This is a genomic window from Pseudonocardia xinjiangensis (assembly GCF_012911925.1).
Taxonomy (GTDB): domain Bacteria; phylum Actinomycetota; class Actinomycetes; order Mycobacteriales; family Pseudonocardiaceae; genus Pseudonocardia; species Pseudonocardia xinjiangensis.
The window spans coordinates 1-57,671 of the sequence record NZ_JAAXKY010000009.1 but is presented as its reverse complement, the minus strand read 5'-3'; the positions used below and the strand labels follow the sequence as shown (position 1 = coordinate 57,671).

The 57,671-nt window shown below is 72.2% G+C and carries 41 protein-coding genes and 1 pseudogene (1 of these 42 running past the window's edge); 15 read left to right on the top strand and 27 right to left on the bottom strand.

Going from position 1 to position 57,671, the window contains the following annotated elements:
• Positions 1-1,497, top strand: the 3' portion of a protein-coding gene (locus HF577_RS05115) for a S9 family peptidase (protein ID WP_312858949.1). It extends 438 nt beyond the left edge of the window; 1,497 of the gene's 1,935 nt are visible here — the last part of the coding sequence; the start codon falls outside the window, past its left edge; its stop codon occupies positions 1,495-1,497.
• A 15-nt stretch (positions 1,498-1,512) separates the two neighbouring features.
• Here the strand turns inward: HF577_RS05115 and yjfF are convergent, their stop codons facing one another.
• From yjfF to HF577_RS05095, 4 genes are read right to left on the bottom strand one after another with little or no spacing between them, the layout of a single operon-like run.
• Complete coding sequence (yjfF, locus tag HF577_RS05110; RefSeq protein ID WP_312858948.1) at positions 1,513-2,508, bottom strand: galactofuranose ABC transporter, permease protein YjfF; 996 nt, start codon at positions 2,506-2,508, stop codon at positions 1,513-1,515.
• Positions 2,505-3,545 (bottom strand): ABC transporter permease, encoded by a 1,041-nt coding sequence (locus HF577_RS05105; RefSeq protein ID WP_407692184.1) that lies wholly within the window; start codon positions 3,543-3,545, stop codon positions 2,505-2,507. The genes yjfF and HF577_RS05105 overlap by 4 nt, the downstream gene beginning before the upstream one ends.
• A gap of 1 nt (position 3,546) precedes the next feature.
• Positions 3,547-5,067 (bottom strand): sugar ABC transporter ATP-binding protein, encoded by a 1,521-nt coding sequence (locus HF577_RS05100; protein WP_246265832.1) that lies wholly within the window; start codon positions 5,065-5,067, stop codon positions 3,547-3,549.
• Positions 5,067-6,077: an ABC transporter substrate-binding protein gene (locus HF577_RS05095; protein WP_312858947.1), complete on the bottom strand. Its 1,011-nt coding sequence runs from the start codon at positions 6,075-6,077 to the stop codon at positions 5,067-5,069. The genes HF577_RS05100 and HF577_RS05095 overlap by 1 nt, the downstream gene beginning before the upstream one ends.
• A gap of 786 nt (positions 6,078-6,863) precedes the next feature.
• Here HF577_RS05095 and HF577_RS05090 point away from each other — a divergent pair.
• Positions 6,864-7,211, top strand: a complete 348-nt coding sequence (locus HF577_RS05090) for a transglycosylase family protein (protein ID WP_169394552.1) — start codon at positions 6,864-6,866, stop codon at positions 7,209-7,211.
• A gap of 554 nt (positions 7,212-7,765) precedes the next feature.
• Here HF577_RS05090 and HF577_RS05085 read toward each other — a convergent pair.
• The 6 genes from HF577_RS05085 to HF577_RS05060 form a co-directional block, all read right to left on the bottom strand.
• A complete protein-coding gene (locus HF577_RS05085; RefSeq protein ID WP_169394551.1) occupies positions 7,766-8,761 on the bottom strand; it encodes an ABC transporter substrate-binding protein in 996 nt (331 codons plus the stop codon).
• Complete coding sequence (locus tag HF577_RS05080) at positions 8,758-9,567, bottom strand: ABC transporter ATP-binding protein (protein ID WP_169394550.1); 810 nt, start codon at positions 9,565-9,567, stop codon at positions 8,758-8,760. Before HF577_RS05080 ends, HF577_RS05085 begins: the two co-directional genes overlap by 4 nt.
• Positions 9,567-10,589, bottom strand: a complete 1,023-nt coding sequence (locus tag HF577_RS05075) for a FecCD family ABC transporter permease (RefSeq protein ID WP_246265843.1) — start codon at positions 10,587-10,589, stop codon at positions 9,567-9,569. Before HF577_RS05075 ends, HF577_RS05080 begins: the two co-directional genes overlap by 1 nt.
• 71 nt (positions 10,590-10,660) lie before the next feature.
• Positions 10,661-11,470 carry a Rossmann-like domain-containing protein gene (locus HF577_RS05070; protein ID WP_169394548.1) on the bottom strand — a complete coding sequence of 270 codons (810 nt, stop codon included), beginning with the start codon at positions 11,468-11,470 and terminating at the stop codon, positions 10,661-10,663.
• Positions 11,467-12,507 carry a pyridoxal-phosphate dependent enzyme gene (locus tag HF577_RS05065; protein WP_169394547.1) on the bottom strand — a complete coding sequence of 347 codons (1,041 nt, stop codon included), beginning with the start codon at positions 12,505-12,507 and terminating at the stop codon, positions 11,467-11,469. The genes HF577_RS05070 and HF577_RS05065 overlap by 4 nt, the downstream gene beginning before the upstream one ends.
• Positions 12,507-13,280, bottom strand: coding sequence for a class I SAM-dependent methyltransferase (locus tag HF577_RS05060; protein WP_169394546.1), 774 nt, complete (start codon positions 13,278-13,280; stop codon positions 12,507-12,509). Before HF577_RS05060 ends, HF577_RS05065 begins: the two co-directional genes overlap by 1 nt.
• 242 nt (positions 13,281-13,522) lie before the next feature.
• Between HF577_RS05060 and HF577_RS05055 the strand changes: the two genes are divergently transcribed.
• From HF577_RS05055 to HF577_RS05030, 6 genes are all read left to right on the top strand, one after another.
• Entirely contained in the window at positions 13,523-14,767 is a 1,245-nt protein-coding gene (locus tag HF577_RS05055) for an MFS transporter (protein ID WP_312858946.1), read from the top strand.
• A 155-nt stretch (positions 14,768-14,922) separates the two neighbouring features.
• A complete protein-coding gene (locus HF577_RS05050) occupies positions 14,923-15,684 on the top strand; it encodes a helix-turn-helix domain-containing protein (protein WP_169394580.1) in 762 nt (253 codons plus the stop codon).
• 140 nt (positions 15,685-15,824) lie between these two features.
• Complete coding sequence (locus tag HF577_RS05045) at positions 15,825-16,787, top strand: alpha/beta hydrolase (protein WP_211173812.1); 963 nt, start codon at positions 15,825-15,827, stop codon at positions 16,785-16,787.
• 144 nt (positions 16,788-16,931) lie between these two features.
• On the top strand, positions 16,932-17,558 hold the full coding sequence (locus HF577_RS05040) for a TetR/AcrR family transcriptional regulator (RefSeq protein WP_169394544.1): 627 nt from the start codon (positions 16,932-16,934) through the stop codon (positions 17,556-17,558).
• Positions 17,559-17,762: 204 nt separating this feature from the next.
• Positions 17,763-18,401, top strand: a complete 639-nt coding sequence (locus tag HF577_RS05035) for a VC0807 family protein (protein ID WP_169394543.1) — start codon at positions 17,763-17,765, stop codon at positions 18,399-18,401.
• A complete protein-coding gene (locus tag HF577_RS05030) occupies positions 18,398-19,171 on the top strand; it encodes an SDR family oxidoreductase (protein WP_169394542.1) in 774 nt (257 codons plus the stop codon). Before HF577_RS05035 ends, HF577_RS05030 begins: the two co-directional genes overlap by 4 nt.
• 142 nt (positions 19,172-19,313) lie before the next feature.
• On the opposite strand, the pseudogene HF577_RS05025 reads toward HF577_RS05030, so the two are convergent.
• The 6 genes and pseudogenes from HF577_RS05025 to HF577_RS05000 all read right to left on the bottom strand — a co-directional run.
• Positions 19,314-20,003 (bottom strand): annotated as a pseudogene (locus HF577_RS05025) (serine hydrolase domain-containing protein); the annotation flags it as partial.
• Positions 20,004-20,013: 10 nt separating this feature from the next.
• On the bottom strand, positions 20,014-20,880 hold the full coding sequence (locus HF577_RS05020; RefSeq protein ID WP_169394541.1) for a hypothetical protein: 867 nt from the start codon (positions 20,878-20,880) through the stop codon (positions 20,014-20,016).
• A 17-nt stretch (positions 20,881-20,897) separates the two neighbouring features.
• The gene (locus tag HF577_RS05015) at positions 20,898-21,929 is read right to left on the bottom strand and encodes an NlpC/P60 family protein (RefSeq protein WP_312858945.1); all 1,032 of its coding nucleotides are present in this window, start codon (positions 21,927-21,929) and stop codon (positions 20,898-20,900) included.
• The gene (locus HF577_RS05010; RefSeq protein WP_169394540.1) at positions 21,926-22,408 is read right to left on the bottom strand and encodes a poly-gamma-glutamate biosynthesis protein PgsC/CapC; all 483 of its coding nucleotides are present in this window, start codon (positions 22,406-22,408) and stop codon (positions 21,926-21,928) included. Before HF577_RS05010 ends, HF577_RS05015 begins: the two co-directional genes overlap by 4 nt.
• Entirely contained in the window at positions 22,408-23,601 is a 1,194-nt protein-coding gene (gene pgsB / locus HF577_RS05005) for a poly-gamma-glutamate synthase PgsB (protein ID WP_169394539.1), read from the bottom strand. The genes HF577_RS05010 and pgsB overlap by 1 nt, the downstream gene beginning before the upstream one ends.
• Complete coding sequence (locus HF577_RS05000; protein ID WP_169394538.1) at positions 23,598-25,022, bottom strand: HAMP domain-containing protein; 1,425 nt, start codon at positions 25,020-25,022, stop codon at positions 23,598-23,600. The genes pgsB and HF577_RS05000 overlap by 4 nt, the downstream gene beginning before the upstream one ends.
• A gap of 337 nt (positions 25,023-25,359) precedes the next feature.
• Here HF577_RS05000 and HF577_RS04995 point away from each other — a divergent pair, with 337 nt between their 5' ends.
• The 3 genes from HF577_RS04995 to HF577_RS04985 all read left to right on the top strand — a co-directional run bounded on the left by HF577_RS04995 (position 25,360) and on the right by HF577_RS04985 (position 27,212).
• Positions 25,360-25,977, top strand: coding sequence for a TetR/AcrR family transcriptional regulator (locus HF577_RS04995; protein WP_169394537.1), 618 nt, complete (start codon positions 25,360-25,362; stop codon positions 25,975-25,977).
• A 74-nt stretch (positions 25,978-26,051) separates the two neighbouring features.
• Complete coding sequence (locus HF577_RS04990; protein WP_169394536.1) at positions 26,052-26,720, top strand: biliverdin-producing heme oxygenase; 669 nt, start codon at positions 26,052-26,054, stop codon at positions 26,718-26,720.
• Positions 26,721-26,948: 228 nt separating this feature from the next.
• Positions 26,949-27,212 (top strand): PASTA domain-containing protein, encoded by a 264-nt coding sequence (locus HF577_RS04985; RefSeq protein ID WP_169394535.1) that lies wholly within the window; start codon positions 26,949-26,951, stop codon positions 27,210-27,212.
• A gap of 65 nt (positions 27,213-27,277) precedes the next feature.
• Here HF577_RS04985 and HF577_RS04980 read toward each other — a convergent pair whose 3' ends face one another.
• Entirely contained in the window at positions 27,278-28,222 is a 945-nt protein-coding gene (locus HF577_RS04980; RefSeq protein ID WP_169394534.1) for an NADP-dependent oxidoreductase, read from the bottom strand.
• Between the two features lie 115 nt (positions 28,223-28,337).
• Between HF577_RS04980 and HF577_RS04975 the strand changes: the two genes are divergently transcribed.
• Positions 28,338-28,835, top strand: coding sequence for a MarR family winged helix-turn-helix transcriptional regulator (locus HF577_RS04975; protein ID WP_169394533.1), 498 nt, complete (start codon positions 28,338-28,340; stop codon positions 28,833-28,835).
• 36 nt (positions 28,836-28,871) lie between these two features.
• On the opposite strand, the gene HF577_RS04970 is transcribed toward HF577_RS04975, so the two are convergent.
• The 8 genes from HF577_RS04970 to HF577_RS04935 all read right to left on the bottom strand — a co-directional run bounded on the left by HF577_RS04970 (position 28,872) and on the right by HF577_RS04935 (position 36,451).
• Positions 28,872-29,198: an L-rhamnose mutarotase gene (locus tag HF577_RS04970; RefSeq protein ID WP_169394532.1), complete on the bottom strand. Its 327-nt coding sequence runs from the start codon at positions 29,196-29,198 to the stop codon at positions 28,872-28,874.
• Between the two features lie 76 nt (positions 29,199-29,274).
• Complete coding sequence (locus HF577_RS04965) at positions 29,275-30,036, bottom strand: SDR family oxidoreductase (protein WP_169394531.1); 762 nt, start codon at positions 30,034-30,036, stop codon at positions 29,275-29,277.
• Entirely contained in the window at positions 30,033-31,097 is a 1,065-nt protein-coding gene (locus HF577_RS04960) for a zinc-dependent alcohol dehydrogenase (RefSeq protein ID WP_211173811.1), read from the bottom strand. Before HF577_RS04960 ends, HF577_RS04965 begins: the two co-directional genes overlap by 4 nt.
• Positions 31,098-31,150: 53 nt before the next feature.
• Positions 31,151-32,035, bottom strand: coding sequence for an amidohydrolase family protein (locus HF577_RS04955; RefSeq protein ID WP_211173810.1), 885 nt, complete (start codon positions 32,033-32,035; stop codon positions 31,151-31,153).
• Between the two features lies 1 nt (position 32,036).
• Entirely contained in the window at positions 32,037-33,203 is a 1,167-nt protein-coding gene (locus HF577_RS04950) for a mandelate racemase/muconate lactonizing enzyme family protein (protein WP_169394530.1), read from the bottom strand.
• Between the two features lie 28 nt (positions 33,204-33,231).
• Entirely contained in the window at positions 33,232-34,152 is a 921-nt protein-coding gene (locus HF577_RS04945; RefSeq protein WP_169394529.1) for a carbohydrate ABC transporter permease, read from the bottom strand.
• Positions 34,149-35,096, bottom strand: coding sequence for a carbohydrate ABC transporter permease (locus HF577_RS04940; RefSeq protein WP_169394528.1), 948 nt, complete (start codon positions 35,094-35,096; stop codon positions 34,149-34,151). Before HF577_RS04940 ends, HF577_RS04945 begins: the two co-directional genes overlap by 4 nt.
• Positions 35,093-36,451 (bottom strand): ABC transporter substrate-binding protein, encoded by a 1,359-nt coding sequence (locus HF577_RS04935; RefSeq protein WP_169394527.1) that lies wholly within the window; start codon positions 36,449-36,451, stop codon positions 35,093-35,095. Before HF577_RS04935 ends, HF577_RS04940 begins: the two co-directional genes overlap by 4 nt.
• Before the next feature lie 177 nt (positions 36,452-36,628).
• Between HF577_RS04935 and HF577_RS04930 the strand changes: the two genes are divergently transcribed.
• Both HF577_RS04930 and HF577_RS04925 read left to right on the top strand, forming a co-directional pair.
• On the top strand, positions 36,629-37,414 hold the full coding sequence (locus HF577_RS04930) for a FadR/GntR family transcriptional regulator (protein ID WP_169394526.1): 786 nt from the start codon (positions 36,629-36,631) through the stop codon (positions 37,412-37,414).
• A 152-nt stretch (positions 37,415-37,566) separates the two neighbouring features.
• Positions 37,567-39,672 (top strand): right-handed parallel beta-helix repeat-containing protein, encoded by a 2,106-nt coding sequence (locus HF577_RS04925; RefSeq protein ID WP_169394525.1) that lies wholly within the window; start codon positions 37,567-37,569, stop codon positions 39,670-39,672.
• A gap of 79 nt (positions 39,673-39,751) precedes the next feature.
• Here HF577_RS04925 and HF577_RS04920 read toward each other — a convergent pair whose 3' ends face one another.
• A complete protein-coding gene (locus HF577_RS04920; protein ID WP_169394524.1) occupies positions 39,752-40,795 on the bottom strand; it encodes an aromatic ring-hydroxylating oxygenase subunit alpha in 1,044 nt (347 codons plus the stop codon).
• A gap of 399 nt (positions 40,796-41,194) precedes the next feature.
• A complete protein-coding gene (locus HF577_RS04910) occupies positions 41,195-57,064 on the bottom strand; it encodes a protein-glutamine glutaminase family protein (RefSeq protein ID WP_211173809.1) in 15,870 nt (5,289 codons plus the stop codon).
• A gap of 151 nt (positions 57,065-57,215) precedes the next feature.
• Here HF577_RS04910 and HF577_RS37340 point away from each other — a divergent pair.
• A partial coding sequence (locus HF577_RS37340; protein WP_211173808.1) for a hypothetical protein occupies positions 57,216-57,671 on the top strand: 456 nt, incomplete at its 3' end.

Sequence of the window (57,671 nt, the reverse complement as noted above, 5' to 3'; positions counted from 1 at the left end):
GACACCTTCCGGGTCGACGTCGCCACCGGCGCGACCACGCTGCACCTCGAGCAGACCGACCCGGCCGACACCGTCCTGCTCGACCGCGACGGCCGGCCGGCCTTCCGGTTCCGCCCGGCAGGCGACGGCACGGTCGAGATCTCCGCCGTCGACACCGAGACCGGGGACGTCCGCCCGCTGACCAGCGTCGGTGGCGCGGAGCACCCGATGGGCGTGCAGCCCCAGCTGGTCACCCCCGACGGGACGGGCCTGCTCGTCGGCTCCTTCCAGGACGGCGACCACCTGCGCCTGGTGCGCATCGACCGGGAGACCGGGGCGGAGACCGTGGTCGCCGCCGTCGAGGGCCACGACCTCGACATCTCCGGCATGATGATGCCCGGGGTGCTGCCGCCCACCGTGTTCACCGGCCGCCGCGACGGCGAGGTGCTGGCAGCCCGGTTCGTCGCCGACCGCCCGCACATCGAGGTCCTCGACCCCGAGTTCGCCGAGGTGTACGCCCGGCTCGCGACGCTCTCCGACGGCGTGCTGGGCACGCTGTCCTCCGACGAGGCGGGCCGACGCTGGGTCGCCACCTACGTGCACGACCGGGAACCGGCCGTGACCTGGTTCTACGACCACGCCACCGGGGAGAGCCGCGAGCTGTTCCGCGCCTACCCCGACCTCGACCCCGCCACCCTGGCCCCGATGCGGCCGGTCGGCTTCCCGGCCCGCGACGGGCTGCCGCTGCACGCGTACCTCTCCCTGCCCGTCGGCGTCGCACCCGAGAACCTGCCGCTGGTGCTGCTCGTGCACGGCGGACCCTGGTCCCACGACACCTGGAGCTTCAGCCCGGACGCGCAGTTCCTGGCCAACCGCGGCTACGCCGTGCTACAGGTCAACTTCCGCGGCTCGACCGGCTACGGGCGCCGCCACGTCACCGCCGCGATCGGCGAGTTCGCCCGCGCCATGCACGACGACCTGCTCGACGCCGTCGACTGGGCCGTCGCCCAGGGCTACGCCGACCCCGACCGCGTCGGCATCTACGGCGGCTCCTACGGCGGCTACGCCGCCCTCGTCGGCGTCACCGTCACCCCCGGGCGCTTCGCCGCCGCGGTCGACTACGTCGGTGTGTCCGACCTCGCCCACCTCCTGCGCACCCTGCCCCCGTTCAGCCGTCCCTACTTCGTCAACAACTGGTACCGCTACGTCGGCGACCCGGAGATCCCCGAGCAGGAGGCCGACATGCTCGCCCGCTCGCCGATCACACTGGTCGACCGGATCCGCACCCCGCTGCTGGTCGCCCAGGGCGCCAACGACGTCCGCGTCGTGCGGGCCCAGTCCGACACCATCGTCGCCTCCCTGCGCGAGCGCGGCGTGCCGGTCGAGTACCTCGTCGCCGACGACGAGGGCCACGGCTTCGCCAATCCCGAGAACCGGATGCGGCTCAACCGCGCCGTCGAGCGGCACTTCGCCGAGCACCTCGGCGGCTCGACCTCCACGCCGGCGTCGGCACGGTAGGGGTGCATCCCCGGCTCAGGCGACGCCGCGTCTCGCCAGCACCCGCTGCAGGACCACGAACACCAGCAGCAGGAGACCGATGACGATCCGCGACCACCAGGAGCTGAGGGTCCCCTCGAACGAGAGGATCGTCTGGATCGTGCCGAGCACCAGCACGCCGAGCACCGAGCCGAGCACGAACCCGGAACCTCCGGTGAGCAGTGTCCCCCCGATGACGACGGCGGCGATCGCATCGAGCTCCATCCCCACGGCGTGCAGGCTGTAGCCCGAGAGCATGTAGAAGGTGAACAGCAGCCCGGCGAGCGCCGAGCAGGCCCCGCTGATCACGTACACGCCGACGCGGGCCTGCGCCACCCGCAACCCCATGAGCATCGCCGACTGCGGGTTGCCGCCGACGGCGTAGACGGTCCGCCCGAACCGGGTCAGGTGCAGCACGTACACCGCGATCGCGACCACGACGGTCGCGACGAGCACGCTCGGGCTGACGAACAGCTCCCCGCCCAGCGGCACCGCGGTCTGCGCGATCGTGCGGAACAGCGGGTCGTCGATCGGGATCGACTCGAGGTCGATCACGTAGCACAGGCCGCGGGCCAGGAACATCCCGGCGAGCGTGACGATGAAGGGCTGGATCTCCAGGTAGTGGATCACCGCGCCCATCGCGAGCCCGAAGACGGCCCCGCCGACCAGCACCACGAGCATGACGAGGACCGGCGACCAGCCGGCGCGCAGCAGCGCGGCGGCCACCATCGTCGAGAGGGCGACGACCGACCCGACCGACAGGTCGATGCCCCCGGTGAGGATCACGAACGTCATCCCGACGGCCAGCACCACCAGGAACGAGTTGTCGATCAGCAGGTTGAGCAGCACCTGCCCGGACGCGAAGGACTCGTAGCGCAGCCCTCCCCCGGCGAACATCAGCACGAACAGCGCGAACGTCACCACCACGGGCAGGAAGCGGGTGGGCACCCGGCGCCCGGCCGCGTGCCGCACCCGCTCGGCGACCGCGGTCACCGCCCGCTCCCCGCGGTCTCCGCCGGGACAGCGGTCGCTGCCGGCGGCGGGGCGTCGTCGCGGCGACGGCGCCGCCGTCGCATCAGCGCGCGGACCTTCGGTGCCTGCGCCAGGAACACGAGGATCACGACGAGCGCCTTGAACACCAGCGACACCTCCGGCGGGATGCCGACTGAGTAGATCGTGGTGGTCAGCGTCTGGATCGTGAGCGCGCCGAGCAGCGTGCCGGCGATCGAGTACCGGCCGCCGGCGAGCGACGTGCCGCCGATGACGACGGCGAGGATCGCGTCGAGCTCCAGCCACAGGCCGGCGTTGTTGGCGTCGGCGGCGTTGACGTTCGAGCTGATCATCAGCCCGGCCACGGCCGCGCACAGCGCCGCGAAGACGTAGACCGTCCAGACGATGCTCTGCGAGCGCACGCCGGCCAGCCGGCTGGCCTCGGGGTTGATCCCGACGGCCTCGACGAGCGTCCCCAGTGCCGTGCGCCGGGTCACGAGCGCCACCAGTGCGTACACCGCGGCGGCGACGACCACCGTCAGCGGCACGGCGAGCAGCGCGCTGCCGCTGATCCCCGCGAAGAACCCGTTGTTCACGGTGATGATCTGCCCGTCCGTGACGAGCTGGGCGAGCCCGCGGCCGGCCGTCATCAGCACGAGCGTCGCGATGATCGGTTGGATGCCGAGCCGGGCGACGAGGAACCCGTTCCACGCGCCGAGGGCCGCTGCCAGCGCGAGGGCGAGCCCGATCCCGGTGAGCGCGGTGCCGGGGCTCGCCGGGTCCGGGCTGCTCGCGATCCATGTGCAGGCCACGGCGCCGGAGATCGCGACGACCGTGCCGACGGACAGGTCGATGCCGCGCGTCGCGATCACCAGCGTCATGCCCAGTGCGGCCAGCGCCAGCGGGGCGCCGTTGTGCAGGATGTCGATCAGGCTGCCGTAGAGCCGCCCGTCCTGCAGGCGCACGGCGAAGAAGCTCGGCATCACCGCCAGGTTGAGCAGCAACAACGCGACGAGCGGCCAGACCGGTCTGCGCAGCAGGTCACGCACGGGCGCCTCCCCCGGTGGCGATCAGCTCCATGACGCGGTCCAGTTCGACGTCCTCCCCTGCCAGCTGAGCGACGGGCCGTCGATCCCGCAGTACCAGCACGCGGTCGGACAGGCGCACCACCTCGTCGAGCTCCGCGGAGATGAACACGACGGCGGTGCCCTCCCGCGCCTGCTCGGCCACGAGGGCCTGGATCTGGGCCTTCGCGCCGACGTCGATGCCCCGGGTGGGCTCGTCGAGGATGAGCAACCGGGGCTGCGTGATCAGCCACCGCGCCAGCAGCACCTTCTGCTGGTTGCCGCCCGACAGGTTGCCCAGGAGGGCGTCGGGGTCGGCGGGGCGGATGTCGAGCAGCTCGATCCAGCGCCGCGCGAGCTCGTCCTGCTTGCGCCGCGGGATGCGGCGCATCCAGCCCCGGGAGGCCTGCATGGCGAGCACGATGTTCGCCCGTACCGACAGGTCCGCCACCACGCCCTCGGCCTTGCGGTCCTCCGGGCTGAAGGCGATTCCCGCGTCGATGGCGGCCCGCGGCGTGCGCAGCCGCACCGGGCGCCCACCGACCGTGAGCTCACCGGTGTCGGCGCGGTCGGCGCCGAACAGCAGCCGGGCGAGCTCGGTGCGCCCCGAGCCGAGCAGCCCGGCCAGGCCGACGACCTCCCCGGGCCGCACCGCGAGGTCGACCGGCTCGATGGCGCCGCGGCGCCCGAGCCCCGTGGCCGCGAGGACCGGGGGCTCGGCGTCGGCGGCCGGTTCGGCGGGGGCGCGGTCCAACTGCTCGAGCACCTCCAGCTCGCGCCCCACCATCGCCGAGACCAGCTGCCTCCGCGAGATGTCCGCCGTGGCGTACTCGCCGACCAACCGGCCGTTGCGCAGCACGGTCATCCGGTCGGAGATCTCGAAGACCTGCTCGATGAAGTGCGAGACGAACAGGATCGCGACGCCCGACTCGCGCAGCCGACGCACCACGCGGAAGAGCTCCGCCACCTCGGACGCGTCCAGGCTCGACGTGGGCTCGTCGAGCACCAGCACCCGTGCCTCCACCTCGACCGCCCGCGCGATCGCGACGAGCTGCTGCAGTGCGATGGAGTGCGCGCCGAGCGGCGAGGACGGGTCGACGTCCAGGTGCAGCCGGCCCAGAACCTCGGCAGCCCGCCGCCGCACGCCGCGCCAGTCGATGCGACCAGCGCGGCGCGGCTCGCGTCCCAGGAGCAGGTTCTCGCCCACCGAGAGGTTCGGGCAGAGGTTCACCTCCTGGTAGACCGTGCTGATCCCGGCCGCCTGGGCCGCGGCGGGCCCGGCGAACGCCACCGGCTCCCCCCGCACCCGGATCTCCCCGGCGTCGACGGGGTGCACGCCGGTGAGGGTCTTGATCAGCGTCGACTTGCCGGCACCGTTCTCACCCATCAGGGCGTGCACCTCGCCAGGGTGCAGCCGCAGGTCCACCGACTGCAGCGCCTGCACCGGCCCGAACGCCACGGAGATGCCGGTCATCTCCACCAGGGCACTGCGATCCATCAGTACTGCCGGCTCGGCAGCGCAGCCTTCGCGGCCGCGGTGTCGAAGGTGGTCTCCTCGGTGACGACGCGCTGGGGCACCTCCTCGCCCGCGGCGACCTTCTTCACGAGGTCCATCAGTTGCGGGCCGAGCAGCGGGTTGCACTCGACGATGTAGTTGATCTTCCCGTCGGCCAGCGCCTGCATGCCGTCCTTGACGGCATCCACCGTGATGATCTTGATGTCGGTGCCCGGCACCTTGCCCGCGGCCTCGATCGCCTCGATCGCCCCCAGGCCCATGTCGTCGTTGTGGGCGTAGAGGACGTCGATGTCCGGGTGCGTCTTGAGGAACGCCTCCATCACCTGTCGGCCGCCGGACCGCGTGAAGTCGCCGGTCTGCGACGCGATCACCTTCAGGTCCGGGTTCTGCGCGATCGTCTCGGCGAAGCCCTCCTGGCGGTCGATCGCCGGAGCCGACCCCGTGGTGCCCTGCAGCTCCACGATGTTGACCGGCCCGCTCCCGCCTGCGGTGTCCTCGACCAGCCACTGCCCGGCCTTGCGGCCCTCCTCCACGAAGTCCGAGCCGAGGAAGGTCTTGTAGAGCGTGGTGTCGGTCGAGTCGACGGCCCGGTCGGTGAGGATCACCGGGATGTTCGCGCGCTTGGCCTCCATCAGCACGGTGTCCCAGCCCGACTCGACGACCGGGCTGAAGGCGATCACGTCGACGCGCTGCTGGATGAACGAGCGAATCGCCTTGATCTGGTTCTCCTGCTTCTGCTGGGCGTCGGAGAACTGCAGCTCGATCCCGGCTGCCCCCGCGGCATCCTGGACCGACTTGGTGTTGGCCGTCCGCCAGCCGCTCTCGGCCCCCACTTGAGAGAAGCCCAGCGTGAGCGCCTCCCCGCCGGCGCCGGCGCCGGGTGCGGTGGCGCCGCCACCGCCACCCCCACCTCCGCAGGCGGCGAGTACGAGCGCGGCTGCCGCAAGGGCGGCCAGCTTCCCGAGTGCGGGCAACGTCGTCCGCGTGCGCACAGTGCCTCCCAGGCGTCGTCTTCGGTGTGACCCACATCGCATCAGCGGCAACTGTGAGCGCTAACATCGCCCGGCGTCAAGGCTCCGCCGGTCACGACCCGGCAACCGTCGTTCACGCTCCGACGGTGCTCGGCGACCCTTCCGGTGCGGCGGCGAACTCCCGTCGGACCCCTCCACCGACGAGGCAGCAGACCGGGTCGCACCCGGTGGAGGTTGCGGGCCCGGCCGGGCCCACACCAGCGCTCCCAGCGGACCGCGACCCGCCGGCAAGGACCCTCCGAGACGCCGTCGTCGTCGTCGTTGCGACTACCGCACCCCCGTCCTATTTCTCCCCCGCTGCCGGGTCCCTATCGCCCACCGGGCACCCCACGAATGGCCGGGATAACGCAACATGTGCGCCATGCCACTAGTTTCGGAATGAATATATTCCACCAATCGTGATCCATTCGACACATCCCCTCTGCCACCAGGCGATACACCAGATCGGCGACTCCATCTCCTGATCAAGTGAGATAGGTCACCCACCGATCATGCGGACGGAACTCGTAATGTCCTGTGGCGGTCGTCCGACGAGGGGCGACCGGAATACATCCGGAACCGTCGCACCGCCCCCAGTCCCTGGTTCCGGTCCGTCGATCCCGAATCGGGACTGGCCGAGACGACAATTGTTCGAGTCGTTCCCCACGACCCCCACGACTCGACGAGACACCCGGACCCCGTTTGCCGGGCAGTTCTCGACCTGCCGACGAGCAGGTACGTCTCGGGGTGTGCCATGGAGAAATCACAATGAATTCCCCCAAGTCCCGCATGGGTCGAACCCTGCTGCGCCTCACCCTGGCCGGCACGGTCGCACTCGGCGTCCCACTCGCCATCGCCGGAACCGCCAATGCCGCTCCCGCCAGCGTGTGGGACAGGCTCGCCCAGTGCGAGAGCACCGGCAACTGGAAGATCAACAGCGGAAACGGTTTCTTCGGTGGGCTGCAGTTCACCTTGAGCACCTGGCGAGGATTCGGCGGCCAGGGCATGCCCCACCAGGCCAGCCGTGAGCAGCAGATCGCTGTCGCCGAGCGCGTGCTCGCCGGGCAGGGCTGGAAAGCATGGCCGGTGTGTTCCAGCAAGCTCGGCCTCCGCTGAGCCGACGCATGCTCCTGCTCGGGCTCCGCTCGCCCCTGCCCTCGCCGCTTCCGATCGGGCGTCGGGCGGGTTCGAGCGGGCCCGGGTAGACCAGTTCGATGACCGCGGGCCACGCGCCCGCCTACCCGCGTTGTCGTCGGACCTCGCCGTCAGCCCTTCCCCGATCACGCGGAGAGAGTCACCTCGATCTCATCCACGATCGTTGCGCCGGCCGGCAGCTGCGGAAATCCCGGATACCCGTCCGGGAGCTTATTCTCGCCAAGATTCTCCGAGGTCCCTCTCGACCACCGGCTGGCCGGAAAAGACCGCAGAGAGTTGTGGGTACGCACTAAGGAAAGCGCCAACGCATCCCACGAACGCCGTCGACAGTGTGATGACGGCGGTGGACACCGTCAGTTTTCCGGGGTTCTGGGCGGCTGGAGCCAATGCTCCACCTCTGTGGTAGCAAGGCGTGAACGTCGGGGAAGTGGTCGAAACCCCGAGCGCGGCTCTCCAGCAGATCTCGCCGCCGGCCGCGGACATGAGCGGCGCCGACCAGGACAGGGCTCCACGGTTCAGCGTCGGAAACTGTGCATGTATTCGGCGAACCGCTCCGCCCCGTCGACGATCCGCGGCCCGCTGATCGCCTCGTTGTAGTCGAGGATGTGGAACCGGTTGTGCCGGATCGCCGGCAGTGACTGCAGGGCGGGGTGCGCCTTGAGGAAGGCGATCTTCTCCTCGGCCGGCTGGTCCTGGTAGTCGAGGATGACGATGATCTCGGGTTGGGCCTGGACCACCGCCTCCCATCCGACGTCGGTCCAGCGCGCCGAGAGGTCAGCGAAGATGTTCCGCGCCCCCGCGAACTCGATGATCTGGTTCGGCGGCACCTGGCTCGCTGCGGTGAACGGGCGGTCGGTGCCGGAGTCGTAGAGGAACACCGACGGCGGCGGGTCCAGGCGGGGGGCCTGCTGCCGGACGGCGGCGACCCTGCCCTGCAGCTCGGCGATGTAGGCGCTCGCGCGTTCCTCCACGCCGAAGATCCGGCCGAGACGGTCCAGGTCGGTGTAGAGGGCCTCGAACGGTGGCAGGTGTTCAGGGAAGTTCGGATAGTTGTAGCAGGTCTCGGTGTGCATGAAGCTCTGGATGCCGAGGCCGTCGAGGATCTCAGGGGTGATCCCGCGCTGGTCGCTGAAGCCCGAACGCCATCCGGCGACGACGAGGTCGGCCCCGGCGTCCACCACGAGCTCCCGGTTGAGCAGGTCGCGGCTGAGCAGCTCCACCTGCGCGTACTCCGCCGCCCACGGCGACTCCTCCACGGGCGGGTTCGCGGGCGGCATCACGTACCCGCGCACGGCGTCGGTCAAGCCGAGGCTGAACAGCTTGTCCGCGCTCCCCGCCTCGTAGGCGACCGCCCGCTGCGGACGCTGGTAGGAGATCTCCTCGCCGCAGCGCGCAACGGTGACGGGCGCCGGAGCGTCGGTCCGTGGGACGACCTCGGCCCCGCAGCCGACGAGCAGGAGCGAGAGTGCGACGACCGGCGCGGTGTGCCGGACGGTCCGGGACGGGGTCACGGGAGGCTTCCTTCCGAGGCGGGTGACGGAACGGGGCTCGCCGGGGAGAGCGAGTAGAGGAGTTGCGGATCACCGGTCAGCGGGTGCGGGACGACGGTCGCCGCGACGCCGAAGACGCGCTGGACGAGTTCGGCCGTGAGCACCTCCCACGGGTCTCCCACGGCCACGAGCGAGCCCTCCAGGAGGACGGCGAGGCGGTTGCAGGTGGCGGCGGCGAGGTTCAGGTCGTGCAGGACGACCAGCACCGTCAGTCCGGATCCGCGCAACAGCGACAGCAGCTCGATCTGGTGACGCACGTCGAGGTGGTTGGTCGGCTCGTCGAGGACCAGCACCCGCGGTTCCTGCACCAGCGCACGGGCGGCGAGCACGCGCTGGCGCTCCCCGCCGGAGAGGGAGAGCACCCCGCGGTGGGCCAGGTGTGCGACGTCGAGCTGGTGCATCGCCCGCGCGCACAGCTCACGTTCCCGGGTGGTGAGCGGCTGGTTGCCCTGCTGGTGAGGGCTGCGCCCGAGTGCGACGGTCTCGGCGACGGTGAAGTCGAGGTCGGCGCCGTTCTCCTGGGTCAGCGCCGCCACCCGGCGGGCGCTGTCCCGCAGGCGCAGGCGCGCCGAGTCCTCACCGTCCAGCAGCACCGCGCCATGGGTGGGGCGCAGCGCCCGGTAGACGCATCTCAAGGCCGTGGACTTGCCGCTCCCGTTCGGGCCGACCAGGCCGACCACCTCGCCGCTGCCGACGTCGAGGTCGAGTTCGCGGACCAGGGCCCGGCCCGCGACCTCGACGGTCAGCCCGCGCAGCTGAAGCCGCATCAGCGACCGCCGAACAGGTAGCCGCGCCGACGCATCAGGACGACGAAGACCGGAACCCCGACGAGCGCGGTGATCGCCCCGAGCGGCAGCTCACGTGGAGCGACCACGGTGCGGGAGAGCAGGTCGACCCACACCATGAAGACGGCTCCGACCAGCGGGGTGACGACCAGGACCTTGGCGTGGCCGGCCCCCACCACCAGGCGGACCAGGTGCGGCATGACCAGCCCGACGAACCCGATCGCCCCGCTCACGGCCACCATCGCTCCGGTCATCAGCGAGGTCAGCACGAACAGGGCGGTGCGTACCGCAGTGGTGTCGACTCCCAGGCTGACCGCCGTCTCGTCGCCGAGAGCCATCGCGTCCAGCGAGCGCCCGTACCGGCGCAGCACCACCGCGCCGAGCACGACGACCGCGGCGACCACCGGCAGCGACTGCCACGTGGCCGCGCCGAAGCTGCCCATCGTCCAGAACAGCACGGTGCTGGTGGCCTCCCCGTCCGGCGCGAGGTAGATGAGCACGCTCATCACGGCCTGGAACCCGAAGGACAGCGCGATGCCGGTCAGCACCAGACGCAACGGCGTGATCCCGGCCCGCGTAACCGACGCCGCGTAGACCAGGACCGACGCCAGTGCGGCGCCGAGGAAGGCTCCGATCGACACCGCGTGGATGCCCAGGCCCGCCAGGACCCCGAAGACGATCACGGTGACCGCCCCCACCGACGCCCCGGACGACACGCCCAGGACGAACGGGTCGGCCAGCGCGTTGCGCACCATGGCCTGGACGGCCACCCCGACCACCCCGAGGCCTGCGCCCACGGCGGCGGCCAGGAGCACCCGGGGTGTCCGCACCTGCCAGATGATCTGGTAGGCGGGGACCTCGGACGCGGAGATCCGGCCGCCGCTCAGCGCCGCCCAGAGGTAGCGCGCGGTCTCCCCCGGGCTGATCACCGCAGGACCGAGCCCGATCGCCACGACGATCGAGGCCAGCAGCACCAGGAAGAGCCCGGTTGCGGCGACCACCAACCCGACCGACGTCGGGCCGGCCGCAGGCCGTGCGGGCGCCGCGGCGGCTGCGTCGATGCCGTGCGGCGCCGTCACGAGCGCCCTTCCCGGTAGAGGTAGAGGACGGTGGGGTCGGCGCTGAACTGCGAGAACGGGAAGGGCTCGGCCGACAGCGCGGTGACCCCACCGCCGACGAAAGCCCGGGCGACCGCACTGGCCGTCTGCGCATAGACGATCAGCGGGACGGCCCGCTCCCGGCAACGGTCGAGGATCAGGTCGAACGTGCCGTTGCCAAGCGTCATGCCGGTGGCGACCACCGCGTCCGCCGTCTCGAGGACGTCGGCCATGACGGCGGTGACCGGATCTCCCCACTGTGTGACCCGCAGGTTCAGGTCACAGAGCAGGGGCTCGGCCCCGCGGTCCCGGATGGCGGCGACCAGCGGGTTGACCACGCCGATCAGCGCCACCCGCGCGCCAGGAGCCACGTCGAGCAGCCCGGCGACGGCCGTGTCGCGGGCCTGGGCCCTGGCCTCGGGCGGTCCGGCCGGGAGCACGACGGGCGTCGCGACCGAGTCCCGGTGCGGGGCTTGGGCAGCCAGGTAGGCGTCGAGGGCGGCGGTCCGCAGCGCCCCCGGCCCGGCGCGCAGCAGTACGTCCAGCGGACTGCCCGACGCGGCCGCGCAAACCTCCGGATCGACCTCCCCGGCCTCGAAGGCGCAGGCCCCGAACACCGCCCCGACGCGGACCAGCAGGTACTGGTTGCGGTACGTCGTGGTGCCGCCCGCGAGGCGCGTGCCGTGGTGGACCCAGAACACGCTGGTCGCCACCAGGTCCGCCGGCGAGGGCCCGTACCGGCCGGCGAGGACGTCCGCCGTGAGCACGCCCACCGTCGCCGGCGTCATGACCGGGTGCCCGCGCGCTGAGACCGCGCATCCCGGGCGTCGGCACCACGGGAACCCGGAACTACGTCGGTGGTCGACCAGGGCAGGACCAGGTCGTGCACGCTCTCGACGGATTCGGGGGCCAGGCCGTCCACCGCGGGGACGCGCTCGTGGCCTTCGAAGGCCGCGTCGACGTAGCGGTGCCCGGTGTCGGGCGACAGGAACACCACCGTCCGGTCCGGAGCCCGGTGGCGCTCGTGGCGGGCGACCAGGTAGGCGGCGCCGGCCGAGAGACCGGCGAACACACCGCTCGTGCGCAGCAGCGCCACGGCGCCGGCCCGCGCGTAGGTGAACGCCATCCAGTGCAGGCGGTCGTACAGGTCACGACGGACGTTGCGGAACTCGATCGAGCTCCCGATGCCGGCGATGATCATGTCCGGGTCCGAGGTGTGCTCCGCGCCGAAGGTGACGCTGCCGAACGGCTGGATCCCTACCAGCTCGACGTCACGACCCGCCTGACGCAGGTAGGTGGCCAGCGCTCCGGTCGACGCCCCGGTTCCGACGCCGCCCACGACGGTGAGCGGGCCTGACGGCAGCTCCTGCCCGACCGTGTCGGCCACCGACCGGTAGCCGACGTAGTGCACGCCGTCGTGGTACTGCCGCATCCAGTGGTAGTCGGGGTGCGCCAGCAACAGCTCCCCCACCCGCTGCACCCGCAGGTTCTGGTCGAGCTTGAGGTCCGCCGACGGACGCACCTGCTCCAGCGTCGCGCCGAGGATCTCGAGCTGCACGCGCAACGTCCGGTCCACCGTGGTGGAGCCGACGATGTGGCACCGCATGCCGTGCCGGTGGCAGGCCAGGGCGAGGGCGTGCGCGTAGATCCCGCTGGAACTGTCGACGAGCGTGTCGCCGCGGCGCACCAGTCCGGCGTCGAGCAGATGCCGCACGGCGCCGAGGGCCGAGCGCACCTTCATGATCTCGAACCGCAGGCACACCAGTCCCGGTTCGATCTGGATGAGGTCGGGATCCGCGATCGCTTCCGCGTAGTGCCGGTGCATCAGCGGTCGGACACCGGGCAGGTGCCTGCGCGACGCAGCGCGAACAGGTACGTCTGGACGTCGTCGCCTGGCCAGTCCTCCACGTGCACGACCTCGGCGCCGAACCCGGCGTCGAGCGCGATCGCCACGATCTCGCGCAGCGGAGCGGTGTTGGAGACGATCAGGTACACGACCCCACCGGACGCCAGCAGGTCGCGTCCCACGAGCTGAGCGAAGAACCGCGCCGCGATCTCGCGGCCTACGCAGAGGTTCCGCGCGATGTCCGGGTCGTCCGACAGCGGCAGCTCGATCGCGGGCGGGTTGAACGTGACCACGTCGACCTGGACGCCGTCGGGAAAGCCTTCCCAGACGTCGGCGACCACCGGGTGCAACGGCGGGCCGGCCGGACCCACGATCCGCTCGAAGTGCCTCACCGTGGTCCGCACACTCTCCGGGTGCACGTCGAGGGCGTACACGGCCGCCGCCCCGCGCACGCCGGCCACCACGGCCTCGACCCCGAGCCCGGACCCCATCGCGGCGTAGCGCAGGCCCGCCACCGGAAGCGTGCCGTCGAGCAGCCGGCTGTGCACCAGCCTGCTGGTGGCACCCGGCTGGAACACCCCGGGCGGGAGCTCGAAGTCCCACCCGTTCCACGAGTAGCGGCGGTGCTCGTGGATGGCCCGGCTCGGCGGGTTGATCGCACGGATCACGTCGGGCGACAGGGTCTGGGGCAGCCGGTCGTGCAGCTCCCAGTCGGCGGCGACGCCCGGCAGCACGGGGCGGGTCGGGATCATGCGAGCTATGTTAATGATTATCATTACCAAAACAAGAGGGAGTCTTGACCATGGAGGGGGAGGCCGCGGATGCTCATGCTGCATGCTTCTCTCTCTTGCAAGCCTGCTGCAGGAACCTGGGCCGACATCCCGGAGAGGACTCGGATGCCCCGCACTGCGCCGCTCACGGGTGTCGAGCTGCGCGCGCTGCTCGACCTCTTCCAGCCCGCGGACCTCCCCCACCTGGACGAGAGCGGTCGCGCGTGACACCGCCGCCGCCACCGGCCACGGCCGCACCGGCTCGCTCGGTCCTGCGCGAGCCGGCGTTCCTGCGGCTGTGGATCGGGACCACGGCCTCCGGTCTGGCCACCTGGGCGTTGCCGTTTCTGGTCGGCCTCGCGCTGCTCGACGGCCTCGTCACCGCCGTCGAGCTCGGTCTCGCACTGGCCGCCCGCACGCTCGGGTTCCTCGCGGCGGTCCCGGTCGCCGGGGTACTCGCCGACCGCTACCCGCGCCGGCGGGTCGTCGGCTGGTCGGCCGGAGCGGCCGCGCTGGCCAGCCCGGTCGTCGCACTCGGCGTTGACGGCTCGGTCCTGCTGACCGCCGCCGCAGCAGCAGTCGTCGGGGCCGGGCAGGGCGCATGCCGACCGGCGTTCCAGGCGCTGGTCGCCGAGGTCGTCGACCCCGGAAGGCGGCAGCAGGCCAACGCGGCGGTCACCATCGCCGTCCGCGTCACCGTCCTGGTCGCGCCGAGCGCCGCGGCACTGCTCGCGCTCGTGGCCGACGTCCGGGCGCTGGTCGTCGGCACCGGAGTCCTGTGGCTCGTCGCGGCCCTCGTCCCACCCCGAGGCGCAGCCGATGCCACCAACCGCCCCGAACGGCCGTCGTTCGGCCGCGAGTTCGGTGAGGGGCTGCGGGAGGCGCGACGCCACCCGTGGTTCCTCGCCGGACTCGGCGCGTTGACGGCAGTGATCGCCACCGGCTACTCGGCAACCGGCGTCGCACTGCCGCTCGTCTCCCGCGACCGCTACGGCACCGAGGTCGTGCTCGCCGCCGCCACCACGGGCTACACCGCTGGTGCCCTGCTCGGCGCGCTGGTCATCGCCCGCTGGCGGCCGCCGTGGCCGGGCTGGGTCGCGCTGGCCGGTCTCGGCCTCTACGCGCTCGCACCGCTGTCACTGCTGCTGCCCGTACCGGCGCTCCTCGTCGTCGCCGCGTACGTCGTGACGGGGATCGGCATCGAGCTGTTCAACGTCCCGTGGTTCACCGCGACCCAGCGCGAGGTCGACCCACGACTGCTCGCCCGCGTCTCCTCGATCGACTTCCTGTTCTCCTACGGCCTCGCCCCGCTCGGGCTCGCCCTGATCGCCCCGGCGATGGCTACCTTCGGCACGGGACCGGTCCTGCTCGCGTGCACGCTGGTCTGCCTCCTCGCCCCGGCCGCCGCCGCCGCGGCACCCGGCGCCCGCGGATTCACCCGGGCCCGGGAACCGGCCGAGCCTGCCTGATCGCGTCCGGTCGTGGTGACTCTCCGCCGTGCCCCGACTCGGACGATCAGCGCCGCTAGCATGGCTGGATGCGACCCGTCGAGTCGGTTCGGGTGGCCGGGGTCGAGTTGGACGTCGCGGTCCCACCGGCGCCGAGCCTCACGACAGGGGTCAGCATGGCCGGGTTCCGCGGTCGAGCGGAAGGTCCGGTCGAGCTCCAGGTCGTCCCGTACCCGGCGCTGACGGTATTCATCGACTTCGGCGACGCGCTGCTCGTCGACGGCGTCGGCGGTGAGCGGCAGCAAGGCGACGTCGTCGTCGGCCTGACCTCCGGCACCGTTCGAGGGCACGGCAGCGCTGTCGACCTTCTCCAGGTGCGGCTTTCGCCGGTGGTCGCGCACGCGGTGCTGGGTGGCTCGCCGGGGTTGGGCGCGACGGTGGTCGCCCTCGAGGAGTTCTGGGGGCGCGACGCGGCGCGGACCCGGGAGCAACTGCGCGCTGCCGGGTCGTGGGAGGGCCGGTTCGCGATCATGGAGGCAGCGCTCGCGCGGCGGCATGCGGCAGGCCGGGCGGTGGATCCGGAGGTCGCCTTCGCCTGGGCGCAGATCGTGTCGAGCCGTGGCCAGGTCAGGGTCGAGCGGTTGGCGACCGAGGTGGGATGGAGCCGTAAGCGGTTGTGGTCCCGGTTCCGGGCACAGACCGGTCTCAGTCCCAAGCGCGCCGCGACGCTGGTCCGTTTCGACCACGCGGTGCACCGCCTCGCTGCGGGGCACAGCGCCGCGTCGGTGGCGGCTGAGAGCGGCTTCGTCGATCAGTCCCACCTGTGCCGGGATGTCATGGCCTTTGCCGGCATGACGGCCACGGCCGTGGCCGTCGCGCCATGGCTCGCCGTCGATGACGTCGCATGGACTGCGCAGGAGCAAGCACCCAGGGTCTGACCCGGATCGGCGCTCATCGCTGACCGGCCGAGCGGGACATTTCTCCAATACAGCCGGTGATACGCCGGTGATGCTGACAGCCGTCTGTGACAGCGCGCGGTGGCTTTCGAGCCATTGCCGGACGGTGGGAGACACGCACCATGAGAGGCAGAGCCCCACTGGGCACCCGCATTCTCAAGGACGCCCATGACTGGGAGGCCATGACCCAGGACGAGGTGATCGCCGCGCGCGACGCGGCCAACCGCAACGGGTCGTCACGAGCCGCCCGGATCATCACCGGCCTGCCGGCCAGACGCGCCCGCATCGGGGAGTCCACGGTCGATCTCCCGGGCCGCCGCCTGGTGCTGCGGGTACACCGCCCGAAGAACGCCGACCGGGCGCTACCCCTGATCGTCTCGTTCCACGGTGGAGGTTTCATCGCGGGCACCGCCGCGCAGAACGACTGGCTCAACAGCCATCTCGCGGCCCGCTGCCCAGCGGTGGTGGTCTCGGTGGAGTACCGGTTGGCCCCGCAACACCCGCTGCCCCAGCCGGTCGAGGACGGCTACGACACCCTCGTCCGGCTTGTCGACGACGCAGTCGACTGGGGTGTCGACCCCGCCGCCGTCGCGGTCATGGGCGAGAGTGTCGGCGGGATGATCGCCGCGCTCATCGCACTGCGCGCCCGGAAGGACGGCCCACCGCTCGGTGCCCAGGTGCTCAACTATCCGAGCACGGACTGGACCGGGACCATGGCCGACTATCCCTCGATCAGCGAGAACGCTGACAACCCCACGCTCCCGCTGTCGCGGCTGCGCGCGGGCCGCAAGCTGAGCGTGCCGCCCACTCTCGACCCACGCAGCGTGTCTCCGCTCATGTACGAGAACCTCGCTGATCTACCGCCAACCCTGGTCGTCACGGCGGCGCTGGATCCGCTGGCCGACCACGGACACCGGTACGTCGAACGGCTCCGCGAGGACGGCGTCGACGCCCGGCTGGTCCGCTACCCGAAGGCCACCCACAGTTTCCTCAGCACCCCCGGCCTCGTACCGGCCGCCCGCCCCGCGCGCCAGGAGATCCTCGCCTTCCTGCGCAGCCACCTGCACCCGGCTCGGCGACGCTGACCGGGACCGTCCGGTCAACTGCTCGGCCGGGGTCCCGCGGGGTGTCACGGCATCGGTGCAGGCCCGAGGTCAGCCGGCCTCGACCCGATGGGTGGTCAGTAGCGTGCACGTCGTGGATGCGAAGCCTGTGGAGTCGACGCTGTCATGACGGCCACCTCGCGCCCGTCGCGCGGCCCGCGACAACGCCTCAGTGAGGATCAACGACGGAAGCAGATCATGGTGGCGGCGATCCAGGAGGTTGTCGACCACGGCTACGAGGGCGCGTCGTTGACCCGGATAGCCGCGCGCGCCGATGTCGCCAAGGGGTTGGTCTGGCGCTACTTCACCGGCAAGGACAACCTCATGGAATCCACGGCGAAGGTGACGATGGAGACCATGCGGCAACAGATCGTCGACACGCTCGACCTGGACCAGCCAGTGCCGGACATCATCCGCGCCGCCCTGCGCCAGGCCGCCTTGCAGATCCTGACCCATCGGGACGAACTGATCGCGCTGAACCGCATCGTGCACAACCTTCACCGGTCCGACGGCGCCGAACGGGTGGTTGCCGACTTCTACGAGGAGACCTACCTCGGGCAGGAGGAGCTGTTCCGCCGCGGCCAGGCCGAGGGCAGCCTCCGTGACTTCGACCCCAGAGTCATGGCGGTCACCTACCAGGGCTCGATCGACATCATGCTCGCGTACCTCGACGACCATCCCGACATCGATCCACGCGACTACGCATCCGAACTCGCAGAGATCCTGCTCAGCGGCATGCAGGCCGGGAGTTGACGCAGCGCCGGACCGGACGTCACCAGTCGGCCGACCCCGTGCCGCTCGACCACTATTGACCGCAGAGTCACTACTCGGCACTATTGACTCCATGGTCAACAGCATCCGCCTGCCGAAGCTCGGCAGGCGACGATGAACCCGTCCTCCCCGGCAGCGGACCCGGCAACAACCGGCAGCAAGGCCGGCCCGCAACGCGAGATCGTCATGAGCCTGCTGATCAACGCGGTGGCGCCGATCGCGGTGTTCTACGGATTGCGCGCAGCTGGGGTGGACCAGTGGTCAGCCCTGATGCTGGGCCTGGTCGCACCGGCCGCCAAAACGGTGCACTCGGTGGTCACCAAACGGCGGATCGACATGCTCGCCGGCCTCGTCATGAGCGTCCTACTTCTCAGCGTTGCGTTGTCATTCCTGACCGGCAGCCCGAGGACCTTGTTGGCGCGCGACGGCTGGATCACCGCCATGGCGGGCATCTGGATCCTCCTGACGCTCCGACGGACCCCGTACTACCTGTACGCCCTGCGAACCTTCACCGGCGGCACGGTGCGCGAACAGATCAACGCCGCGTGGCGTGACACGCCGGCCTTTCGGCGGGTGGTGCACGTGAGCACGATGATCTGGGGTTCGGCATTGCTGCTGGACGCCGTGAGCACGGTGGTACTGGCCTACACGATGCCTATCGACAGCGTCCCGCTCATCGGTGCGCTCAAGCTCGTGGCGCTGATCATCCTCGCCGAGGTGATCAGCCAGCTGTACTTCAGGCGCAAGGGCGCACCGCACCTACGGGGGCCGAACCTGCCGACGACGACTCCGACCAGGACGGCCGGTGAGCGAGCTTGCGAGTGAATCATCAGCGCAGGTACGTCGTCACCGGCTCGGCTTCCGGAATCGGCGCAGCCACCGCGTCGATCCTTCGCGAGCAAGGTGCCAGGGTCATCGGCTGCGACCTGAGCGACGCCGACGTCATCGCCGATCTGTCGACGCCTGCCGGCCGCCGGTCGCTGGTCGATCAGGTGGCGAAGTGGGGATACGTCGATGCGGTACTGGCGGTCGCCGGCGGCGGCCGGACCGGGCTCCTCGAGACGAACTACTTCGGCACGGTCGCAACGCTCGAAGGGCTGCGTCCCCTGCTGACCCGCAGCGAAGCTCCACGAGCCGTCGCGGTGTCGTCGACCTCATCACTGGCACCCGCGGACGAACGGGTCCTCCGGGCCTGCGCGGACGGCGACGAAGCCACCGCGACCGCAGTGGTGGATGCCGAACCCTCGCTACGCGATTCCGCCTACGGCATCGCCAAGCGCGCGCTCAACGGGTGGGTACGAAGGACCGCCCCGACGGCCGAATGGGCCGGCGTCGGCATCCCGCTCAACGCGGTGGCCCCCGGCGTCGTGGACACCCCGGCCGCCGCCTGGATCCTCACCGACGACAAGGTGCGGACCGCCGTCGAGGCGGCCGCACCGCAACCCCTCGGCGGCTTCCCGGGCCGCCCGGAGTGGGTCGGCCACCTCATAAGCTGGCTGGCGAGCCCCGAGAACCGCTTCGTCACCGGGCAGGTGATCTTCGCCGACGGCGGCGCCGAGGTGACATTGCTCGGTGACCATCAGTGGCGAGCGTGACACCCAGCGGATGATTCTGCCGGTCATGGGGCCGAGGATTGCGCGACCGGCTCAGCCGGCCAGCGTGGCGAACGCTCGCGCCACGCAGCGACAGAGGCGGTGCTGAGCGGAAGGCGGACGGCAACACGGCCGTGGCCGCGCGTCAGCCACCACCACCGCCGCCGCCGGACGAAGCCCCGGTGATGGCCTGCTTCTCCCGCTGGAGGATCTCCGCCAGCGGGATGTCGTCGTAGTTGCTCAGGACGACGCCGACCCAGCCGGTGTCCGGGTAGATGTCCCAGCTTGCGGAGCTGCCGGGGTGGACACCGGCGCGCCCGAGCACCCACTGGCCGTTGCTGATCGCGGCTGTCGGCCCGTAGGTGCTGAACCCCGGCGGGGCGTCGCGGTTGAGTCGCTGACCGGGTTTGTCCTCCCAGTTGGGCTTCTTGGCCGCGGTGAACACGTCGGCCCAGGGCCGGTCCAGCACCGTACCGTCCTGGAGCGCGTGCGCGAACCGGACCAGGTCCGGCGCGGTGGCGAAGCCACCGTCCCCGACGAGATCGATGAAGTTGCGGCCCGGGTTCTTGCCCAACAGGAACGGGCTCGGGCTGCCCTTGTCCAGGTTGCGGACGGCGTCCACCCGGCTGCCGTCGGCCTGCCGCATGTACGAGTGCGCGATGTGTTCGTCGGTGAGCCACTGCGGCCTGGTGTAGTACGCCGATCCGGTCATGCCGCAGCGCCCGAAGACGTGTTCGTGCACGTAGTCCCAGTACACGGTGCCGGTCACCGCCTCGACGATCTGCGCGGCGATGTCCAGACCAATGTGATCGAGCCGTCGGCGCGGGCCGGGATTCCGCGACGGCTCAGCCGGCCAGCGTGGCGAGCGCTCGCGCCACCGACTCCGGTCGCATCCGTGTGGACGCGCTCATCTCGACGTGCGCGAACGGCAGCCCGTACCGCGCCGCGGCCCGACCCTGCACATTCGTCGAGCCCTCCAGCTCGGGGCAGCGCTGCACCCACGACCGGCACACCGACAGGCCCGCCTCCTCGATGCGGTCGGTGAGCTCCCGCACGGCCGGGTGCGCATCGCCCGGACCGAGCACCACGTCCTCGTCCAGGTCGTCGCGATCGCCGAAGCCGTGCAGCTGTAGCTGCGGCAGCCGCATCCGGACGCTCAGGTCCACGGCCAGCGCGTGGAACAGCGAGTCCTCCTCGTGCGCCACGTCGGCGCGCCCGTCCGCTGCCCTGCGGTGTGCCCCGGCCTCGATGTACACCGCGTCCGGCACGATCGCGAGCACCGCCAGCCCGACGTTCTCGGTGTTGTAGTCCGAGTTCGGGTGCGGCACCTCGACGAGCAGCCGCGGGGCCCGGCCGAGCGGGAGCGCGATCAGCCCCCAGGACCGCGCCGAGCTCGGGTCGCTACGCACGAGGAGGAACCCGCGCCCTGCCGCGTCCTGCGCGACCTCGACGATGAACCCCGCGTCCCGCAGGACCCGGTGGGCGTCGCGGGTGTCGCCGCCGGCGGCCGGCCCCGTGGGGACCAGCGCCGCGATGGCGCCGAGCACCGCGTCCCGCTCCGCCGGATCGGGTGGACGGTAGGGCCCCCGCGGCGTGAGCTGCCCGGTGAAGTCGTGCACCCGCTGCTCGAGCGAGGCCTGGTCCGCCCTCCGGGCGCCGATCTGGGTCACCGCCACGAGTGCGAGCAGCACCAGCGTCCCGAGCACGGCCACGGCAGAACGCGTCCGGCTCACAGCCGCTTCGCCGCCCGGAACGCCCGCGCGTAGTGCCCGCCGCCGTCGAGCAGGGACGTACCGCCTGCGTCACCGAGCGTCGGGCCGTCGGCCCGCGCCCGGCTGGAGACGAACCGGTGATGCCCGGCGTCGTCGCGGCCCAGATAGATCGCCACATGGTCGATCCGCCGGTCGGTGGCCCGATCGAGGTCGAAGAACAGCAGGTCGCCGGCCTGCAGCGCACCGAGGTTCGACGGCGGTGCGCCCATGTCGGGCAGCACGGCGATGCCCGGGCCGACCTCGTGCATCGCCCAGGCCCGCCGCGGCAGGCCCGGGCCCGGTCCGTTGGCGCCGAGCAGGGGGTAGCCCGAGCGGTATCCGAACACGAGCCGGACGAACCCCGAGCAGTCCACGGCTCCGTAGCGTGCCAGGTCAGGCATCCGTACATCGTCGCCGCCGAACGTCCAGGGGATGCCGAGGTAGTCGTAGAAGTCCGAGTTCTCCAGCGGCGGAGCGTCCGGCGGACCCGACGGACCGGCCCGCGCGTCGCCCCGGACACGCACTCCGCCGCCATCGAAGCCGTCCGGGACACCGTCCAGGTACTCCGCCGCCACGGCCAGCACGTCGGGTGCCGTGCTGTCCAGGTTCTCCGCCAGCCACGGCTGGAACCACGCTTCCCGCTGCGCACCCTCGTGCCACGGCCGGGGTAGCAGCCGCACCCACACCCGGGTGCTCACCGACGCCGTGGTGAACCGCGGCTCCGCGAAGCGGCGCAGCGGCCCGTCGAGGGTGACGGTGCGGGCCCCGTCGGTGAAGGTGGCCCGCACCGTGCCGGCGGCGTCGACCATGGAGGTCCGAGCCAGGGCGTCGCGCCGCAGGTAACGCAGCTCGGAGGACCACGCGGCGGTCCGCGGCGGCGGTGCCGCCGCCGTGGCCGCCGCGCCCGCGTCCTCCCGCAGATCGCCGACGACGATCCCCGAAACACCCACGACCACGGCCAGCACGCCCATGCCGGCCCGTCGAGCGGCGAGTCCGGACCGCCCGGTCACAGCGTCGGCACCGCCCCGAGCACGAGCCCGCTGGCAAGCACCCCGTAGCTGGCGAGGCTCACCGCCGAGGTCGCCAGCACGGTGGCGACCGGTGGCTGCCGCACGAGCTGGTAGGCCACCAGTCCCGGGATCACGAACCCGAGTGTCTCGTGCGCGAAGAGCAGCGGGTAGTCCCGCTGCACCAGCAGGAACAGTCCCGTCGAGAGCAGCACCGACAGCATCATCACGGCCGCGAACAGCCGCTTGCCGTAGAGGATCACCACCGACTGCAGGCCGCGCACCCCGAAGTAGGTGATCACCGTGACGACAGCGATCACGGCGACCTTGCGGGCGTCCTCCACCAAGGTGAGGGCCAACCAGCCGGGCGTGATCATGCCCCCTGGTGAGAGGTTGGTGGTGAGGTAGCAGACGAGCGCGAACAGCAACCCGATCGCCAGCGCGATCGTGGCGTCCTGCGGCGCGAGGGTGCCCGCAACCATCACCCCGCCTCGACCGGGACGGGACGCGCCATGGCGCCCAGCCGCGACAGCAGCACCTCACCCTGGCCGTGGATGTTGCCGACGGCGACCACCGAGCCCGTGCCGCCGGGCTCGATCGCGACGGCGTCGAGGAACGCGGCCACGTCGAGGGCGCCGCCGAGGTCGACGAGGAGGTCGGCCAGCTCACGCGGCACCCGGGCGCGCGCCGTGTGCGTCTGCTCCCCGATCAGCACGATCCGGTCCGGGCGGACCCGGCCGGTCAGCTCGCCCATCTGCCCGTTGCGCTCGACGCGGTCCGGCCGGCAGTTGACCACGATCGTGAGCGGCGCGGCGATCAGGCCGCGCGACCGCAGCAGCTCGATGTTCATCAACGTCGACTCGGGGTCGTTCGCGGCGAACACGTTGGCGAACGCGATCCGGCCGCGGCCGGTGACGTACGTGTCGACGGCGACCGCGCCGGGGTCGGGGGGCGCCGCCACCATGCCGGCCATCGCCTCCTCGCGCCTGACGCCGCACAGCTGCGCGACGGCGAGGCCGATCGCCACGTTCTCCTTGAAGGCGATCCCGGTGAAGCGCTCCATCTCGGCGTCGCCGACCGACGCCGGGTCCACCGACACCAGCCGGCAGCCCCGCCGGTCGGCCTCGGCCTGCAGGATGTGCAGCCGGTCGCGCTCCGCGGTGACACAGACGCCGCCCACCGGCATCGACCGCGCGAGCGAACGTGCGACGTCGTCCAGGGTGGGGCCCATCTCGTCGAGGTGGTCCTCCCGGACGTTGCAGATCACGCAGATCGTCGAGCGGACCAGCTTCCGCTCGTTGATCTCCTGTAGCTCCGGCAGCACCGCCATGCACTCGATCACCAGGGCGTCCGGTTGCCAGAGCGTGGCCCGCCGGACGATGCCGGTCTGCTCGACGATGTTCGCGAGTCCGAACTTGCGGTGGATGGGCTCCTCGGTGCCGTCCGGGAAGATGAAACGGGCCGCCGTGCCCGTCGTCTTCGCGACGGTCCGCACGCCCCCGCCGCGCAGCGCTCCTGCGCACAGCCGCGTGATCGAGCTCTTGCCACGGATACCGTTGACGACGATCCGCTCCGCTATGGACAGCAGGCGCCGGTGGTGGTTGCGGTGCTCGACCAGCCCGGCCGCGAGCAGGAGCAGGCAGCCGGCGACGTAGACGCCGAAGAGGAACGTCACGACCGGGCCGTCGCTCCGAGCAGGGCGCGCGCGCCGACGAATCGGTTGGTCGCCGCCACGACGCTGCCGATCTCGTCGAGGCGCTGCGGGGCCAGCGGCGGCACCGCGTCGCCGCCGGCCAACCGCTCGACGTGGCGGGCCAGCCTGCGCGCCGGCGCGACGACCGTGACCATGACCCAGGCCAGCGACCCCAGGGCGAGGCTCGCGCCGAGCGCGATCACGACGAACGTGACGCGGCGGTTGCCGTCATGGGTGAACGCGGTGACCGCGACGTCCTGGTTCTCCACGAGCACCCAGCCGAGATCGGTCGGCGCGCCCGCCGTACTCACCCGCTGGGCCGCGTTGACCTCCCCGTTGCCCGGCGTCGCGACAGCGGGGACGTCGGCGAGAGCCGTACCGGCGAGCGCTGCGAGCGCCGGGTCGTCCAAGGGAGCGAAGGCGGTGTAGCCGGAGCTGTCGAGCACGGTGGCCCGGTGCACGTCGACCACCCAGGTGTGCACGCCGGCGGTGCGGATCAGGTCGTTGAGCGCCCGCGGGTCGAACTCCGCCACGAGCGAGGTCGCGCCGTCCCACATCGGAGCCGAGGCGAGGACGAGTGGCTCGCTGCCCGCCCGGTTGGCCTGCACCACCCGCAGTTCACGTGGCGGGGCGGTGACCGGCGCGCTCGGCGGGCGGCCTGCGGCCGCGATCCGCCGCCCCGAACCGTCGACCACCCACACCGACCGGAACAGTCCTTCGGCCGCGAGCACCTGCGCCGCGGTGCGGGCGGCGTCGGCCACCTCGGCCCCCGTCGGGGGGTCGGCGGCGCGCTGCAGCACGGCGAGCCCGCCACGGAGCGCGGCCTGCAGCTTCTCGGCCCGCGCTGAGGCGCCCTCGCCGGCCTGGCGCACGACGGTGTCGGGCTGCGACGCGGCACCGCCGACCGTCATGACCGCGGCCGGGACCGCCCAGGCCAGGACGAGCACGGCCACCACGCACGGCGCGACGGCCAGCGAGATCCGGACCCGGTGGGCCCGCGCCCGCGCGGGGAGCCCGGCGAACCGATGCAGCGCCGCGGCGATGCGGTCGAGCTCGGCGGGGCGGACCCGCGGCACCACGGCCGCGCTGTCCTCGACTGCCATCCGAGCTGTTGCGTCCCGGATCCGCTGGACGGGGTTCACGACCGCGCTCCACAGCAGGACGTGCCCGACGGTGGCCACCAGCACGAGCGTCCCGGGGATCCGCCAGTCCGGCCACCGGCCGTCCCCTCCGATCGCCACGGCGACCAGCGTGGCCGCAGCGGCCAGGAGCACGGTCAGCACTGCCAGCGGCCCGCCGCTCACCCCGGCCGGGAACCGGCGACGCGGGAAGTTCGGGAACAGCGGTGCGGACGTCCCCCGATCGGGGTCCGGCAGAGTCTGCGGGGCGCGGGGCGTGCTCAAGCAGCGTGTCCCTTCGAACGGGTCCAGGGATCCTGGTGGCGGTGACACAGCGCCACGCTGCTCCGTCCGTCGTGCTCGAACGTTAACGACAGTGTGACCTGCAACACCGCATACAGTAGACAGTGTTACGGTATGCAGTCTCCTGCGATCGCCCGATCGGGCGACATGCGCCGCCATCCGGTGTGCGCCCACGCCGACCCAGGCGACCGTGCGGGCGAACTCAGCGTGACGACCCGGGTCCTCTCGGGGTCCCGCCGACGTTCCCCGTTCGTCAGAGTCCGATCGAGGCGCGTCCCCTAGGTTTGCCTTCACAGGCCCGGGCGGAGGGAGGTGCGCGATGCCGAAGATCATCGGGGGCTCGCTGCATGCCCACCGCCAGCAGGTGCGGGCCCGGGTCTTCGAGGTGCTGCGCACCCAGCTCTACGAGCGGGGGTTCGACGCGGTCACCCTCGCCGGGGTCGCGGCGGAGGCCGGCCTCGGTCGTACCGCCATGTACAACCACTTCCCCGACAAGGACAGCCTGCTCGTCGCCTTCGTCGAGGCCGAGGCCGCCCACTACGTCGACCGGCTGCGCGAGGCCGTCGACGCGGTTCCCGACCCGGTGGCCAAGCTCGCCACATTCGTGCGACTGCAGCTGCGCGTGCTCGCCGAGTACCACCTCCCGCCGGGCACTGCGCTGGCCTCCGCGCTCGCCCCGGCCGCATACCGGCGGATCAGTGCGCACGCCGACCCGATCACCGAGCAGCTGCGCGAGATTCTCGACGCCGGCCGGCGTGCGGGGCGGCTGCTGGCCGAGGATCCGGACATCCTGCTCCCGATGATCACTGCGGCACTGACCAGTCGGCAGGTTGTCGATGTGCCGCCCGAGCAGCTGGATCGCGCCGTCGAGGCCGCCGTCCGGTTCGTGTTGCGAGCAGTCGGAGCGACCGAGGCCGACGAGACGACCGCTGGATAAGGGTAGCCTTACTCGCGCTGATGACCTATGGTCTTTCTGACAAGGTGTCAGATCGTTGCCCCGAGGAGACGCCCATGCCGGTGACCACGGACCTCGTCTCGGCCCCGTTCTCCGCGACGCTGCGCGCGTCCACCAGGAGCGCCCACGAGCGCGCCAACCACTCCGGCTACATGAACGCGCTGTTGGGCAACGAGCTCACGCTGGCCGGCTACACGCAGCTCGCGATCCAGTACTACTTCATCTACCGGGCGATCGAACAGGTCAGCGACACCATGGCCGCCGACGACACCGGTCACGAGTTCGTCTTCGACGAGCTGCGCAGGCTGCCGAAGCTCGAGGCCGACATGGCATTCCTCGTCGGGCCGGACTGGCGCGAGACGATCCGCCCGCTCCCCGCCACCGAGTCGTACGTGCGACGCATTCACGAGGCGTCGGCGTGGGCAGGCGGTTATGTCGCCCACCACTACACCCGTTACCTCGGCGACATCGCAGGCGGTCAGATCATCCGCCGGTTGCTGGCCACGAACTACGGCATCGTCGACAAGGGCGCGTCGTTCTACCACTTCGACGGGATCGGCAGCGCCCCGGCATTCCGCGACCGCTACCGCGCCAAGCTCGACACCGCCCCATGGAACGAGACCGACCGAACCAGGGTCGTCGACGAGACGCTCACCGCTTTCGAGTGCAACGTCGCGGTGTTCGCCGAGCTCGCCGAGGACATGCACCGGTACCAGGCGGCGTAAGGCCGGCGCCCCGCCGCCGGTGGGGGTGCCGAGTTCGGCTCGGTGTGCGCGGCGCGCCCCGGACGAGATCGACCTGATGGGGTGGGCGATTGCCCGGACCCCCGCGCGGCACGTCGGCCTGATTCGACCGATATCGTCCTATTTGGGCGGGACGAGGGGGTCCCAGATGATCCCGCCTCGGGCAGCACCGGGGAATCGAGCAGGAGAATGGTGGGAGAGCAGGAGAGAGTGTTGGTACCGGCCCTCGTCGGGCTGGAGGTGCGTGAGGCGCACGAACTCGCCTTCAACGCGCGGGTGGTCGCGGTCGCGGCGGATCCGGCCGAGCCGCTCCCGGTCAGCGGAGTCGTCATCGCGCAGCTACCCGGAGCGGGCAGCCGGGTTGCGCCGGCCCATCCGGTGACCATCGCGGTGGAGCCGCGCGGCCGAGGCGGGGGCGGAGGCCCGATCGCGCCCCTCCGGCCGGGACCGACGGATCCGGCCGGGACGACGTGATGCCGTAACGGCTCGCCCGCCAGGAGCACCTCCGACAGCAGGACGAGCTCCTGGCGTGGGTGGCGTCAGTCGGCGTTCGGCAGAACGACGACCTTGCCCTGGAGGGAGCCGGCGGCTGCGGCGGCGTGGATGGCCGGCAGGTCGCTGAGGGGGACTCGGTGAGCGACGTCGACGGCAAGCTCGCCGCGGTCGAGCCGGGCAACGAGCTCGGACAGTTGCTTGGCGTCGCTGTTGACGAACACGTCGATCCCACGCACGCCGCGGTCCTCGTCGCCGGGGGCGGGCATCCACACGGTGGTGCTGACCACGACGCCGCCGTCGCGGACCAGGGCGGCCAAGGCAGCGAACCGGGCAGGGTCGATCGGTGCGAGGTTCAGTAGGACGTCGACGGGCTCGCTGACCGCGGTGGTCACGTCGGTGGTGGTGTGGTCGATGACCTCGGCGGCGCCGTTCGCTGTGACCTGGTCCCTGCCGCGCGGGCCGGCGACGGCGATCACGTGGGCGCCGGCTGTCCTGGCCAGCTGGACCGCGTAGCCACCGACAGCCCCACCGGCGCCGCTGATCAGGACCCGTTGCCCGGCCTCGAGCTCGGCGTGGTCGAAGAGGGCCTGCCACGCGGTGAGACCAACCAGGGGCAGCGCGGCCGCATCGGCCAGCGGGATGCTGGTAGGTGCGGGCGCAAGGCTCTCGATGGGCGCGAGGACGTACTCCGCCGAGGCACCGTCGTCGACGAACGGGAGGAAGCCGATGACCTGGTCACCCACCTCGAGTCCGCTGACGCCCTCGCCGAGTGCGTCGATCGTTCCCGCGACGTCCAGGCCGGGGATGTGCGGCAGGGTGAGGGGCATCGGCCCCTGCATGAGACCCGCGCGGATGTTGCCGTCGACGCCGTTGAACGTCGTCGCGGCGACGCGCACCCGCACCTGCCCGGCGCTCGGCACCGGCTGGTCCACGTCCTCGTAGCGGAGGACGTCGGGACCGCCGTACTCGTGGAATCGGACTGCCTTCATCGGGCGCCTCACTCTCGACGACATGTGCTTCGAAACTGAAGCATCCTGGCACGCTAGCAGTGCTTCGGAGTCGAAGCAAGTGCTTCGAGCTTGAAGCAACTGGTAGCCTCGTGGCATGCCTGACACGCCGCCGTCCCTGGACGCCGTCCAGCTGCGCGCGTACTTCGCCCTCATGGAGGTGGCGGGCCTGCTGCGACATGCGGTCGAGCAGCAGCTGCGCGAGGTCGGCGACCTGAGCTACGTCCAGTTCCAGCTCTTGGCGCGCCTTGGTCTCAACTCGCCGACGGGTAGCGAACGGATGACCGACCTGGCCGACGGCGTCGTCTACAGCCGCAGTGGGTTGACCTACCAGGCGGGCCTGCTCGAGAAGGCGGGCCTGATCACGCGTACGCCTGCCACGGACGACGAGCGTGGCGTCACGGTCACGATCACGCCTGGCGGGCGGGCGCTGCTCACCAAGGTCCTGCCCGGCCACACCGAGGTCATCAGCCGCCAGCTCTTCCAGCCACTGTCACGCACGGACGCCCAGGCTCTCGCCGACCTGCTCTCGCCGGTGCGCGACCACATGCGCTCGGCGCCGCCCCGTTCGGCAGCGCCTCGCCGCCGACGCTAGGCCCCGTCCTACTTCTCGGGTGGTAGAGCCCCGAGGTCAGGCGGTCTGGTCCGACAGGCTGAAGACGTGGCGCAGACCCCAGCTGGAGAAGTCCGTTCCGTCGCCGCTGAAGCCCTTCACGTGCCGGTCGATGACGCCCTGCCACGCCTCGTTCGCCGGCTCCTCGCCCATAGCGGTCATGGAAGCGACGAAGTCGTCGCACTCGACGAGGTGGAAGACGTCGAGGCCGTCACGCCAGATGCGCCAGTCGCGGATGCCGTGCCGCGCGAAGGCTTCCGCGAGATCGTCGGGTACGCGCGCATGGTCCCGGTCGTAGTCGTGCTCGTGCCCCTCCAGAAGCCGCGAGTGCAGCGCCACGATCACGTCGTCCTCCTCGTCGTCAGTCCGCTCCCGCACCGGTCGGTTGCCGCGGGCCGCGCTCGCCGACGGTGCACCCCGCTCATCGCGCCAGCCATCCGCCGTCGACGGGCAGCACGACGCCGTGCACGTAGTCGGCCGCCGGGCTCGCGAGGTAGACGACGGCGCCCGCGATGTCCTGCGGCGACGCCCATCGCCCCGCGGGGATCCGTTCCAGGATGCTGCGCGAGCGGTCGGGGTCGTCTCGCAGGGCCTGCGTGTTGTCGGTCGCCACGTACCCCGGGGCTACCGCGTTGACGTTGACCCCGCGGGGTGCCCACTCGTTGGCCAGCGCCTTGGTCAGGCCCGCGACGGCGTGCTTGGCGGCCGCGTAGCCGGGCACCGTGATGCCGCCCTGGAAGCTCAGGAGCGACGCCGTGAACACGATCTTCCCGCGACCGCGCTCGACCATCGAGCGCCCCAGCGCCTGCGCGAGCACGAACTGGCTCGTCAGGTCGACGGCGAGCACCTCGTCCCAGTCGGCCAGGGAGTGCGAGACCGCGGGCTCGCGCCGGATCGTGCCCGCGTTGTTGACCAGCACGTCGATCGGGCGTTCGCGGCGTGCCAGGTCGGCCGCCAGCTGCTGGACGGCGGCGCGGTCGGACAGGTCGGCGGCAAGCCCTTCGAAGGTACGCCCGTGCGCGCGGACGGCACCGGCGACGTCGTCCCCCGGGGGGCGGGTGGAGCCCAAGCCGACGACGTCGGCGCCGGCGGCCGCCAGCGCGACGGCCGCGGCGGCCCCGATGCCCCGGGTCGCGCCCGTGACGACGGCCAGGCGCCCGGTGAGGTCGAACAGCCCGCTCACGCCGTGCCGCCCCGGGTGTTCCCGGGAGCACCGGCCTGGCAGTCCACGAGCACCTTGACGACACCGCCTCCGGTGGCGAGGGCGGTGAAGGCCTCCCCCACCTCCTCGAGTGGCACGATCCGGCTGACGAGGCGGTCGACCGGCAGCTCGCCGGACGCGACGAGGCGCACGGCCTCCTCCCAGTCCGCGCGGGTGTAGAGCCGCGCGCCGAGCAGCTCGAGCTCGCGCCAGAAGAAGCGGTGCAGGTCGACCGTGCGCGGGGCGGCGTGGATGCCCACCTGGCACAGCCGGCCGCGCACGGCCAGTGCGGCGACCGCGGTGTCCAGGCCGGACTGGGTCCCGCTGACCTCGAAGGCCACCCGGGCTCCCGCCCCCTCGGTGCGCTCGCGCACGACGGCGGAGACGTCCTGCTCACGCGGGTCCACGATGTCGAGCCCCAGGTCCGCGGCGGTGCCACGGCGGGTCGCGTCCGGCTCCGCGACGACGACGTCCGCTCCCCCCGCGCGGGCGACGAGGGCGATGAGCAGGCCGACGGGCCCGCCGCCCACCACGAGCGCGGACTCCCCCGCGCCCAGGCGCGCGCGCCGGACGTCGTGTACGGCGACCGCCGTGGGCTCCAGGAGCGCCGCGGTACGCAGGGACAGGTCCTCGGGCAGCCGCAGGAGCGTGTGTTCGGGCACGACCCAGTGCTCCGCCAGTGCTCCGGGGCTGTCGATGCCGAGGAAGTCCATGTGCTCGCAGACGTGGCCGTTGCCGGCCCGGCAGGCGGGGCAGGTGCCGTCGGGCCGCAGCGGGACGACGGTGACCGGGTCGCCGGGGGACCAGCCGGACACGCCCTCCCCGACGGCCGTGACGCGGCCGGCGGTCTCATGGCCGATGACGGCGGGCAGGCTCACCCGGGCGTCCATGTCCCCGGCGGCGATATGCAGGTCGGTACCGCAGATGCCGGTGTAGGCGGGGGCGATCTCGACCTGGCCGGGCCCGGGCGGCGTCCGCCCGACCACGGTGGCGGTGATCGTCCTCTCCCCCCGGTACTGGGCTGCGCGGTGGGTCGTGGGCACGGGTCCTCCATCGTGGTCGGGGTGCGGCGCAGCGCCGCGGGGCGTGCTCGTCGTCACCGCCGGGGCTCGTCGAGTCGGTAGAAGCGTGTCGCGGTGCCACCCAGCACGTCGTCGCGCTCGGGCCGGGACAGGCCGCTGAGCAGCTCCGTGGCGAGTGGCCAGGTCGCGGGGTAGCCGCCGTGCAGGAGCGAGATGGGCCAGTCCCCGCCGTACATGAGCCGCGCGGGCCCGAAGACGTCGAGGGCGTGTTCGACGCTCGGACGCACCCGCCCCACGGCCGCCGACGGCTCCCCCGGCCCGCCCGGGTAGAGCCCGCTCACCTTCGCGTGGGCACGCGGGTTCCGGGCGACCGCGGCGACGAGGTCCCACCATTCGCCCTGCCGGCCGCCCCCGTCCAGCGGAGGGTGGCCGAGGTGGTCGAGCACCATGGGCAGGTCGGGCAGCAGCTCGGACACCCGCAGCGCCGCGCGCAGGTGCTCGGGCAGCACGGCGACGAGGTCGAAGGTCAGCCCGCTGCGCGAGAGTGCGGTGAGCCCCTCGATGACCTCGTCGCGCAGCAGCCACCACGGGTCGGGCTGCTCGTGAACCAGGACCCGGATGCCGCGCACGACGGGCTCGGCGGAGCGGTAACGGTCGAGGAGGCGGCCGGTCTCCTCCGGGTCCTGAAGCGGGGCGTAGGCCACCACCCCCGCGACGCGCGCGTCCTTGCGGGCGCACTCGAGCATCAGTTCGGTGTCGGCGACGTCGTCGGCCGACTGCACGAGCACGACCGAGTCGACGCCCGCCGCCTCGAGGTCGGGGACGACGTCGTCGAGCGCGAAGGCGCGGTTGATGACCGGCGGGCCGCCGACGAGCCAGGGGTAGGAGGTCAGCGCCGGGTCCCAGACGTGCAGGTGGGCGTCGACGACGGGCCCCGGCACCCGCTGCTCGTTGCCCACCTCAGAAGTGCGCCGGGCGCAGGGCGCCCCCGTCGGCCTCGGGTACCAGGCGCAGCCCCGCCCGGTCCGGGCGCACGTGCGGGCCTGCGACCTCGGCCCAGCCCTGGCCCTCCCCCAGCGCGCGTAACAGCTCCTCGTCGACGGTGATGCCGTTGCCCGGGGCGTCGCCCAGGACGATGCCGCCGTCGGCGACCTCCTGGTCGATGCTCAGCCCGCGGGGCGGCTTGACGTCCTGCACCTCCACGGCGAGCAGGTTGGGGACGGCCGCTGCCGCCGGGGCGATGACGGAGGTGAAGCCGATGGGGCTGACGGGCAGGTCGTGGCCGTGCGCCAGCGCCGCGGCGCGCAGGAGATGGGTGATGCCCCAGGACGACCCGACCTGCACGATGTCGAGCGCGTCGGCGTCGAGCAGGGGGCGTAGCTGCTCGATCCCCGTGAGGTTCTCCCCGCTCGCCACGCCGGCGCGGATCCCGGCTCGGACGGCGGCCATCCCCGCTGTGTCCCAGCGCCGGACGGGCTCCTCGACCCAGGTCAGGTCGACCTGCTCCTCGAGCCGGCTGACGTAGCGGACCGCCTGGGACCGGTGCCAGGACTCGTTGGCGTCGAACATGAGCCCCGGCGCGGAGGAGTTGACGGCGAAGATGTCCCGCAGGATGCCCAGGCGGCGCAGGTCGTGATCCAGGTAGCGGCCGCCCTTGAGCTTGGCGGCGCCGTACCCGCGGTCGGCGAAGGCGCCGTAGACCTCGGCGAGCTGTTCGTCCGCGAGCGCGATCTCCAGGGCCGACGCGTAGCCGGGCACGTGCCGGTTCCGCGCCCCGAGGAGGCGCCAGAGCGGCTCGTCGGCGGCCTTGGCCTTGAGGTCCCAGAGCGCGAGGTCGACAGCGCCGATCGTCCCGAAGACCGAACCGGCGTGCCCGAGCTTGAAGACCCGCGCGAGCATCCGGTCGTACAGCGCCACGACACTGCGCGGGTCCTCGCCGTCGATGCTCGGGAAGACGCGGTCGATCTCGGCGTGCGTCCCGACACCGATGCCCTCGAGCCCGACGTCCGTGGTGAGGACGAGCACGTCCGTCTGGGTGGCCGTGCCGGAGATGTGGCCGTTGACGTCCCCGACCGGGCGCCCCCAGTCGTGCTGGGTGACGAGGGAGCGGTACCCGGTGATCCTCATGCTGAGCCTTCCGAGAAAGAGGAGCGCGTCATTCCTTCGTCCCACCGGCCGTGAGCCCCGCCACGAGGAACCGCTGGGAGAACAGGAAGACGACGAGCACGGGCAGCACCGAGATCACCGTAGCCAGCGCGAGCGTGGACAGCTGCACGGAGTCCGATCCGGCTGCGCTGGGGTTGAAGGCCGGTGTCGAGGAGAGCAGCGTCGTGAGGCCGACCTGCATCGGGTACGTGCTGCTCGCGGGGAGCATGACGAAGGGCAGGAAGTAGTTGTTCCAGTTCTGCACGAAGCTGAAGAAGCCGACCAGGGCGACGACCGGAGCGGCCAGCGGAACCGCGACGCGGAGGAACACCTGCATCTCCGAGCAGCCGTCGAGCCGCGCCGCGGCCAGCAGGTCGGCGGGAATGCTCGTGGAGAAGTAGATGAAGGCGAGGTAGACGCCGAAGGGGTAGAAGGAGAACGGCAGGATGACCGACAGCGGGTTGCCCACCAGCCCCAGGAGACTCATCTCCAGGAAGACGGGCAGCACCAGGGCCGTGCTCGGCATGAGCATGACCACGAGGGTCACGACCAGCAGGAGCCGTCGGCCCGGGAAGCGCACCAGCGCGAGGACATAGCCGGCGGGCACCGAGACCAGCAGCGTGAGCACCAGCGCGCCCAGCGAGTACATGACCGAGTTGACGAGCCAGGTGCCCACCGCTCCGGACTGGAAGGCGAACAGGTCGTGCCAGTTCTCCACCAGCCCGGCGACCGAGCCCGGTGTGAAGGCGCCGCTGCGAACCAGGTCCCCGCCGGACTTCGTCACGGCGATGAGCAGCCACAGGAGCGGGACCGCGAAGAACACCAGGAACACGCCGAGGACGACGGCCCCCAGGCCGCGACCGCCCCACCCCGACAGGTCCGTCCCCCGCGAGCGGCGACGCCGCGTGCGCTCGAGGGTCTGTGTCGTCATGGCTCCTCCGTGTCGAACAGGCCGCCGCGGAGTACGAAGACGGCGGACAGGGCGACGGACACGACGAGGAGCAGGACCGCGATGGCGGCGGCGCCGTTGAAGTCGCTGAGGTTGAAGGCGTACTGGTACGCCAGCTGGTTGACCGAGTAGTCGTTCGGGACGACGCCCGTGCTGGCCTGGGAGAGCAGGGTCGGCTCGACGAAGAGCTGCGTGCCGGCCGCCAGCGCCAGTACGGCCATGTAGGCGATCCACTTGCGCAACAGCGGAAGCTGGATGCGCAGTGCGATCTGGACGGGGTTGGCGCCGTCGATGCGCGCCGCCTCCATCACCTCGGTGGGGATGTTGTTGAGGGCGCCGTACATCACGATCACCCACTGACCGGCGCCCGTCCAGAAGGCGATGACGGCGAAGACGAGGGACAGGTTGCCGGGCTGGATCGTCTGGGCGAAGGTCTCGAACCCCATGGCCTTCAGCAGCGGACCCGCCGGACCGGCGTCGGGGTTGAGCACGAAGAGCCACAGCAGGACGGCGGACGCGCCGGCCAGCGCACCGGGGAGGTAGTAGAGGAGCCGCAGGGCCCTGCTCACCCACCGGGTCGTGACCGCGTGCAGGACCAGCGCGAGAACGACGACCAGCACGGTGAGCATCACGAGCCACAGCACGAGGTAGACCGCCACGTGCTGGACCGCCGGCAGGAATCGGAAGTCGGTGATCACCCGGACGAAGTTGTCCAGGCCTGCGAAGCCGCCGTCCGCCCGGCTGAACGCCAGTGCCACGGCGTACACCGCCGGGATGATCCCGAACGCGAGCATGAGCACGACGTACGGGCCGACGAAGGCCAGCCCCATGGCCCGGGTGGGTCCCGGGCCACGCCGGGGTGCAGGTCGCCGCCGTCGCCGGGTGGGCGCCGGGTCGGCGGCGGCCGCCGTCAACTCGACCGTCATTGGACCGTGTAACCGTTGACCTTGGCCTGGTCCACGATCGCCTGCCCCCACGTGCCGAGGGCCTGCTCGAGCGGCTGGCGGGAGGTGATGAGCGGCTGCATGGTCCGGGCCCAGACCGCTTCCTGGCTGAAGGCGGGGGCGCCCCACCCGGACCACACCTGCGGTGCCGCCACGGTCAGTGCCGACAGGTCGGTGGCGTAGTAGCCGCTGCGTTCCTGGCCGGCGATCCACTTGTCCGCAGCGGGTGCGTAGGCGGGGTACCCGGGCGCCTTGGCGACCTGGTAGTCGTCGGCCGTCGTGACGAAGTCGACGAACCGGGTCGCCGCGTCGAGGTTCTTCGAGTGGCTGGAGACGAACCAGGTGCCGCCGCCGACGTTTCCGGTCGCGGGCTCCTCGCCCGCCCACGGCAGCGGTGCGGCGGCGCCGATCCGGCCGGCGGGGACGTTCAGCGAGGCCTCGTTGTTGAAGATGGCGCCGGCGAACCACGCCGGGCCCGGCATCATGAGCACCTTGCCGGTGTACTTCTGCACGAACTCGGGCGAGAAGACGCTGAGGTCGGTCATCCAGCCGCCCTGGACACCGCGGTCGACGAGCTGCGCGGCCCGCTGGCACTGCGGGGACGTGGTGTTCACGGTCATCGCACGGGGGCCCACGACGCCGCTGGCGCCGCACTTGCTCGGCCAGAAGAAGATCTCCGGGGTGAAGGGGTCGCCGGCCGCGCCGGTGATGTAGCCGGGGTGCTCCCGCGCCACCCGCTCGCCGAGCTCGGTGTACTCCTCCCACGTGGTGGGCAGCTTGTAGCCGAACTGGTCCATCAGCGACCGGTCGTACCAGAGCACGTCCTGCGCCAGGTCGTTGCGCAGGCAGTAGACGGCGCCGTCGACCGTGCAGGGGTCGAGGGAGCCCTTGGTGAAGCCGGACAGCAGGTCGTCCTTGACGAGCCCCTTGTTCAGGACCGCGGCGAAGGGCTGCTGCCCGCCCGCCCCGACGCTGGCCCAGGCGGCGTCGTTGTTCTGCGTGGAGAAGACGACGTCGGGCCAGCCGCTGCCGGCGCGGTCGAGCAGGCTGATCTTCGTCTTGAAGGAGTCCGAGCCGTTGGCCGAGCCGTCGTAGGTCTCGACCTGGACCTTGACGTCCGGGTTCGCGGCGGTGAAGGCGTCGACCGCGGTGACGCGGCTGGCGTCGACCCAGACGGTGATCGGGCTGCCGGCGACCTGCTCGGCCTCGGTGAAGCCGCGGGGGCCCGCCTGCTCGGACGTCCGCCCGGCGGGCGAGGCGCAGGCGGCGAGGGCCAACCCGACGAGCACCAGTGACACAGGGACGAGCCGTCGGCGGGCGGAGCGGGTGAGTGTCATGTCGTCCTTCGCATGCGTCTCGCCGTCATTGGCGAGGGTCCAGGCCTGCGGTGGGAGAAGCCGCGACAGTGGAGCATACGTAATACCTATTTGACAAGATCGGGCCGGTCCCCCGCGCCCGTCCCGCCTCCCGGTGACGTTGCGTACCCGCCGTGCCCCCCGGCGTACGCTGCCGCCATGACGGAGCAGGCCGCGGCGGCGGACCGGGGTGCCCCGCGGGTCCTACCCCTCCCCGATCGGTCGCCCGCGCCGCGGCTCGGCGTGGCCGTCGTGGAGGCGCTCGTCGACCTCATCGTCTCCGGCGCGCTGGCCCCCGGAGACACGCTTCCCCCCGAGCTTCCGCTCAGCCAGCAGTTCGGCGTCAGCCGGACCGTCCTGCGCGAGTCGATCAAGCGGCTCGAGGAGAAGGGGCTCGTCAGCGTCGGCCAGGGCAGGGGCAGGGGCACCGTGGTCCAGCCGACGCGCTCGTGGAACACGATGGACCGCGTGGTCCTCAAGGCCCTCATCGCCCACGACCGGACCCTCGGCGTGCTCGACGAGCTGACCGTCGTCCGAGGCCAACTCGAAGCGGCCATGGCCGGCGAGACGGCCCGCACCCGGTCCTCGGTCGAGCTCGACATCCTGCGCGGCGCGCTGGAGGACATGCGCGTCTCCGTGCACGATGCCCCCGTTTTCAACGCTGCGGACGTCACGTTCCACGAGATCGTCATGGCCGCCTCGGGCAACAGGCTCGCGGAGAGCATCGCCCGGGTGCTCTTCGAGCGTGCCCGCGAAAGTGCCCGCTACGACGTGGCCACGCCGCTCTCGCTCCGCCAGGAAACGCTCCGCGAGCACGAGCGGGTCTTCCGGGCGATCGAGGCGGGCCTCGTGCGGGAGGCCGAGGAGTCCATGCGCGCGCACATCTGCGACGCATGGACCCGCCGACGGCCTCCGGACCACAAGGGCACCCAGCGCCTCCGCTGACCCTCCCGATCGGGCGTGGATCTGCCGGGTGACGCCCCCGGCCTCCGCGCCGGAACTCGATCACTCTTGCCCAAAAGATCATACGTATGATTCCCTCCCGGTGTCCGGGGGTCACCCGACCCCGACCACCGCTTCGAGGGAAACCCACGAACATGACGACGACGTCACGGACGCCCACCAGCCGCAGCGAACGGTGGCGCCGCGCAGCGGCTGTCGCAGCGGCCGGGGTCACGGCCTCGCTCGCACTCGCCGTGATCACCCCCACCGCCGCCCTCGCCGCGCCGCCGGGCGAGGGCCGGACCTACTACGTCTCCCCCGACGGCCGGGACCAGGGCTCGTGTCAGCAGCAGAACCCGTGCTCGATCGAGGGCGCCAAGGCCGTTGTCAGCCGCGAGGCCCCGAAGAGCCGGGGCGACATCACCGTCGAGCTCGCCGACGGGGTCTACCGCATCGCGAAGCCGCTGCAGTTCGGCCAGGCGGACGGCGGCCACGACGGGTCGACGGTCCGCTGGGTCGCCGCGCCCGGAGCGCACCCTGAGATCTCCGGGGCCACACCCGTCTCCGGCTGGTCGGTGCACGACGCGGCGGCGGGGATCTACGTGGCCGACACCCCCGTGGGCCTGGACACCCGCCAGCTGTACGTGGACGGCAAGCTCGCACCCCGCGCGGCGCTCCCGCTGAAGCAGTCCGACATCACCCTCACCCCGACCGGGCTGACCATCAACGACCCGGCTCTGGCACAGCGCCTGACCGCCCTGCCCGACCAGAAGCGGATCGAGTTCCAGTCGCTGGGCGACTTCACGACCAGGTACTCCCCCGTGGCGGGCATCGGCGCGAACTTCGTCACCATGGCGCAGCCGGCCTGGGACAACAACACCTGGGGCTACGACACGGTTCAGCAGTCCTTCCTCGCGGCGCCCACCTGGTCGCTCGAGAACTCGCTGGCCTTCGTGGACGAGGCCGGGGAGTGGTACCTCGACCCGGCCGCCGGGAAGCTCTACTACAAGCCGACCCCGGGGACGAACCCCGCCGACCTCGACGTCGAGCTCCCGCGCGTGGAGACCCTCGTGAGCGTCAGCGGGAGCTACGAGAAGCCGGTGAGCGACCTGGCGTTCGAGGGCCTGCGCTTCTCGGGCACCACCTGGCTCGGGCCCTCGCGGGACGGCTACGCCAACCAGCAGAACGGGACCTTCCTGCAGGGCGCCTACGACTACCGGCCCGCCGACGCCTTCACCTCGTGCGCGCGCGGCTGCGAGGCGTTCGAGCGGGCCCGCAACACCTGGGCGCAGGAGCCCGCCGCCGTCCAGGTCTCCGCGGCGCACAACGTCTCGTTCACGCGGAACACCTTCACCGCGCTGGGGCAGTCCGCACTCGGAATCGGCAACGACACCAACGCCACGCTCTCGGGGGTCGGCCTCGGCGCCCAGGGCATCAAGGCCGTGGGCAACGTCTTCACCGAGGTGGGCGGACACGGCGTCGTCGTCGGCGGCGTCCGCCCCGACGCCCACCACCCGAGCGACCCGCGGATGACCAACAGCGACGTCCTGGTGCAGGACAACACCATCAACCGCGTGGCGCTCGTGTACAAGGACAACTCGGGAATCCTCAGCACCTACGTGACCGGCGCCCGCATCCTCCACAACGAGGTCGCCAACGTCTCCTACGACGGCATCGACACCGGCTTCGGCTGGGGCGCCAACGACGCCGGCGGCTCGGGTGAGTACGAGAAGCGCGGCTACTACAAGTGGAACCCCCGCTACACGACCCCCACGACCCTGCGCGACAACGTCGTGTCCGGGAACCTCGTCCACGACACGAAGGCCGCCTTCGCCGACGGCGGCAACCTCTACAACCTGTCCGCGAGCCCCGGCTCGGTCGTCGAGCGCAACTACCTCTTCAAGGTCTCCGGCGTCGCCCTGTACCTCGACGAGGGGTCGCGCTACACGACCTGGCAGGAGAACGTCCTCGAGGGCACCAGCCCGTGGGTCTTCACGAACAGCTACAGCGAGGGCAACAACACCAGCGACAACGTCATCCGGCACAACTGGTACACCAAGGAGGGCGCCCAGGTGCCCTCCGCCGAAGAGCGTCGCAACCAGCTCATCGACAACGTGCTGGTCGACCCGGCCAACTGGCCCGCCGACGCCCTGGGCGTGATCTGCGCGGCGGGCGTGGCGCCCGACCTGCGGACCGAGCTGAACGCCAACCTCAACGGCATCAACCCGGCCTGCGCGGGCGTCCCCGACCCGGGCCGCTGACCGCCGATCGCGGTCCCACCCCTGACGTGCCCCCGGCCGCATCCCGCGGTCGGGGGCACGGCGTCTGCAGATCCCGAGCTCAGTGCCCGGCCCGCGGCCGCGCCGCCGTCCCGGCGACGGCCTGCCGCGCCCTGGTGATCTCCTGGACGGCCCACTTGGTGGCCCGGCGGTACTGCAGCGTGTAGAGGTCCGCGGCGCTGGAGACCTCCTCGGCCTCGTGCGCCAGCGGCACCTCCTTCGGCACCAGGCCCTCCAGGATCGGGGTGTCCTCGTCGAACACCTTCGTCTCGATCTCCAGGATCCGGTCGACCGAGCCGCCCGTGAATCCCGCATCGGTGGCGACCGCCCAATAGATCACGCAGCGGTCGTGGCTCACGGGCGAGGGGAAGTCGACGAGGTAGCGCTTGCCGATGCGCGCGCCGAAGTCGTACAGGATCGTGGCGATGCCGGGCGCGTACGAGTGGTAGTGCATCCACGCGTCACCGGTGCCGGAGAAGTCCGACCCGGCCACCTGCGGGTAGTAGTAGGACACGCGCACCTCGCGGCCGTCGCGCCGCACGTCGAGGTCGGGCACCACAGGGTCCACCTCACCCATCGACGGGCCGTGGACGAACGGGAAGTGCGCCATGTCCCGGAAGTTCTCCACCGCCGCCATGAAGCCGCACTCGGCGGGGATCGGCGCCGCGGCGCGCCACTCCAGGGTGAGGTCCGCGATCTCCGGCGGGTGGGGCAGGTCGAAGACGGGCTCGTCGAGGCACGTCCACACGTGTCCGAAGCGCTCGATCACGGGGTAGGCGGCCACGGCGGCGTTCACCGGGATGCGTGCGGGGTCGGCGAGCGCCGGGATGCGTGAGCAGCGTCCGGTGCTGCCCTCGAACTCCCAGCCGTGGTACGGGCACCGGAGCGCGTCGCCGCTGACCGCGCCCGCGGCGAGGTCGGCGCCCCGGTGGATGCAGCGGCGGTCCAGCACCCTGGCCCCGCCGCCGGCATCCCGGAAGACCACGAGCTGCTGGTCCAACAGCTGCGCCGGTTGCGGGGTGCCGATGTCCTGCGACCGCGCGACGACGAACCAGTTGTGCCGGAAGGCGGTGCGCAGGGCGTCGCGGGAGTACAGGTCGTTCATGTCGTGATCCCCCATCACGTCGTCGGGCGGTCCGTGATCACTGTCGCGGATCAGCGGCGGACACGGAACGCGATCGGGCGATCCTGACGAGTTGAAGCGGTGTAAGCGCCGACGGCGACCCGCCGGGCCCGCCGACGCGGCCGGTCCGGTCGACCCGCGAGTGGCGACCGCGCCGGCACCCACATCGCCGCAGGGAGAAGATCGTGCTGATCTCCCCTCGACCAGCGCGCTGCGCAGCACGTCGGGGCTCAGCACGGCGAGCGTCGCGAGCGCGATCCGCGGCCCGATGCCGCTCTGCAGGAGCGCATGATCCCGCTCCTCGTTCGTCGGCGACGCCGAGCAGCGTGGGCGAGTCCTCCCGCAGCGGGCGGATCGGGGCCGCGCCGGGTGACGGCCGTCTCAGCTCCGGCGCCGGCGCGACTCGTTCACCTGCTCCTCGAGGACGTCGAGCCGCTCCAGGAACGCCGTGTGCGCATCAGCCGTGGTGAACCCCGGTGGCGCATGGTCCGGATTGAGGTGCGCCCGGGTGCGCGGGTTGACCCGCGGGTAGTAGTACACCTGCGGTTCGACCCGGAAGACGGAGACGTAGTCCTCGGGATAACCCTCCTCGTTCCGCGGGGTGTCTGCGGGCATCTGCCGGAGGCTCGTCACCACCTCGTCGTGGCTCTCGCCGAGCGGCCATACGGCGGTCTCGTCGACGTGCATCCGCGCCAGCCACTCCCTCGTGGTGACCGGCCCGTCCGGCGCTATGGACGGGTCGACCACCATTTCCTCGACGCGCCCGTCAGGTCGCTGCACCTGCAGCGTCACCGCTGTGTGGTACCCGAGCCCGATCACGGCGGGGGCTCCGGGCCTGCCGGCGCCGGCGGACTCCGAGTGGACCCACAACCCCGCGTCGGTGTCCTCGGGATCGGCCGTGCCGACCGCGAAGATCCTCCTGGTGGGCACGCCCACGGTGAGAAGCTGCTGGCTCAGGAGGAAGGCCCGTTCAGTGCAACCGTCGTCGACCTGGTCCCACGGGATCTCCAGCACCTGTCCCGTGGAGCTGACGAAGCCGCTCTGCCTCAGCTGCCCGAAGAGGATCCCGGCTCGCTCCTCGGTGACCACCCCCGCTGTCCCCGGTCCGGGCGATCGGTCCGCTTCGGGGGGTGACGGCGAGTCGTCCAGGATGTAGTCGTCAACCCAGCCTTCCGACTCCGGAGTGCGCGGTCGAGGCGCCGGGGCGGTCGGCCGGGGAGCATCTCGTCGGTGCCGCTGCGCTAGGGCGGGCATGCGTGGCTCCGCGGCGGCGCGGTGCAGCGCGACGAGGTGCCGAAGCCTGAGGTCCGGCCCAGGGTCGGTGTCGGTCACACCCGCGGCAGTCGTCACGGTCCATCCGGTCGGGCTGCGGAAGCTGTCGTGCAGAATCTCGGCCACGCCGCCGGGCACCGGGTGGGCGACGGCGAAGCCGCGCGCGACAGCGAGCGCCGCCAGGTCGGGCGCCGGGCGCTGCAGCACCACGATGCTCGTCGCCGGGATGTGCGTCAGGTACGCACCGAGCTGCGAGTGCGTGACACCCGTCGGCGCGAACGCCACCAGCAGGTCACCCACGGTGAAGGCCATCATCTCGCTGGGGCCCGGCTCGACCTCCCGCCCGCCGCCCACGTCCGAACGGGCACCACCACGCAACCGCAGCGGTGCCGCCGACGCCCGCGGCTCTCGCGACACGTCCCCACCGGACGGCTCCGCCCCGGCGCCGTTCATCGGGACCAGCGCGGCGTCGACCCGCACCCGGGTGGGACCGCCGAGGTCGCCGGACACGACGCGAACGGCGATGTCGGCGAGCCGGAATCCCGCCCCGTCCCGCTCCGCCGCGTGAAGGTGCGCCGCGAGCACAGCACCCACCTGCTGCGCCGGCGGGCGGCCGACGCCTGCCGACGTCGAGATGCCGTGCCCGATGAGCGTGACCTCCAACTGCCGGCCCGGCGACGCCATGGCCGCCATCCGGCCAACCCGGACGGCGAACTCGGCCAGCCGCTCCCGACCGGCCTCGTCGACCTGACCGTCCTCGTCGACCCCGACGTCGAGGTCGGCACCTTGCGGCGTGTCGGCAGGTATCCCGGAGATCAGGTCGTCGAGCAGTCGCTGACCATCAGCGTCGAGCGGACCATCCCAGTCGACGCCCCGGGCACCTGCCGATCGGGAAGTACCGGCAGCAGGCGCCGCGTCGGGGGTGCCATCCGGCGCCCGGGACGCGCCGCCGGGCAGGCGACCCACCTCGCCCGACAACAGGAGATCGGCGATTTTCCTGGCCTTATCGGCCAGGTCGCCGCGCCTCCAGTCCGGCCGCTGGGCGTACCGCGTGGCCGCGGCCAGAATTCGGGCGGGCGCTGCAGGGCGATTGCGCTGCCGCAGCTGGGTATTGACCTGCAGTAAGAGGTTCCAGTCGCTGTTATCGATCCCCTCGTCGGACGACGCAGGGAGTAACCAGACGGCGGCGGTGCGCACGCCGGCTTCGTCTGCCGCGAGATTCAGACCAGGCGCGGTCGACGGACCCTGGCCACGACGGTGGAAGGCCACGAACACCAAGTCGGGATTTCCGCCCAGCTCCGTCAGGCGCTGCCGCACCTGCGGCACCAGCGCATCGAGAACGGCCTGCGCTCGTTGCGCGCCCGTCGCGATCGCCCGCGCCTCACCCCTGACTCCCCCGTTGCCGCCGGCTTCCACCTGGATCTCGACGGGGTCGCCCGCCATCACGTGTGCGATTGCGGCTTCGCCGATCCTGGCAAGCGCCAGCCTGCCATCGTGCGGAACCGACTTGCTGCCCTGCGGGAACTCGATCGCCACCGGGTCGGGAAGCACGCGCCAGTTCCGCAACGCCGTGAGCGCCCGGACGACCTGATTTTGGGCGACCACCGCCCGCTGGGCGTTCAGCTGCGGGTGCCCGGGCAAGACCCGACTCAGGTCGTGGCGCAGCTTCTCGAGTTCGTCGATCAGCCGGTCGCGCACGAGGCGGGTGCCCGGGCCGGCCACCAACTGCGCAACTGCGTCGATCAGGGCTTTGTGGCGATCGAGCTGGAGCGGCGCCCAATTGCGCGTCGATCTGCTTTGATCGACGTCGAGCGAGTAATCCAACGCCAGCACGACATCCTGGATCGCCTGCCGCCCGGCGCGTCGGGCGAGGTCGTTGAGTAGCAGCGGTGCGAAATCCGATCTCCCGGCCGAACGTGCGAAAGCCGTGCGCACCTGCTGGGCCAGCTCGCGGAACTGCGTGCGGACCAGACCCCGGGACTGAGGTTCGGGCACGTTGTGATCCTGCTCCCACAGATGCCGGAACTCCGCGTGCAGGAGAGTCACGCCGGTGCTCGTCTCCGGGGGGTGCGGCCACGGGTTCATACCCAAGCTCATCTCCTGGTCGACCTGCACCGGCGGATCACTCAGCAGCGCGTTGTCCAGATAGTCCCGTAGCGAGACGTGGGAATTTTCAGGAAGGGGAATTCTCCGCAAATCATCGGAGAGTTCCGGATACCGGCGCCGGTAGACACGGAGCAGATTGTCGGCGATCCAGTTCGACTCCTCCTCCAGGAAACCGGCAGCATCCCACGAGAGTGTGCTCCGCCATTCTCCGAGAGAGTGCCGGGACGCCAGGAGCACGCGGTTCTTCCGCAGGCCGGGCTTAAATCCCAGGCCACGATTCCTCACACGGAAGTCGTCAAGAAGAGCGGCGACATGCGAGTAGGACAATGCGGATATCCCCATCACAGAGTCCACGGTCTCATTCACCACGGCGAGCAGTTTGGCCAAGTGCGGCGGTACACCGGCGAACTTCGCGCCCACTTCGTCCGAGAAGCGCACGCTGTCGATCGTGGCGAGGAGGGGTTCCCGCCGTGGACTCCGCTCTACGGACGTCAACCAACGCAGCGTCGGGTATACCCCCGCCAAGGGCAGGCCTGCGGTCCATTGCACGTAACGAGCTCGGCCCCGGCCCTGCACCGGGCGCCGCAGCCATGAGTTCCCGACCCACGGACGGTGGTAGCTGGCCCCGGCAGTTTCGGGAAGCACCACGGATACCGGCGCCCCCTCCTGAGGGATGTCACCCAGTCGCTGCCACAGGTCGTTCCACGCCTCGAACAGTTCCTCCTCGTCCACGAAGTCGAGCTCCCCCGTGTGCAATGCGATCGGAGGTGGGACGATCTCCAGGATGTAGGGGTGGAGCGCCTCAAGATCGGCATCGTGCGGCACATCCTCCGGATGCACGTAGATGCTTCCGGCTCGGGTCGACATGTATCGAACCCGGTCGAGCTTGACGGCGATGCCGCGGTAGCTGAGAACCGCCATGTCCTCCCGCACCACTGCTCCCCGCGGCGGCTCCAAGATCACGTGTTCCTCGGACTCGGAACCGACCCCGCCCAGAAGCACCTGTTCCAACGCTGCAGGGGGCCAACTGGTCGGCACCGGCACCGGCACGTCGCCCGTGTCGACGAATCGCAGCCGCCGCGGTCGGGTTGGGAGCATCGCCTGACGGCCGGTCTGCCCGTCAAGGAACACCACACCGCTGTCGTCGCGCACGCCCACGACGACGTGGGAGATGTCACGGTGCTCGGTGTTCACCACGACCAGGCCACGCGCACCGACCGGGGCTTTCTGCAGCGCCTCGGCCAGTGCCGTATAGCCCGGCACGTGCAGCAACGGTCGGTCTCCGACGTAGTTGCGCAGGTGCTGCTCCGGTGACACATCCGCAGCGCCGGCCTGATGGGGTTCGCCGGTCGCCAGTGACAAATCCGTCGCGATCGCCGCCAGCAGGCAGTTCGTGTCGAACTGACTATCGGTACCGCGGAGCGGGTTCACGTTCGCGAGCCACGGGTATCTCTCGTGCACGTCCGATTCCGGTCGGTGCGGCGCCGGAGCCGCACCGGCGAGATCGCTGTCACTCAGTGACCCGTCGATGCCCTCCGCAAAGTCGAGTTCTGTGCGGTGTTCGTCTCTGCGGTGTTCGTCCGTGAAAGCCGCCGTCGATTCCGATGCAGTCGGCGCCACGATCTCCCGCTCCTCCGGGTCCGGGCGGGACACCACCGGTTCCGAGACGGCGACGGCACCGACATCGAATTCGCTCGGCAACACTGACGGGTGGGACGCAGAGAGCCCGTGCTCAGCGTGTTGCGGCGGGGCGGAAGGAATCTCGGCGATCAGGTCGTCGAGCAGTGGCTGATCCTCAGCGTCGAGCCGACCATCCAAGTCGACGCCCCGGACGCTCCCCGATCGGGACGTACCGGCAACAGGCGCCACGTCGGGGGCACCGGAGGGCGACGTTCTCGCCCCGCCCGGCTCGACGGCACCCGTGTCCGGCGCCGCCGCCGCCGCCGCCAGCCTGCTCAGCTCATCCTGGATCTCGGCCAGCGCAGATTCCTCGACACCGACCTGCACGCCCGGGGGCGCCGCCATCGGACCGGCTGCGCCGACGTCCGTGCTGTCCACCCGCAGGTGCCCGGCGGGTTCGACGCCGATCAGGGTCTCCAGCAGCGCCACGTGCCGGGGCCGCAGCCCACCGTGGGCGTACCAGGCCCGCTCCTGCTCCGACACGGGACCCGGGTCGGGGCCGGGCTCGTCGAACTGGCCGAGCAGGCTGCCGCCGACATCGGCCATCCCCTCGGCCGGCGCGCCGAGCGCATCATCGCGGTACTCGTCCCGCAACCCGAACTGGTGCGCCAGCTCGTGCGCGTACAGCACGGGGCGCTGACCCACCACCCACCGGTCCTGGCTCATCCGCGGCGCCGCCGTCACCACCCGCACCGCCAGGTGCGCCTCGCCCGCGTCCGCGACGCGCTCGACCGACAACCGAACCAGGTCGCCGTTGCTCAGCCGCCCGCCCGGCACCTGCAGATAAGTCGACGCCCCCGCCTCGGCGAGCGCCCACACCTCATCGAGGTCGCCCGCCGACACCCCGGCACCGGGCTGCAGGAAGACCCGCACGCGCAGCTCGGTCAGCCCGACCCCGTCCCCGTCCCGGACCCGCCGCACGTCGAACGCCGTCGGCACAGGCGGCCGGCCGAACACCGGATCGACCCAGGAGTGCTCACGCCGCACCACTCGCTCCGCCGGCACCGCCTCCAGCAGCGCGGTCCACCGATCCACCCCACCCGCGTCACCCTGCCCGGGCGCGGGCCCAGCCTCCCGCTGGTCGGCGGCCTGGGGCCGCATCGGCCCGGAACCTCGATCCTCCCGGACCTCGGGAGCCACGGGACCACGCGCACCGCCACCCCAGCCCCACGACGGCTGGCCGCCGGGCACCGCGGGGCCGGACGATGGGGGAGCCTCCGATCCGGAGAAGACCAGCCACCGGCCGTTCCAGACGATGGTGGCGTAGACCCTGCTCCCGTCCGCCGGCGACACGATCCTCCCGTTGGAGACGACCTCGTCCGCAGCGATCACCGGGGCGGTGAAACCGAAGCGCGCCAGGGTGCGCTGGAAGTCGTACGCCGTACCACCGGGACCGTTGACGCGCCCGGTGCTGCACGAGATCAGCACGTACGCCGTCGGCCACCTCCCGCCCGCGGCATGGGCCTCCCGGAACGCGTCGGTCCGCATGAACGCCAACGCCAGTGCCGTCCCGCTGACGCGCGCCGTTCCTGCCGCGGACTCGACGGCCGCGTTGTGCCCGACGACGAAGAACGGTCGCCGGCCGGCGACCTGCGCCGGCCAGGGGTCGATCCGGTCGTCCGGCGACGGGGTCCACAGCCCAGGCGCCCCGTCGGACCAGAACTCCGGCCGGCGGTAGACCCGGCGGAAACCACCCGTGGCAGCCCACCGCACGGCGGTACGGGTGTCGTTCCGGTTGACGCCGAGCGCGACGCCGACCAGTCGGCCGTCTCCGTCGAACAGCTCGCTCTGCTCGGTCAGGTCCAGGTCGACCAGCCGGGGACGCTCGCCCGGGGCGACCCGGATCGAGCCGTCCGGGCCGATGGTGGCGTTCAGGTGGGCGACCACGTGCAGTTCCCGCGCCGAGAGCGGGGAATCGTCCACGACCAGCGGGCGGTCCCCCCCGTGACGCATCCACCTGCCGCCGTCGGAGGCGACGACGGTGACCGGTACGCGGATGCCGCCGCGGTCCGGCACGACCAGGGTCGTCATGGCGCCGCCGTAGGCGTACACGTCGACCGCACCACCGGCGTATCGGCGCAAGGCGGTGGCGAAGTCCCGGGTTGCCGACTCGCGGCCGGTCGACCCGGCCGGTCCGTCGACCAGCAGCACGACCGGGCGCCGGCGGCCCTCGGCGGCGAAGGCGCGCGAGGCCGTCACCACCTGCGCGAGGGCGGCGCCACCGACCCGCAGCGCCCGGCCGTCCCCGTCGACGATCTCGAACAGCTGGCCGCCGGGGCTCTCGTCCACGAGCACGACGAACGGGCGATCGCGGGCCCAGGGCGCCGACTGCGCGTGGAACGCTCCGATGCGCAGCGCCTGTTCGGCGTCGAGCCCGCCCGGGTGCATCACGAGGAGATGCTCACCGACCCAGCGGGTGCCGGTGAGTCCCGCGCTGTCCTGGAAGACGTCGGCGGGGAAGCTGTTCCGGTCGGGGCTGCGCCGCAGGTCGAGCCCGGCCCCGCGGCCCTCGAAGGCGTGCAGGTCCAGCGACCGGACCTGCGCGGGCCGGAACGACCGCTGCCGGTCCTGGTGATCGCGCCCGGACGCATGCGACCGCCGACTGCCGGACCCGAAGCCCCGCAGCAGCGAACGCACGGCAAGCACCAGCTCCGGTGCCCCTCCGCGCAGCCGCAGGGCCGGCGCGGCACCCACCGACATGCCCGGTTCGGCACTCCCGTCACCACGCAGGAAACCCCCGGGAACCGGGCTCGACGCGGCCGGCGCGAACCCTCCGCGCGCCGACGCGTCGCCGTCCGACGGCGGGCGTGTCGAGCTGCCGCCGCGGGACGCGTCGACCCGCGGGAACTCATCGTCCGGCAGCGCCGACTCGTCCGCCTGCTGCTCCAGCGCAGTCAGGTTCCGCGGCCGCAGCCCTCCCCCCGAGCCGTCGTCGGCGTACTCGTCCTCGACCCCCAGCCGGTGCACGATCTGGCGTGCGAGCACCGCCGTCGACGCGTCCAGCCGCCAGGTGCCGACGTCGCTGCCCGCCCCGTCACCCGGCACCACCCGCACCGAGTCGTCCGCCTCGTCCCGAGAGCCGACGAACTCCACCGTCACGTGGAGCTGATCACCCGACGGCAGCCCGTACCCGCCGTTGAGGAACCGCTGTACACCGTCCGTCGCCCGCGCGGCCAGCGCCGAGACCTCGGCCGGATCCACGCCCGGCGCGTCCAGATGCAACCGCAGCGTGAAGTCCTGGACTCCCAGCCCGCCGACGACGAACCGCCGCCGCTCGTACCGGATCGGGACGACGTCGTGCCCGCCGTCGCGGCGCACCGAGCGCAGTTCCGAGTCGACCCTCGCCACCGGGGCCGTCGACCGCGCCACCTCCAGGGCGACCCGGTCGACCCGCTCGGCGGGGCCGAACCAGGCCGGGAGCAGCTCGGCACGCCACCGGACGCCCGCCGCCACGCCCGTTGCCGAGGACCGGTCGGACTCGAAGTGGACGCCGATGTCGTCGAGCCGGAACCCGCCACCGGCCTGTTCGGCCGCGTGCAGGTGCGCCGCCAGTGCAGCACCTACCCGCTGCGCCCGGCGGTTGTTGGCGGACTCCGACGCGCTGCCGTACCCGGTGAGCGTGAGATGCAGCTTCCCAGCCGGTCCAGCCAGTGCCGCGCGCCGGCCGAGCTCGCCGGCCAGCTCCGCCAACCCCCCGCCGGTGTCGTCGGCCCCGTCCGCGGCGTCACCGTCGCCGACCGGGATGTCGCCGCCGATCTCGCCGCCATCGATCTCGCCGCCGTCGATCTCGTCACGGAGCGGTGCCGCCGGTGCCGGGTCGTCGTCGGAACCGGCGACGTCGAGCTCTCGATCGCCGGTCGGTCCCGTGGGCGAAGCCAGCTCCATGGAGCTGGTGTCCGCGTGCTCGACGTCGCCGATCAACGCGTCGAGCAACTGCACGTTCCGCGGCCGCAAACCGGCCTGCGGATACCGCGCGCGCTCGGGCTCCGGCACATCGGGACCCAGCTCCGGAACGGCCTCGTCGAACCGCCCCAACAGGCTGCCGCCGATGTCGGCCACGCCGGCGCCGGGCTCGACGCCGGCCTCGTCGCGGTACTCGTCGCGCAACCCGAACTGGTGCGCCAGCTCGTGCGCGTACAACACCGGCCGCTGACCCACCACCCACCGGTCCTGGGTCATCCGCTCCGCCGATGCCACGACCCGCACCACCAGGTGCGCCGACGACGGATCAGTGACCCGCTCGACCGCCAACCGCGCCAGGTCGCCGTTGCCCAACCGGGCCCCCGGCAGGTTGAGGTGCTCCACCGCCCCCGCCTCGGCCCGCGCCCACACGTCGTCGAGATCAGCGGCCGAGATCTCCGCAGCCGGCTCCAGGAACACCCCGACCCGCAGCTCGGTCAGCCCGGCACCATCACCGTCCCGTACCCGGCGCACGTCGAACGACGACACCACCGCAGGCCGACCGAACACCGGATCGGCCCACGTGTGCTCACGCCGCACCACCGGCGCCACCGCCAACAACCCGGCCCACCGATCCGCGTCGTCCCCGCCCGGCCGGCCGGGCGTCCACCGAACCGGAACCTCCGGTGCGACCGGACCACGAGGCCCGTGGCCCGCGCCCCGGTACTGCGGCTCGTTCGCCTCGTCGGTGACCCGGACGTCGACACTTCGCAGGGTGCCCTGTTCGGCGTCGTCAACCGCCGACAGTCCGGACACCAGGTGCGCCGGCAGGAGCGCCCCGACGAGGCCCGGGTCCGCGCCCAGCATCCGCAGATGCGCCTCCACCAGCTGCACCATGCGCTCGCGGACCGCGGAGGCCCGGCGACGACCGTCCGCCCCGCCCGGCCGGTCGTCCTGCCTGCCGCTCCCGTGACCGGCGAAGGCCGCCTCGGGCAACCCGGCATGGGAGCCGCGAGCGGCAGCGACCTCCGCCAGCCACCGCGCGGTGGCGGCCATCTCGAACGTGGGGAGCACGTCGGCGACGGAGTCCTGGTCGAACCCGAACCCGATCGCGAACGGCTCGGGGACCGAGATGCCGGCGCGGGCGAAGGAAGGCGACGTGTCGGGCTGTGACCGGAACCGGACGGGCCGGCGGCCGCCGTCGCCGTCGATCGTCGCCCGGCCGGTCACCTGGTACATCCCGCGCACCTCGGGCGGCAGCGCGATCGCGGTCCACCGCCGCGAGACGGGATCGAGCGTCATGTCCCGCACGAAACCCACTTGCGCGGCGAGGCGCGGATCCTGCCGCAGGAAGTCCAGGGCCGCCCGCCAGATGATGTCGGGACGCTCGTGGCGCGCGACGTCCCCGGCGACCGCCGCCAGGTCCAGCACTCCCGGCCGGCCCGGCCGCGTCATGTCCAGCCGTCGCTGCAGTCGCGCCTGCACGTCCTGGATCAGCTCCGCGGACCCGGTCAGAAGGTCCAGGAACTTCTCGAGGTCGGCCGGCAGCCGCCCGCCGTCGTCGGTGGGGAACATCGCGACCAGCCCATCGGCGACGTCCACCTCGAGCGCGTGCTGCGTGTCGTCGGCCCGGTGCGCGACCACGGTCACGTCGAAGGCGTAGGCCCGGTGGGGCTTCGTCCATTCCCGCTCGTCGTCGAGGGTGTCGCTCAGCTCTCCCGCGCCGCCCTGCGACTGCTGACCGTCGTACAGCGGGACCGGGAAGGTCGCGCGCACCGGGGGGCCCCCGAGCTGCACGTCGGCCTCCGGTGCGGCCGTGGCCTGCCAGCCCGACGACCGGGACCGTTCGACGGCCGTGGAATCCCGCGGCAGCTCGAAGTGGCGGCTCTTCACGGCGGGGCCCCCCTCCGCCCCGAGCAGGCGGGCCCGGACCGGGCGCAGGCCGACGTGGACGACGTGGTCGCCCACCGGCACCGTGTACGACGAGGCGAGCAGCTGCACGATGTTCGCGCGCAGCTCGCTCTCCCGGGTCCGGCCGTCGTAGATCTGGCCGGCGACGGTGGTGAAGTCGATCCCGGAGAGGGCCCAGTTCTGCCCGACCGTGACCTGGGGCCTGCGGGCCGGGTCGTCCGCGAGCACCGCGACCTTCGCCCACTGCCGGACCGCGGTGAAGGCCGCGACGTCCAGGGGGTGGATGGCGTCGAGCACCGATCCGGGCACCGGCGACGACGTGGTCAGCCTCGTCCAGCGCACATCCGTCACGCGGGCCGGGTCGATCGCCGGGGCCACCTCGACCGGCGACGGGCCGGGCTGCGGGGCGGGAGCGGTGAACGAGGTGGGGACGAGCAGGCGAACGCTTCCGGGGACGGTCCCGTCCCCGTCCGCCGTGCGGCCGTCGGAGTACCAGGCCCCGGCCGGCAGCGCGGCAAGCGCAGCCGGCACCAGCGCCGGCGGGCCGTCGCTCCCGAGGATGTTGCGGATCCCGTCCCACAGGGCCCCGGCCGCCCGCGCCGGCACCGCCAGCACCGCCGGCAGCTCCGTGGTGGTGCCGGTCTCGATCCGGTACGTGACCGCGTGCGTGAACTCCTCGGAGGTGTCCGCGTTGCTGAAGCGGTAGGTGTCGCGGGTCCGCTGGCTGTGCCGCTCGGCGTTCGTCGTCTCGGCCTCGTAGCCGCCGGCCAGGCCGAGGCCGCCACCGCCGCTCTCGTTCGTGACGCGGGCCCGCCACGACGTGCCGACGCCGTGCCGCTGGACCCGCCCCGAGCCGGCGGTGCTCGCGTCGCTGCGCAGGCTGCGGAAGTTGAGCCCCACGTCGGGGCGGTGGCTGTGCGCGTGTGCCGGGGCGATCGACTTGATGGACACCCGGATCCAGAGATAGGTGGTTCGCCCGCCGGACCCGGCGATGGGCGCCCACCGCACGACCCCACCACCCCGGAGTTCGGGGTACTGGGTCACGAGCGCGTCGGCGGAGAACGCGGAGTCGACGGCGCTGCGCAGCAGCGCCGCGTCGTCGGTGTCCTGCCGGCCGTCCGACGCCAGCAGCCCACGTCTCGTGAGCCGGGCGATGATCTCGTCGGCGACGCCGTGCACCTCCAGCGACTCGGGGTGCACGGACCCGCTGAGCGGGGCTCCGGTCAGGTAGGTCCGCGCGCCGCCCGACGGGGCGGGGGTGTACGTGTACGGCCCGAGGAGGTCGGCGAGCCGCCGTTCCGGGATCAGCAGGTCGGCTCCGGCGTCGACCTCCAGGTACCGCGTTCTCTCCTCGCGCCGGTCGTCCTTGACCCGCTCGATCCGGGCCTCGATCAGGACGGTCGAGCGGAAGCCCTTCAGGTTCCGGTACGTGGCGCGGCTGACGGCGCCGGCCCCCTGCTCCGAGCCCGTCGTGCGGCGCCAGGACGGGCCACCGCTTGCGAAGAGGATCCCGCGGAGGCGGGCCTGCACCCCACCCGCCCCCGCGGAAACGAGATCGTCGCCCGGGTTTCCGTGGACACCGGCACCGAACACGAATCCGGCGGACCCCTCCAGCGAGAACCCCCGGTCGTCCCGCTGCTCGACGCCGTGGCTCGCTCCGACCTCCTGGTAGTGCTGGATCTGCAGGTCGTTCGGAACCGGCAGATCCGGACCGGGGGCGGCGGCGCGGATCCGCAGCCGGACGGTCTGGCGCCACCCCTCGTGGGGCGGCAGGGTCACCTCACGCCCGCGCGGGCGGGCGTACCGCTCGAACTGTGCCGTCAGCGTCGTGGGCGTGACCATGTCGGTCAGCTCGGTGGGCCAGAGATCAGGCTCGTTCTCCCACCCGGTGGGCAGCCCGTTCAGGCGGGCGTACTGGCTCGCGAGGACACGCCCCAGCTCCGGCATCGTGAGGAAGACCGGGTGCACGCCCGACGTGCCCCGGGAGAAGTCGAGGTCGTGCTCGGACGGGCCCGGCCAACTGTCGCGCACGTGCACGGCACCCGCCTGGAGGACCTGGTCGAGGGTCAGCGGTGTCTGCGGCACCTGCCATACCGGCACCGCGGACTGGGCGAGGACGTCGTCGTCGTCGATCCACCAGCGGTCGGCCGGGTGGTCCCGGCCGGGCTCGACGCGGCGCAGCGAGAGCTCGTAGACCATCCGGTAGTCGTGCTGGTCGACCGGCCCGCTGGTGTCAAGGCGCCGTTGCACGACGACGGTCGAGGAGAACGAGTCCTCGCCGCCCCGATCTGTCGCCAGGCGGCCGCCGAAGGACCCCAGCTGCAGCTGCGCGTTGTTGCTGAAGGTGAGGCGAAAGGCGCCTCCGGCGGAAGCGGTGAGCGACCAGCGGGTTCCGCGACGCCCACCGAAGCTGTCGGTCGTGGTGGCGCGCGTCGACACCGACAGGTCGTAGCTGTCGCCGCCGACCCGCTCGGCAGGCGTGCCACGCACGAAGACCCGGTAGGTGCGGCCGCCGACCTCGACGGTGCCCCCGATCCCGAGGACCACGCTGCCGAGGTCGGGTTCGAGCGCCGGGCGGCCGTAGCGCCGCTGCAGGAACAGGTCCGCCGCCGACCAGTCGATGCGGGCCCGGCGGTCCGCGGGGAACTCCTGGCGCAGGGCCCAGCGCAGCTGATCGAGGACGAGCTCGGCGCCGGGCAGCGCCACCTGCGTCGCGAACCCCTGCCCACGGCGGGCCGCCAGCGCGAACGGTTCCCGGGGATGCGGCGCGGCCAGGGGTCGGTCCAGCCGTTCCGGGCGGACGAAGGTGCGCACCCGCTGGACGTCCGCCAGGTTCATGAGGGCACGCACGTGCGGGTTCGCCGCCAGGGGGCCGGGGCTCACCCGCATCCCCGTCGGCGCCGATCGCTGGAGCTCCGGTGTGTACACCCCACCGAACGTCCGCACCTCGAACTCGCGGGGGCCTCGGCCGCCGCGCCACGGCACCCCCAGTTCCCCCTCCACGGTCACGGGCACCGGACCGATGTCGGGGTACGACGACGATTCCACGGTGGCGGTCACCTCCAGCGTGACCCGGTAGCGCGCCTGGTCCTCCCCGAGCTTCAGGAGGGTGTAGCGGGACGTCTGCACGCCCAGGCTCAGCGCGGCGTCCCGGCCGAAGCGCGCGCTGGGCAGGGCGACCCCCACGGACGGGCTCGTGGTCGGCCCGCCCGGGGCGGTGATCAGCGGGATGACATCACCGAAGGCGCCGACGATGCCGAACCGCGCCCCCGACTGGCCCGAGGTGCCGTGGTCGACCCGGTTCCCGACACCCAGGTCGTCGCGTACCGGGACGTTCGGGACGACCCCGAGGAACGCGGCGCTGTCGACACGCGCCCGCACGGCGAGGGTGCCACTGACGTTGCGCCCCACGATGTGCGCGGACTGTGGGAGGGGCGCGATGTCGCCGCTCGTCAGCCACCACCTGCTGCGCGCGAGGGCCGAGTTCTCCCCGAGGACGGGGCGGGCCCCCTCGAGGATCTTCATGATGTCCGGCTTCGGGAGCCCGGCCCCGACCAGTCTGCGCTGCAGCGCGGCCACGACGGGGATGGTGTCGACCGCGGTGAGGACCACGGGGACCCGCACGGGCCGCTGGACCGCGGCCGCTTCGCCGGCCCGACCGTCCGGGCCGGAGCCGGGTGTGCCCTCGGTGTCGACGTCGGGCTCGATCTCCTCGGGGACCTCCACGATCGCCGGCATTACCGGCCGGTTCTCGACGTTGATCTTCGGTAGGTCGACCGCGAGACCCCGCGGTACACGGACCGCCCCGGCCCGCGGCAGTTCGACCCCGTCGACGAACACCCGGATCTGCACGGCGGCCCGGAACCGGAGCCCGGTGGTCGGCACCAGCCCACGCCCGGAGAGCACGGTCTGCTCGACCCGGCGCCTGTGGTCGTGCCGCACGCTCGCCCCGAGCTGCGGCCCGACCGCCGTGAAGGCGCCGAAGGGGGCGGATGCGGCGAAGGCGGCGGCGCCGGCGCTGAACCCGATCAGCGCCGTGGGCTCGATGCTCCGGCTCCGGCTGCTGCCCGCGACCTGCGTCCCGGTCGTGCTGCTGTAGCGGATGTCGTGCGGCCACGGGGTGGCCGTGGTGTCGGGGACGGGCCTGGGCTCGGGACGCAGCACCGGCCGCAGCCACAGCAGCCGCTGTCCCCCGGCGCCGTCGACGACGACATACTCGCCGTGCTGCAGCATCGTGTCCCAGTGCCCGGCGTCGTTCGTGCGGAGCACGTGGTGCACAGCGGCATCGATGTGCGCGCGCAGGTCGTCGTCCGGTAGGTCCGCTGTCACGGTCGCCGCATGCCTCCGCGCGGTCGGCGCGTCCCACTCCGCGACGTCGCGGACCACGAACTCGCCGAGCGCGTCGCGGTCGACGTACCACGGGTAGGCGGGCTCGGGCAGCGGTGGCGGCCCGGACGGGTCCGGGGCCGGGTCCGGTGACGGGTCCGGTGACGGGTCCGGTGACGGGGCCGGGGCCGGGGCCGGGGGCACCGTGGACGACGTGCCCGTGTCCGGGACGGTCGCGGCGACCCGCCGGCGGGAGCCGGTCCCGGCGAGCACACCGCTGTGGCTGCCGCCCCGCAGTCCGGGACCACCGGGCTCCGAGCGCGCGAGGTCCACGGCGGTCCGCCGGCCGGCGTCGGCGCCGTCGTCGCGAACCGTGAGGGCGATCTTCCGAACCGCCTCGCGATAGCCCTGGTGTCCCGGGTCCTGCCGGCCGCGGTGACCGACGAACACGCGGTCGGGGAAGGTGCTTTCGTAGATCGCGATCGCCTGCACCACCGCGGTCACCGGCAGGTCGACCAGCAGGGGCTCGTCCCGGATGGCCCCGACCAGCGCGGGGTCGATCAACCCGGACACGTCCTCTCCGGTCGCGTCCCACCGGGTGCCCTCCGGATCGCTCCGGACGGCCTCGTCGGTGTCGGTGTCGGTGTCGGTGTCGGTCCGGTCCGGTCCGGTGGCCTCGCCGGCCGCGATCGCCGCCGCCATATCCCGCGCACCGTCCTCCGTGTGCGGGACGTCCGGCCGCCAGCCGTCGCGGTGCAGCTGCACGGCGAGGGCGTCCACAACCGCCCGCGCAGGGTCCAGGTGGGGGGCGTGCAGCGTGAGGATCGCCAGGGCTCGCTCCCGCAGGTCCGCCACCCGCTGGGGGCGCTGCTTGCCCAGCGTCGACCCCCTCGCCGGCAGGTCGTCGTCGATGGCGGTCTCGTCGTCCTCGACGGCCGGATCCACGGTGGGGTCACCAGTGGTGGACGCAGGGGTGGGCGCGGTGCGCGTGTCACCGGGCCGGCCGCTGGCGGGCGCGCCGACGACGTCGGCGGGCGCGTCGGTGCTCGTCGCCACCCCCTCCGTCGCCGGTCCTTCCGCCGGGCTGGGCCCGGCACGGAGGTCAGAAGTTCCGGCCGGGTCCGCGGCGACCGGCCGGTCGCCGGGTCGCTCCTGTGCCGGGGCCGGATCCGAGCGCCCGGCTCCCCGGTCGCGCCGGCCCGGCGGGGTGGGGGCGACGCCCACCGCGGTGGCCGGGCCGGTGGTCGTCGGTTCGGCGGTCGTCGGGCCGGCGGTCGTCGGGCCGGCGGTCGTCGGGCCGGCGGTCGTCGGGCCGGCGGTCGTCGGGCCGGCGGTCGTCGGGCCGGCGGTCGGGCCGGGCGTGACCGGCGCGGCGGCGGTGACGTCCGGCACGCCGACGGTGGCCGGTCCGACCCGGGACCCGGTCGCGGGTTCGGCGGGGTTCTGCTCCGGGTGCGCGCCGGACGCCTCCCCGGCCGGTACCGCGACGGGCGTCGCCCCGGTGTCCGGGCGGCCTGCGCCGGGCTCCGGAGCGGGCGTCGTGGTCGGGTCCGGCGTGGCCGCGGCGATGCCCGCCTGCTCGACGGGCGTGCCGATCCCTGCCGGGCCGTCGGTCGCGAGGCGCGGCTGCTCGGTCGAGTCGAGCGGTGGAGCGACCGTGGGC

What these genes read in the sequence shown, in the direction of transcription:
- HF577_RS05100 (WP_246265832.1), bottom strand. Translation starts at nt 5,067, where the DNA reads ATGGATCGCAGTGCCCTGGTGGAGATGACCGGCATCTCCGTGGCGTTC.
- HF577_RS05090 (WP_169394552.1), top strand. Translation starts at nt 6,864, where the DNA reads ATGAATTCCCCCAAGTCCCGCATGGGTCGAACCCTGCTGCGCCTCACC.
- HF577_RS05080 (WP_169394550.1), bottom strand. Translation starts at nt 9,567, where the DNA reads ATGCGGCTTCAGCTGCGCGGGCTGACCGTCGAGGTCGCGGGCCGGGCC.
- HF577_RS05070 (WP_169394548.1), bottom strand. Translation starts at nt 11,470, where the DNA reads ATGACGCCGGCGACGGTGGGCGTGCTCACGGCGGACGTCCTCGCCGGC.
- HF577_RS05065 (WP_169394547.1), bottom strand. Translation starts at nt 12,507, where the DNA reads ATGCACCGGCACTACGCGGAAGCGATCGCGGATCCCGACCTCATCCAG.
- HF577_RS05060 (WP_169394546.1), bottom strand. Translation starts at nt 13,280, where the DNA reads ATGATCCCGACCCGCCCCGTGCTGCCGGGCGTCGCCGCCGACTGGGAG.
- HF577_RS05050 (WP_169394580.1), top strand. Translation starts at nt 14,923, where the DNA reads ATGGCCGGGTTCCGCGGTCGAGCGGAAGGTCCGGTCGAGCTCCAGGTC.
- HF577_RS05045 (WP_211173812.1), top strand. Translation starts at nt 15,825, where the DNA reads ATGAGAGGCAGAGCCCCACTGGGCACCCGCATTCTCAAGGACGCCCAT.
- HF577_RS05040 (WP_169394544.1), top strand. Translation starts at nt 16,932, where the DNA reads ATGACGGCCACCTCGCGCCCGTCGCGCGGCCCGCGACAACGCCTCAGT.
- HF577_RS05035 (WP_169394543.1), top strand. Translation starts at nt 17,763, where the DNA reads ATGAGCCTGCTGATCAACGCGGTGGCGCCGATCGCGGTGTTCTACGGA.
- HF577_RS05010 (WP_169394540.1), bottom strand. Translation starts at nt 22,408, where the DNA reads ATGGTTGCGGGCACCCTCGCGCCGCAGGACGCCACGATCGCGCTGGCG.
- HF577_RS04995 (WP_169394537.1), top strand. Translation starts at nt 25,360, where the DNA reads ATGCCGAAGATCATCGGGGGCTCGCTGCATGCCCACCGCCAGCAGGTG.
- HF577_RS04990 (WP_169394536.1), top strand. Translation starts at nt 26,052, where the DNA reads ATGCCGGTGACCACGGACCTCGTCTCGGCCCCGTTCTCCGCGACGCTG.
- HF577_RS04980 (WP_169394534.1), bottom strand. Translation starts at nt 28,222, where the DNA reads ATGAAGGCAGTCCGATTCCACGAGTACGGCGGTCCCGACGTCCTCCGC.
- HF577_RS04975 (WP_169394533.1), top strand. Translation starts at nt 28,338, where the DNA reads ATGCCTGACACGCCGCCGTCCCTGGACGCCGTCCAGCTGCGCGCGTAC.
- HF577_RS04950 (WP_169394530.1), bottom strand. Translation starts at nt 33,203, where the DNA reads ATGAGGATCACCGGGTACCGCTCCCTCGTCACCCAGCACGACTGGGGG.
- HF577_RS04945 (WP_169394529.1), bottom strand. Translation starts at nt 34,152, where the DNA reads ATGACGACACAGACCCTCGAGCGCACGCGGCGTCGCCGCTCGCGGGGG.
- HF577_RS04940 (WP_169394528.1), bottom strand. Translation starts at nt 35,096, where the DNA reads ATGACGGTCGAGTTGACGGCGGCCGCCGCCGACCCGGCGCCCACCCGG.
- HF577_RS04935 (WP_169394527.1), bottom strand. Translation starts at nt 36,451, where the DNA reads ATGACACTCACCCGCTCCGCCCGCCGACGGCTCGTCCCTGTGTCACTG.
- HF577_RS04930 (WP_169394526.1), top strand. Translation starts at nt 36,629, where the DNA reads ATGACGGAGCAGGCCGCGGCGGCGGACCGGGGTGCCCCGCGGGTCCTA.
- HF577_RS04925 (WP_169394525.1), top strand. Translation starts at nt 37,567, where the DNA reads ATGACGACGACGTCACGGACGCCCACCAGCCGCAGCGAACGGTGGCGC.
- HF577_RS04920 (WP_169394524.1), bottom strand. Translation starts at nt 40,795, where the DNA reads ATGAACGACCTGTACTCCCGCGACGCCCTGCGCACCGCCTTCCGGCAC.